This is a genomic window from Pedobacter paludis (assembly GCF_003173575.1).
In the GTDB taxonomy this organism is placed as follows: domain Bacteria; phylum Bacteroidota; class Bacteroidia; order Sphingobacteriales; family Sphingobacteriaceae; genus Pedobacter; species Pedobacter paludis.
In genome coordinates this window covers 1-50,267 of record NZ_QGNY01000013.1, presented here as the reverse complement: position 1 = coordinate 50,267, position 50,267 = coordinate 1, and the positions used below count along the sequence as shown (strand labels likewise).

Here is a 50,267-nt window from a genome sequence, read left to right as displayed (position 1 = left end):
GGAGCATTGCCGATATGATCAGTATCTTTTTCATTCTCTTATGTTCTTGATGGCCCTCCCCTGCGGGAAGGCCTGTTTCTGTTTTCTTCAATTATCTGTTGTCCCTGATGATCGAGATCGTGCCCCTCAGCAGGCCGATGCCCTTGCCCAGGTCGATCACGTAGATGTAGGCGCCCTCCGCCAGCGGCTGGCCGTTGTAGGTACCGTCCCAGTCGTTCTTATAACTGCCCGTTCCGTACACCTTCCTGCCCGCACGGTCGTAGATGCCCACCGTGTTGTTCGGGTAATAGTCCAGGTTCTTCACAACCCAGGTATCGTTCTTACCGTCCCCATTTGGGGTAATCACGTTGTTCGGCACAAGCTTGAAGTCGTCCGTTACGTTTATCGTGATCTGTGCCACGTCCGAGCATCCGCTGGCATTTGTCGCCGTTACCGTATAGGTCGCCGTCTGTCTCGGGCGGACCTTAAGCGTTCCCGTATTCTGTCCGCTCTGGATGTCCGGTCCGCTCCAGCTGTACGTGCTTCCGCCGGTCGCCGTAAGGGTTGCGATGTCGCCCCTTGAGATGTCCGTGCCAAGGTCGCTCGATACAGATACTATAGGCATTGCGTTCACCGTTACCGAGGCAACCGCAGTAGCAGTAATCGTTCCGTCCCGGTAGGTATAGGTTACCGTATAGCTTCCCGGTGTGCTTGCTCCAAGGTTTATGGTTCCCGTAGAGGCATTTACCTTAAGCCCGCTTGCGCTGGCCGTATAGGTTCCGTTGGCAGGGCCCGTGCGCACAATGTCCGCAGTTCCGCCTGCGCAGTAGGCAGGCTTCGCGTAGGCTATCGTGGCAGGCGTAGAGTTTACCCTCACCGTTGCCGTTGCGGTTCCCGTACAGCTTCCGTTGCTGAACGAGTACGTTACCGTATAGGTCTGGTTGGGCGTGCTCGCACCGAGGTCGATCGCTCCGGTAGTTCCGCTGATGCCCAGTCCCGACGGGCTGGCCGTGTACGTTCCGCCCGTCTGGCCGGTCTGGATCACGCTTGCCGTGCCCACAGCCTGGTACTGCGCCGAGCCGTAGGCAATTGTTGCCACGGGCGTTGCGGGCTGGGCGCTGATGGTTATGTTCGCTGCGTTCGAGATACACCCGTCCGCGCTCTTCGCGGTTACCGTATGGCTTCCGCTGGCCAGTCCGCTGTAGGTCAGGGCTGCCGTGTAGGCGCTTCCGTCCAGACTGTAGGTATTGCCCGTTACACCTGCTATCGAGATGCTTCCCGTAGCCAGCGCACAGGTAGGCTGGGCAGTTACCGTTACCACGGGTGCCGCTGCCACCACCTTCGCAGGGCCGATCACAACGTCCGTGCCCGTAGAGACACACCCGTCGATGCTCCTCGCCTTTACGATGTGCGTACCGGGGGTTAAACCCGCATAGGTCAGGCTCGCAGAATATGCACCGCCGTCGATGCTGTAGGTCTCGTCCGTTACACCAGTAATCGCAATGCTTCCCGTTGCCGTTCCGCACACCGGCTGGGCCGTTACCGCTACCGCAGGGGCGTTCGCCGTAACCTTTGCAGGATTTATGATAATGTTTGTTGCTGTAGAGGTACAGCCGTCAGCACTTTTGGCCGTTACCGTATGTGGTCCGGGCGCAAGACCGCTATAGGTCAATGTAGCCGAATAGGCTCCGCCGTCCACACTGTAGGTCTCGCCCGCAACCGATGTAATGCCGATGCTTCCCGTTGGTGTTCCGCACTCCGGCTGTGCAGTTACAGATACCGTTGGTGCAGTTGCTACAGTTTTCGCTGGCGCAATCGTAAACGGCACTGTTGCAGAGTTACATCCATCTGTACTCTGTGAAGTTACCGTATGTGATCCCGGAACTAAGTTTGCATAGGTTGTGGTTGCCGTAAATGGACCCCCGTCCACACTGTAGGTCTCGTCCGTTACGGCAGTGATGCTGATGCTTCCCGTAGGCGTTCCGCATACCGGCTGTACAGTTGTGAACACCGGTGCGGTTGCTGCTGCTTTCGCTGGGCTTATTGTAATGTTTGTTGCATTCGAGATACAGCCGTCAGCACTTTTGGCTGTTACCGCATGTAATCCAGGTGCAAGACCGCTATAGGTCAGGGTAGCTGAATAAGCTCCGCCGTCCAAGCTGTAGGTCTCGCCCGCAACCGCTGTAATGCTGATGCTTCCGGTCGGCGTTCCGCATACCGGCTGGGCCGTTACAGATACCGCAGGAGCGTTTGCTGTTGCCTTCGCAGGGTTTATCGCAATGTTTGTTGCCGTAGAGATACAGCCGTCACTGCTCTTGGCGGTTATTGCATGAGGTCCCGGAGCCAGGCCCGAATAAGTTAAGGCTGAAGTATACGCACTTCCGTCTACACTGTAGGTTTCGCCCGTTACACCTGTAATCGAGATGCTTCCGGTCGGCGTTCCGCAGACCGGCTGTGCAGTTACCGCTACCGCAGGTGCGTTTGCTACAGTTTTCGCAGGGTTTATTGTAATGTTCGTTGCCGTTGAGGTACAGCCGTCAGCGCTCTTGGCGGTTATTGCATGAGGTCCCGGGGCTAAGCCTGCGTAGGTTAACGTTGCCGTATAGGCGCTTCCGTCAACACTATAGGTCTCGCCCGCAACCGCTGTAATGCCGATGCTTCCGGTCGGCGTTCCGCATACCGGCTGGGCAGTAACTGCTACCGCTGGTGCGTTTGCTGTTGCCTTGGCAGGGTTTATTGTGACATTGGTTCCCGTAGAGGTACAGCCGTCAGCGCTCTTGGCCAGGATACTATGAGATCCCGGAGCCAAGCCCGAATAAGTTAAGATTGAAGTATACGCACTTCCGTCAACACTGTAGGTTTCTCCCGTTACACCTGTAATCGCAATGCTTCCCGTAGGCGTTCCGCAGATTGGCTGTGAAGTTACAGATACTGCAGGTGCAGTTGCGACAGTTTTCGCAGGGTTTATTGTGACATTGGTTCCCGTAGAGGTACAGCCGTCAGCGCTCTTGGCCAGGATACTATGAGATCCCGGAGCCAAGCCCGAATAAGTTAAGATTGAAGTATACGCACTTCCGTCAACACTGTAGGTTTCTCCCGTTACACCTGTAATCGCAATGCTTCCCGTAGGCGTTCCGCAGATTGGCTGTGCAGTTACAGATACCGTTGGCGCAGTTGCTACAGTTTTCGCTGGCGCAATCGTAAACGGCACCGCTGCCGAGCTGCATCCATCTATACTCTGTGAGGTAACCGTATGCGACCCCGGAGCTAAATTTGAATAGGTTGTGGTTGCCGTAAATGAACCGCCGTCTACACTGTATTTCTCGCCCGTTACGGCAGTTATGCTAATGCTTCCCGTCGGCGTTCCGCAGGCCGGCTGCGCTGTTGTGAACACCGGTGCGGTTGCGGTTGCTTTCGCTGGGCTTATTGTAATGTTTGTTGCATTCGAGATACAACCATCAGTACTTTTGGCCAGGATACTATGAGATCCCGGAGCCAAGCCGGAATATGTTAAGGTTGAAGTATACGCGCTTCCGTCAACACTGTAAGTTTCGCCCGTTACTCCAGTAATCGCAATGCTTCCCGTCGGCGTTCCACAGACCGGCTGTGTGGTGGCTACCGTTGGCGCATTTGCTGTTGCTTTCGCTGAATTTATCGTAATGTTTGTTGCCGTTGAGGTGCACCCTCCCGTAGCTTTTGCAAGTACAGTATGTGATCCCGGTGCAAGGCCTGAGTAGGTTAAGGTAGAAGTAAAAGCACTTCCATCTACACTGTAGGTTTCGCCGGTTACACCTGTAATTGTGATGCTTCCTGTTGGGGTTCCGCACGCTGGCTGTATGGCGGCTACTGTTGGGGCATTTGGTAATGGGTTTACCGTTACTGTTACTGGCATTACAGCCGACACACAGCCAGTTATTGTATTTGTTCCTTGAATGTAATATATGCCAGTGGTGCCTACTGCACTTGGATTACTTAACACAGTTGTTGCGCCTGGATTTGTATAATAGGCAAATGCCAGGTTGGAACTGCTTCCTGTTGTTATGCCAGAAGCTGTAAGATCAATCTTGGCTGGAGCACAAACTGAAGCTGGATTCGTAATTACCACGGTTGGCTGAGGCTGTATTGTTACCGTAACAGGTGTCGGCACAGAATAACATCCCGTTGATACTAAATATCCTTTTATGTAGTAGGTACCGCTCGTAGTTACCGCGTTGGGGTTGTTCAAAATGGTTGTTCCAGTAGACTCCGTAAAATAAGTATAGGTTAAACCAGCGGTACTTCCCGTTGTAACCGCTGCTGAGGTTAAATTAACCGTGCCTGGGGCACAAGTGGACTGATTGTGCGTAACAACCAATGGCTGGGCATTTACTGTAATGGAAGCCGTTGTTGTATTTGAACATCCAGTTCCTGAATTTGAGAATGTATAAGTTACCGTATATGTTCCAGGAGCACTTGCGGTAAGATTTACAGCTCCTGTTGTGGCATTGATATTAAGGCCAGTGGTTGAGCTAAAGGTTCCTCCCGTTGTACCCGTAATGATAGGATTGGCCGTTCCCGTTGCACAGAATGAACTATTAGAATAAGCAATTGTCGCAATCGGAAGCGGATTAACCGCAATGGTTACACTGGCGGTATTGGAACAGGAAGGAGAGGTAACCGTTACAGTATATGTACCTGCATTTATACTTTGCATATTGTTAATGATCGGGTTCTGGAGCGATGAGGTAAAGCCATTAGGCCCAGTCCAAGCATAACTTGTTGCACCGATTGCATTAACGCTCAATTGGGTTGAGCCTCCCGCACAAACAGGGTTTGTTGAGGCAGAGGCCGAAATGCCCGAAGCCTGTACAACCGAAGCGGTGTAAGTTGCTGTATTCCCGCAGATATCACGAACAACAATAGGATAATTTCCTACCGCTACCCCATTAAAAACATTTGAGCTCTGCCAAGTTGTTCCCCCATCTTTCGAATATTCAAGAGCTGATCCAGAAGCCGATGTTGCCGTAATGCTCAGACTTCCTGTGGGAAAACCTGCGCACACATAACCTCCTGTTGCCAATGCATCAATGGTTAAGCTGTTGCTGGCATTATAGGTTACTGTTCTCGTTATCAGTGGTACATTACCCGTACCGCTCGATGTGGAAGTACAAATTAGTGCTACTGTATAAGTTCCGTAAGCCAAACCATTGAAAGGTAAACTATTTAATGTTGTTGTGGTTGTAGCATTGCTGAATGATCGGGTTTGATTAACATTACTCGGTCCGCTAATAATCTTGAGCGCATATATAGAAGGATTATCCAAAGTGGCATTCATTGAAAGATTAAATCCTCCACAAACTGGTGTAGTGGTTTGCGTATTTAGCGTAGCATGCAGACCAGAAAAAGTAAAAGTGACACTACTGGTGTAACAATCGCCAACTTTTAATTGAACCGTATGGGTTCCACTTGGCCAGGAACCATCGCTATTTGGTCCAACTAGGAAAAATTGTCCTACCGATAGATTACCAAAAAAACCGGAGCCCATTGTATAGGAATTGGTGTAACCTACTGCAGGTATCCCGCCATTGAAAGATGATGACGTAGATGAAGTAACAACATAAGAGTAAACTGTTCCGCTAGTTGCTATAAAGGGTATGGTCATCCTCGGAAATCCAGCATCTAGCAAACTATAGTCAGGATAATAATCTCCCCCACCAAGGGTGGCTGGCGGTGAAGAAGGTATGGTAACTGTTACCGGTCCTGTTTTTGCCGGGTTGCCCATTGCATCAACACCAGTAACTGTATAAGAATGACCAGGCACATAACCATTAAAATAATTGTAGAGATTTGTTGTTTGAATTTGTGTAGTTAAAGCAGAGGTCCCATTATCAACGATAGTCCAGGTTACAGGTAAACAGGTTAACGACGCTGGATTTATGTAAGTCCTTATAGCTCCTCCACTTGTGCAATCATAAGTACCATTGACCGCATTTGTACTTGGGCCAAAATCACGCTTTATGATCCCACTTAATTTATATTCATTATTACAGTCATCGTAAATAATCAAATCACCATTTGCGAACGGATAAGTTGCAGTGGCCGGCAGTTTGACAGTTACAGTTGTACATGGCATTTTAGAACCATTTAATACACCGCCTGCACCATAAACATTACCACTACCCGAAGGATATTCATAACGCCAGTAAAAATGATTGGCATCAAAAGTTGATAGATTGGCAGATCCATTACCCAGGTAACCCCAATTGCCACCTATCGTTATGTAACCGCCACTGGAACAAACATTGTTTCCCCCGTTACCCCAAACTACAGGGGCAGCATTAAGGCCAAACTGATATCTTGGTGTTATTGTAGAAACTGTTGCGCTAGTACCTAAACCAATGCTTGCCCCAGCAGTTACAGTAGTTCCGCAAGCATCAGTAATGCTAATCGTATAACTTCCTATTGGCAGATTACTAAAGGTACTTGAGCTTTGAGTACCTAAACTATTTGGATCAGGGGAAATACTATATGAATATGGAGCCTTGCCTTTTGTAACCGTAGCCACAACAGATCCTTTAGCAGTTGTACAACCTACAGAACCATTTGCAACTGTTACCACCATTGCAACGTAAGTTGTTGTGAGAGTAACCGTACTGCTCTGAGCGGTAGCCGTAGTCGTGGCATCCTGTACTTTTACGATGTAGCTTCCTGCAGGTAAATTACTAAATACATTGCTTGGCTGATAATTTCGTATTACTGTAGCGCCTTGCAATAACTGATAGTTTACTAACCCGGTATTGCCAGAAGCAGTCGCGGTTATGGATGCGTCAGATGCGCACGTGCCGTTTGTACCAGTTGCCGTAACTGTTAGCGCTGCAACAGCAAGATTTCCAAAAGCCAATAAGGTTGAGAAAGTGAGCAAGAATAAAAGATAGGTAAATTTTTGTTTCATATTATTATAGGTATCAAAAGCGTAATCCTGCCCTCTTTTCATAGGAGAGGAATTAGTATCGGCTTGCTAATATGTTATTCTTTTGAAAGATATTTTGGTGCTTAAACCGTTAATAAAAGCAGCGCTATCAAACAACCAGAGTCTCACATCAACAGGCCGTCATCAAAAATCAATAGAAGAAAAGAGAAAAAAATACCCCAAAATCATGAAAACACTACCATGATTTCAGTGTATTTTTAAAACTACATGATTTTTAAAAAATGTAATTTTATGAAATTATTTAGTGCAATAGTTGGGAGGGAATTGTTTCCTTTGAATAGTCGCCAATACACTAATTGTAATACAATTGATAAAAAATAGCTGGCGAAAGAAAGGGAAGAATTTATTTAAATGTTTATTGGCTCGCTATAGAATAAACAATTATTAAGATTAAAATTTAATATTTATCCATTTATGTACATAATCAAAAAGATAGAAACATACCATGATTAAAATGTAGTTCTAATAATACATTTAAAAAATGTCATGAAAATCTTTGTCTTTCTGAAAGTTTGAATGCGTTTTTGGCCTCGGCGTAAAAAGTAGATAGCCTTAACCCTACACGTCTAGAATAAGGGAAGTAGTTTGACTTCTGAAGCTAAAACTGGCGAAATTTTGCCTTTCCCATCGAAATTTAACAAATCGATTTAATGTAGGGCATAAAATAAGAAAGGGACAATTTTTAAAAATTGTCCCTTTGAGATATATGATGGAGTTAAGAATTTTAGTGCTCTGTTGATGTAAAATCAATTGGCTTTTTTTCAAATGTCTGATTGAATGATTTATAGGTTTTAGGTTTAAAGATCATATATAAACCTACACCGATGAGAAACATGGCTGTCGTGATTTTTGATAAAGCAAAATCGAAAATGGTGATGTCTTTCAAAGTAAAGATTGCTCCAATTATTGTTAAGGCCAACCAACCGCCACCTGTAAAATTACGACGGTAACCCATCCACAACCCTGCCCCAAGCATTATAGTATGCCAGCTTAAAATCCAGTGTGGCACATCAACCCCTGTATTTCTAAGTAAGAAAACAGATCCGATACCTACAATTAAAATACCTAGTCCCAATTGTTTATCTGTGTGATTTTTTTTGATTAGAGTTTCCATGATGTTTTGTTTTTATATTCAAATGTATCATGAAAATAAACGCTGGAGAATGGGATTTCCTCCAATAAGATAATTTTATCGGTAAGTGAAATAAAAATATCGGTTAAAATATTTTGAAGAATTTTAAGGGTGTTAAATGTCGGTGAAAAATGCGGAATGGTTGTTTAATGTTCGTGTCTCCTCGAACCAAATATTTGAGTGAAAGATTTGCCACGGAAACACAGAAGACACGGAATTAGGGTAAAATTGTTAAATTACTCAAAGAGCATTACGCTGGCAATTCTTGCTATTAATGGTTCGTGGAGACACGAACCAGGGAGTGGGTGTCGGAATTAGAGTAAAATTTTATCAAATTATTCGAAAACCACAACGCCGTTATTAATTGCCATAATCACTTTGCTGGTTAAACCAATAAATAATCCGTGTGCGAGCAAACCATCTATTTGATTTAACGATCTTGCCAATTCTTCGGGATAATCAATTAAACCAAAATCAGCATCGATGATATAATTTCCATTATCGGTGATGAATGTTTCGTTATTAATTTGTCTTAAAAGACTCGATCCCCTAAGTTTTGTAATCTGATCAGTTACATATTGAAGCGCTAACGGAATAACTTCGATGGGAACTTTAAACGCACCTAATTTTTCTACCTTTTTAGATGCATCGGCAACTATAATTCTATTTTTACTTAAGGAAGCAATGATTTTTTCTCTGAATAATGCTCCGCCTCCACCCTTGATTAAGTTTAAGGATTCTGTGAATTCGTCGGCACCATCAATACTAACATCTATTGAACTAAGCGTTTGAAGATCAAGTATTTCGATCCCGTAAGATCTCGCCAGTTCATCTGTTTTTTTGGAACTTGCTGCTGCAGTAATTGTTAAACCATTCTGTACCCTTTTTCCAATCTCTTCTATTGCGTATTTGGCTGTAGAACCTGTACCTAAACCTACAACATCACCATCTTTTATAAACCTTATAGCTTCTAAAGCTGCAACTCGTTTCTCAGCATCTTGTTGCGTTTTATCTATTGTTCCCATGAAGTAAAAATAGGGAATTTTATGGAATGACCTCACCCCCCGCCCTCTCCTTGAAGAGAGGGAGCTACTCCTCGATACTTCGTTGTGTTGACTGAGCTTTTCATGCGAACATTTTTTTTCAAAGCAACACCCCCCTGAAGAGAGGGAGCTACTCCTCGAAACTTCGTTGTGTTGACTGAGTTTTTCGTGAGAACATTTTTTTTCAAAGCAACGCCCCCCTGAAGAGAGGGAGCTACTCTTCGAAACTTCGTTATGTCGATTGATTTTTTCGTGAGAGGATATTCTTCAATGAAACACCCCGCCCGTTTGGGCAACCCTCTGAAAGAGGGGAACGGAAACGCAGAAAAAAAATTAAATTCAAAAAAATTATCGCCATAGGCAATAATTTCTATTTATGGCGTTTATGTATATGAGAGCGTTAATTTAGATGATGGGGATTCTGCAATATGTGGAATCCCCATTTCTTTTTAAAATCTTCCTGTTAGGCTAATTCCGTAAGTTTTAGGATTGCCCAAATGTGCAGCTCCAAAATCGTAAGCATAATCTATATAAGTTTTATTGCCCAAATTTCTTCCCCAGAAAAACAAATCGAAATGCTTTTGTGCAAAACCAATTTTGGCATTATAAAGATTGTAGCCTTTTTGTTGGATGTTGTTACCCAAATCATAAAACTGATTTCCTGTATACGACCATTCGCCACGAGCCACGAGATTTAATTTAGAGATTTTATCAACCTCGTAACTGTACTGCAAGGCTAACATCGATGTCAAATCCGGTGTGTACAATTGTCGGTTTCCGTCTAAATTAACGGTTGTACCATTTTGTGGCAATTGAAGTGAAGTGTACTTCGCATCGGTATAACCTAAGTTATAATCTATATTAAAACCCTTAAAAAGTCTTGCCGATAATTCAGCCTCGACACCTTTACTTGTCAGCTTACCTGCATTTCTGGTAATGGTTACAGCATCTGGCAAAACCAACACAGGAACCTGGGCATCCGTTAATCGAATATAAAATGCCGAAACGTTTAGGGTTAAAAGATTATTCAAAAAGGCATTTTTAGAGCCAATTTCGAAGTTGTTGCTGTACTCTGGTTTGTAAGGAACTAATGGTAAAACCGATGGATCTGATCCTAACTGTGTAATCCCACCTGCTCTATAACCTCTGCTGTAATTTGCATATAGATTGCTATTATCGGTGATGGCGTAAGCCAAGGTAAATTTCGGAGAAAATGCCTTGAAATTTGCTGTTGATGCGGTATCGTTCTGCGTGGTAATTGGAGCCATTCCGCCGATTAAAAATTCGCCTAAGGCACTTTGTTTTTTATGTTCGTAATCGTAACGTAAACCCAATGTAGCTACCAATTTATCTGTTAAGGCATAAGAAACCTGTCCGAAAATGGCCAAGCCATAGCTTTTGCCAGTGTTTGTGTTTAAGCTGGTTACATTAGGAAACGGTGCGCCAAGCAATGGTCCGTCCTCACCAAAAAATGTGCCCTGTTTTACTGGATTATATTGATGGAAACCATATAAACCTGCTAACCATTTAACTTTTGAAGTTGTTGATGCCGGTGAACTGAATTTAATTTCCTGTGTATACACCTGAACTTTATTCCAGTCTTTACCATAATCGTTAATAATCGAAACACCATCGATTGGAGAAAAATCACCATCGATTGGTTGTTTATAATATCTATAATTTGATTGATAAGCTGTTTGTGAAGTGAAATTAAAAGAATCTCCAGCATAGTTGGCCGATAAAGAGGCATTAAACAAATTATCAACCATTTCTGTGGTGGCATTTTGATTCAACTTAAATGGATTTGTAAGTGCTTCTTCTACCGAACCCGCCAATGGAAAAGTTCCATTGTTTCTATTCTCGTTATGTTTTACGTTCAAAGTTAATGCAAACTTGGCACTCGCCTGAAGCTTTAAATAATAGTTGCCCAAATAACCATGCAGTTTGTCGAATTTAGAATTGTTAAACTCATTGGTGTAAAAACCGCTTTGCCTATTGAACAATCCGGCGGCGCCGAAAAATAATTTATCTTTAATCAAAGCGGTACGAATCCCCGCACTATAGCGTTGCTGACCGTAATTACCAATATCTACGCCTGCAAAACCACTTGTATAATTAGTTGGCTGTTTTGTAATAATGTTGATTACTCCACCCATTGCATTTCTTCCATAAAGTGTGCCCTGCGGACCGCGAAGCACTTCAATTCTTTCTACGTCAAATAGTGAAGCAATGTACGTATCTAATCCAAATTGATTTACGCCATCGATATATGTTGCGATTGCAGGATCGTAAGAAGTAGTTCCAATACCTCTAATGGAAGTTACATTTCTACCATCACCCGGATTACTGCTGTATAAATTTGGAACGATTGTAGATAAATCGCGGGTATTTTGAATTCTATAATCGTTTACTTTATTTGCTGATAAAGCCGTTATACTCAACGGAACATTTTGAACGTTTTCCTCAGTTTTCTGTGCCGAAACGGTTACTTCATCAAGCTTTAAGTTGGCATCAGCCAACACCACATCCAAATTTTGATTATTGGTAATGGTTTTAACAATTGTTGCGTAACCAATTGCAGAGAAACGAAGACTTAGCTTTCCAGCCTGAACACTTATAAATTCAAAATCGCCGTTGGCGTTTGTAACTGTATTCAGATTGGTATTTAAAATCTGAATGCTTACTGCCGGGATGGGAGCATTCTTATTGTCTTTAACGGTTCCCGATAATTTTTGCTGTGCATTCGCTGCAAAGCTGAAGATTATACTTAGACATATCAGGGATATGATTTTTCTCATTTTAATTTTTTCAAATAAAAACGGTCGGCGTTTCCACCAACCGTTTTAGACTAACAATTAACTAATATTTATTTTAAAGAATTAATCCATGCAGCAATTTTTAAAGCTTCAGCTTTAGTAACCTGTGGCATTGGAGGCATTTCTGTTGAATAACCCGGCCAGTTTTGTGGTTGCGGATTGTGAATTAATTGGAAAATTTTATCGCCAGAATATTTTCTTTTTGCAATTTCTACAAATGGTGGCCCGATTTGTCTTTTCGTGGCATTGTGGCAAGCCAGACAAGTATTTTTGGTTAACAAACCTTCTACCTCTTTAAAAGTAGGTGCTTTTGCAACTACCGGTGCGGGTTTAGCAGAAACTGATTTTGATTTTGATTCTGGAGCTGTAGCTGGAATTTTAGCGGTTGAGGCTTTTTTTGCGGCAGCTGAGGTTGTTGGAACCGTTTCAGAATTCTTTGTACTCACCTCTTTTAATGATAATTTATTACCATCGGGAATTTGGTTTAGCGTATAGAAAGCCACTGGATGAATTAACGAATAAAACCCGTCCTGAGATCTCAAGCCATCCAAGGTTAACGTATGGATGTAATATTGACGAAGATTTTGAACAATAATTCTTGCTTTTAAACCATCATCTGAAACCTTAACACCAGAGATTTTTAATTTTTCTGTATTTACGGGAGGCGAACCATAAACTGGATGGTATTTGTAAATAAAGCTTTCTGCAGAGTATGAAGCCAAATCTTCAGCCGATTTACGATCTACAGGTTTTGTAAATTCGATTTCGAAACCATCAGGCATTGCTCTTACGGCTTTCATTTCGAAAGGAACTTTATTGTTATAAACCAATCTTTCCAAACCTTCGTTAGCATCACCTGCAGACCCCCAACCTCGGTTGGTTTCGCCTACAAATAAAGAACCGTCAGTTCCCCATGCCAATCTTAATACGCCCGAACGGAAACCTTTACGGAACAAAAATGAAGCACCCTGCTCCTCTCCTTTTACGGTTTCCATAAAAATTCTAGAGATGATACTCATTCCTTGATCGCCGACTAAGATTTGTCCGGCAAATGGACCAAAACTGTTCGCCGGAATTTTTACAGGCTCTGCTGATGAGATTCCTAAAATTCCATAAGGCAACCAAACAGCTGGCAAACGTAATTCAGGGAAAGTTTTCTTCATTTCGAACAAAGTTTTGAAAGTTTCGTTAACTCTATTTTCTGGTTTAATGTATCGGCCTTGCTCGTTTTTAATCCGGCGTTCATCCATTTTAGAATAGAAGAAATCTGATTGTAATTTAACAGGAGAATCTGATCTGCTCGTCCATCTTAAACTTGCAGGATGACCCATGAAATCGCCTTTGTTTACTTTCCACAAACCGCCTGAGCCTACCCAGTCACCTTGATTTTCGGTATAATAAAATTGATCATCCAACATGCCAATTCCAGCTGGAGAGCGGAATCCTGCAGCGTACGGCGTCATTTTTCCATCTTCGGTAATGTTCATTGCCCAGCCACGCATTGGTACACGACTTTCGGCTCTCCACCATTCTTCATCGCCAAAGGCTACGTTTGCCGTTACCAAGAAAGTACCATCAGCAGCTATTTTTGGTCCGAAGCTATATTCGTGATAATGACCGCTTAAAGGCCATGCATAAATGGTTTCGTAAACATCGGCTTTGCCGTCCATATCTTTATCGATAAGTTTGGTCAATTCGCCACGTTGTGCCACGTAAAGGGCGCCATCTTTGTAGGCGATGCCTAAAATTTCATGCAATCCGTAAGCAAATCTTTTCCAATAGGGCTTAGAGCTTGTTGGATTTTGAACAATATAAACTTCGCCCCTACGGGTAGAAATTCCCAAATCGCCATTAGGCAAGGTAACCAAACCCCCAACTTCTAATATTGGTCCTTCGGGTACTTTTACTTTATTTATCCTGAAAAAATCTTCTTCTTTCGGTGTTTCCTGTGCAAAAAGTGTAGAAAAGCTTAAACTTAATGCAAGTATCGTTAGTGTTTTAAATGTATATCTCATCATTATTCAGATTAAAACAAAATGGTATAATTCAACTTACTGCCAATTGCTACAATAATTTCTTTTTTCCCATCTACATCTCTAATCATTGGCTTCGATGCGCCTTCTGGAAATTGCAGATAGTAGGATTTATCATCAATCAGATATAAACCTTTTGAAACTTCTTCGATATTTGAGGCTGTTGCCAAAAGAAAATAAAGATCTTTTGAAGGTTTATCCACAGAAATTTCTCTTGTCAAACCTTGTCCATTTTCCATTACCTTAACCGCATCGGTAACATTTGCTCCATAGATTATGTATTTAAATTCTGGTCGCTCTTGATTATCCATTACATAACCTTTTGTACGGAAACCTGTTCCTGCTGTATCAGCATTCCATTTGTCTTTATCGCTAGCTAAACGAGAAATGGCTAAAACCGGTTTTTTGGTAAAGCGGGTAATGCTCCCTAAAGGACGAGAAGTTCCATTACCGCGATCGTGCCACATTGGAGTTGCATCAATAAAACCTCCATGCCATCCTTGTAAAATCGTGCCGTTATCCAGATCGTAACTGTAAGCTGTTTTTTCTGGTCCGCCAACTGAAATTGCATGTACCGAACGTACACCCGGAACTACATCAATAAAACTGCGGATCATATTATTGCTTGATGCATCTACATAAATCGGATCATCATCATTGCCTTGATTGTTTCTTGGAAACTGAGAAAGTGGTGTAATTTCGATGTTCTTAAATGCTACAGAACCATGATCGCCCTGCAACCGAAGCGGCCCAGTTGCTTTTTCGGCACCAGCAGCGCCACGAGTTGCCCCAAATAATTCTACATTTTCGTGAATGGTGATTCCGTTTAGTTCTACACTGATGATTTTTGCATTCTGGATTTTTTCAGTTCCATTGAATTTTGGTGCCTGAAAAACAATTTTAATGTGTTGCCATAAACCAGGTGCTTTACTTGCATTTTGACGTGGGGCAATTCCACCAAATCCTTTTTCTCCATCGGGTTTAGAGTCGTTCCATCGTTCGTAAATGCCACCATTATTGGCGGATGTTGCGTTTCTTAATCCCCAGGCATCATCTATCTGGATTTCGTAATTTCCTTGAAGATAGATTCCAGAATTGGTTCCCTTAGCGGTTAAATAATCAAGTTCGATTAAGGCATCACCGAATTCGGTATTCGTATACAAATCGGATCCTGCGCTTTTTGCAGAAGATTCATTTACCAATATTCCTGTTCCCTTGGTTGTTTTTAATGTATTTTCTTTATTTAAATCGGCAAAAACATTTTCTGCTAGCGACCACGATTTTGCAGGATTTTTAAATGCAGAAAGATCTTTAAGATCTATGCGCTGGCCAAATGCCAGTAAGGTTCCGCCAAGCCAGAGAATGGTTACGCAACCCGCCTTTAAGACGTTCAATTTCATATTTGGTTTGTTAGTTATTAACCCGTTAAGGCTAATGTATAATTAATTTAAAACCTATCGGATGAAGTTTCGCTCCATCCGATAGGTAATTTTTTATTTTTCAGTTGATAACGAATACGGAAAATCAACAGGATTTGAACCTCTGGTTTTGTTTGGTGAAGCAGTCATGTTGAAGTTTAACACCGCACCATTTTGCAAACCGCTATGGCTGATCCAGTTTTTAGAATATGGTTTTCCGTTTAACTGCAACGACTGTACGTAACGGTTGCTATCGCTATTTGCGCCTGCACTAATTACGACAGTTTTACCGTTTTCTAAGGTAAGTGTTACCTTTTTAAACAATGGTGCACCTAATACATACTGATCTGTTGCTGGCGTAACTGGATAAAATCCCATTGCCGAGAACACATACCATGCAGAAGTCTGACCATTATCTTCATCACCGCAGTAACCATCTGGCGTTGCTTTGTACATTCTATTCATGGTTTCTCTAACCCAATATTGAGTTTTATAAGGTGCACCACCATAGTTGTACAAGTAAATCATATGCTGAATGGGTTGATTTCCATGAGCATACTGACCCATATTGGCGATTTGCATTTCACGGATTTCGTGAATTACACCACCGTAAGCACTTTCATCGAATACTGGAGGCATAGAGAAAACCGAATCCAATTTGGTTACAAATTTATCATGGCCACCCATTAATTTTGCTAAGCCATCAACATCCTGAAAAACCGACCAAGTGTAGTGCCAGCTGTTTCCTTCGGTAAAAGCACCACCCCATTTAAACGGGCTGAAAGGACTTTGGAATGTACCATCTTGATTTTTGCCACGCATTAAGCCTGAAGCAGGATCAAAAAGGTTTTTGTAATTCATTGCTCTTTTTTTGTAAATTTCAATCTCTGAAGCAGGTTTGCCTAAAGCTCTTCCCAATTGGTAAATTGTAAAATCATCATAAGAATATTCTAATGTTTTAGCTGCGTTTTCATTCTTTTTTACATCGAATGGAACATAACCCAGCTCATTATAATATTTAACACCGTCACGGCCTACAGCTTCCATTGGGCCTTCGTTGTTGGCGCCATGTTTCACTGCATCCCACAAGGTATTAATATCATAACCACGCATTCCTTTTATGTAGGCATCGGCAACTACCGAAGCAGAGTTGTTACCAACCATAATATTGGCGTAACCTGGACTGCTCCATTCTGGCAACCAACCACCTTCTTTGTAATCATTAATTAAGCCTTGTTGCATCTCTTTGTTAATTGATGGATAAACCAAGTTTAAGAAAGGATATAAAGCTCTAAATGTATCCCAAAAACCGGTTCCAGCGAACATATAACCAGGTTTAACTTCTCCTGTATATGGGCTCCAGTGGACAATTTGATTTTGTGCATCTACCTCATATAGTTTGTTGGGGAAGAACAATGTACGGTACATGCAAGAATAGAAAGTACGGGTTTGATCGATTGTACCACCTTCTACTGCAATTTTGCTCAAAGTTTTGTTCCAGGTGGCTCTACCTTTAGCTTTTGTTGCATCGAAACCATCATTGGCCAATTCTCTTTTTAAATTGATATCGGCTTGTTCGAAACTAATAAATGAGGAAGCAACTTTAGCAATTATCTGTTCGCCTTTGGTGGTTTGAAAACCAATAACAGCGCCAGCATGATTTACTGTTAATTCTAAATCCTTATCGTTAAGTTTTTTATCATCCCATGTTTTAGCCAATTTGAAATCTTTATTAAAATAGATTACAAAGTAGTTTTTAAAGTTTTTAGGAAGCGGTCCGCGGGCATATTTTGTGGTATAACCAATAATTTTGCGTTCTGCCGGAATAATTTTAATATACGAACCTCTGTCTTGAGCATCTACAACCACAAAAGAACTATCCGTTTTAGGGAAAGTAAATCTGAATTGTGCAGCTCTTTCTGTTGGCGTAATCTCTGTTGTTACATCGGCATCAGCTAAATAAACGCTATAATAATATGGTTTAGAAACCTCTGCTTTGTGGCTGAACCAGCTCGCACGGTCATCATCTGTAAATTTTAATTTTCCGGTTACGGGCATAATAGAGAAAGCGCCGTAATCGTTCATCCAAGGTGAAGGCTGATGGGTTTGTTTAAAACCACGGATTTTGTCTGCATTGTAAACATAAGCCCAACCATCGCCATTTCTTCCGGTTTGTGGACTCCACATGTTCATTCCCCAAGGCAAGCCTATTGCTGGGTAAGTGTTTCCATTTGATAAATCCGGTTTAGACTGTGTACCCATTAGCGGGTTAATCCAATCTACCGGGTCTGTAATTTTACCTACAGTTTGTGCAAAGCTGGTTGAAGCTGCAAAACTTAATAAGGCGATGAACAGTTTTTTCATTTTTGTATATTCAGTTTATGTGTTTCTATTTTGATTTTTCTAATGAAGGATTGCTAACGTAATCGGCCCAAAGTTCGTCTAAATTTTTCCCTGTTAATTTAGTCCATATGGCAGCTGTATAAGTATGGTCTCTTAGCGAATCATCAACGGCTTTAATGGTACCGGCTTTAACATATTTTTCTATCCAGGCAAAAAATCTTGCTGTAATTCTATAGCTATTTTTGTATGAATGTTCTGGTTTTAATTCAGGTAGAGTCCAATTTGCACCGGCATTATCAACGCCAAACTTATAACGGGCATAATCGGCAATGCCTTCGGTTAACCAGCCTGGGCCTACACTTCTGCCATAATCCTGCACAATATGCATCACCTCGTGGGTAACTACATCAATATCTTCTGGGTGCTTGATCATCCATATCGAGCTGAAGGTTACTTTACCATCGCTGGTTGCGGCTACACCTTTATAATTGGTATCTACAAAAAATTTAACCTCTTTCATTGTAGATGGATTATACTCCTTAGCCAGTTTTGGGTAAACCTCAAAAAAAGTTTTAATCAATCGCTTTTTCAGCTGGGGATCTAAACCAGCAAAATTGCTTTCGAAAGAAAGGGTATAACCATTTTTCTTTATAGTTTCCTGAGCTTTTAATTTAGTGAGGGGCAACAATGCAAACGTTGCCAAAACGCATGAGAAAATTATCTTTTTCATTTAAATCTTTGATTTTTCGACTTTGGTTAGTTTATTGTTCCGCAAAATAAATATAATATGTAAAACGTTTTACTAAACACCAAATTTTTTTTTATAACATTTTCGATTTATGCACTAATTGTTTGATAAGAATGATCCCAACAGCCTGCAGCGCCAATTAAAGCGGCATTTTCTTTAAGTTCAGAAATTTTTATCGAAGCATAGATTTCATTCCCCTTTAAGGTCGAAATCAGTTCAGGAGAAAATTCGGCAAATGCTTGAGCAATATTTCCACCAACGATTACGACATCAATTTTATGCTGATTAATTATTGGAATTAGAAATTTTGCTAGATTATTTCCAAATTCCATAAAAACTCGAATTGCATCGTGATCTGAAGATACCAATGAAACCAATTCTTTTACGCCTGCCAAAGTTTTATTGGTTAATTGCTTGTAGCGCTTTACAAACCATCGCGTGGAGAGGTAATCTTCGGCAATACCGTTTAAAAAGCTAGAATCCCAAAGCGCTGCATCCGATGCTTTATAATCAATGCAAAAGGCAGATCCTAATCCGGTACCTAAAGTTAAACCCATAACACTGGAGTTTCCTTTAGCTGCACCAGCGAAAACCTCTCCCTGTAAAAACCCAGCAGCATCGTTTATAAAACGAATGTTTTCTGGATGAATGTCTAATCGTTTTGCGAGCTCCTCTTTTATATTTACTTGATACAAAGCCTTAAATTTATCCTGATCCTTAATTAAGGAAATTCCATTTTCGTAATCAAAAGGCCCAGGCATAGCAATGCCAATATTTTTATCTGCACCATTGAAATTCTTAAATGATTCTTGGATTATCTCCGTCCAACCATTTAAAATACTTTCTGCTGATCCGTTAGAGTCGATAAAACTTCTCTTTATTGATTCAGTAATTAAACTCTTTTCATCAAGATCTACTATCCCTGTTGTAATGTGGGAGCCACCTATATCTATCCCTAAGGCAAGAGGCTTTACTTTATTTACCAAACTATCTTCTTTCATTAAAAACACCGAACTCTGCTAATTCTACTTGGTTATCAAATTTATCTATTAAAATTCTCACTTTTTTAGCCCATACCCGATCAAAGCGATGAATTTTTATTCTTGAGAGATCACTGCCTTTAAGAATAGGTTTCCATTCACCACCATCGCTATATTCCAATCTATACGAAGAAATATTTGCTGATTTCTCTGCAATAACGATCATATTTAATGCCTTATCTCTATCGAAAGTAATTTCGAACCAAGGCTCTTTAACCGTTGGATTGGAAGACCAAGTTGATCCGAAACTGTCATCGTTGGCAAAATCCATTATGTTCATATCATCACTCCAGCTTGAGTTGCTGGCCTGTTTTTTTGCAATATTTGGAGATATAATGGGCGCAACATTTGGTGGTAATGGTGGCAATGGGCCTTCGTTTTTCCACTTTGTTCCAATTTCTTTTAATGTAGCTAAAGCATTATCATCAATTAAACCATCGCGATTTGGCGCCACATTCAAAATGAAATTGCAGTACGCCTGATTTAAAGGCTTAATCATATTATTTACCAAAACATCTGCAGATTTTACAGGCGTTGTAGGGAAATCGGTTTTCCAAAACCATGCGTTATTAATTGGCAAACAAGATAAAGCCGGCAATTTGTTACTCTCCTTTTTTATATGTTGACCGGCACCCTGCTCGTAAGATTTTATATCGGTGTAATATAAGGCTTCTGGTGGATACTTAGCTGCGTTCAAATCCATAACCAAGCACTCAGGCTGTATGGATTTTATCAAGGTATAAATTTCTTCAAAAGGAACATCATCGTATGAAATTCTAGACCATGGTGCATCCCAACCATCAATAATTAAGGCATCTATTTTACCATAATTGCTGAGTAATTCTTTAAGCTGAGCTTTAATAAATTCGATTTTTTCGGGTGTAATTTGCCCCGGGCGAATTTTATGGTGCGTATCTAAAATTGAAAAGTAAAGCATTACTTTTAAACCTTCTTTTCTGAAGGATTCTGTATAGGCTTTAACAATATCTTTTTTATAAGGACTACTCATTACGCCGTAATCCGTAGTTTTTGTGTCCCAAATGGCAAAACCACTGTGGTGTTTTGTGGTTAAACAACCATAGCTCATATGGGCAGACTTAGCGGCTTTAGCCCATTGATCTGTATTAAGTTTCTTCGGATTGAAAATTGAAGGACTGGCTTCGGGATCTGCCCAATCTTGATCCATGTAGGTTGGAATATTGTAGTGAATAAACATTCCAAAGCGTAAATCAACAAAATCTTGTTGTCGCTTTAATAAACCAACTGTTTGTTGTGCAGAAACCTTAATGCCAAAAAAATTGACAAAAAAGATAATTAGAGCATATTTAAATGCCTGTTTTAATTTATTAGTAATCATTTGTGTGTGTGATTTCTAAATGCTAAAATAGTTTATTATACGCTTATTTTAAGTAACATCCTTGCTAGTCTATATCGTTATTTTGAAGATAAAGCGCCCAAAGCTCGTCAAGGCTTTTACCTGTAATTTCCTTCCACGAATCTGCAGAATATGTGTTGTATTTTAATGCTGTATTAAGCTGAAAAATGGTAGATGATTCTTGAAATTTATTAACCCAAAGCAAAAATCGAGCTGCAACCCGATACCCCATTTTGTAGCTTTGATAAGAACTAAGCGAAGGTAAACTCCAGTCAGCAGCCGCGTTGTTAAGTCCGTATTGAAATCTTCCACAATCGGCTAAGCCTTCTATTAACCACTCTGGACCAAGTGCCTTAAAATCCTGTACAATGTGCACAAGCTCATGCGTTACTAAATCCGTATCTTCAGGATGTTGTTGCATCCACAATGCGCCGAGTGTAATTTTTCCCTTTCCAGAGACTGCTACTTTTTTATAGTTCAAATCAATTAATATGGTAACTTTTTTAGTTGCCTCAGGATTATATTCTGTAACCATTTTTGGATAGACTTCAAAAAAAGTGTTGACAATATTCTGAGCCAATTCTTCGCTGATTATTTTAGAATTGTTTATAAAAACCAACGTATAATCACCACGTTTGATCATTTGATCTTGCTGTGCATTTGCCCCAAAACAGAATAACAGACAAATCATAGAGAGTGTTAATAAAGATCTTTTCATTTTTATAATTTTTATTTTGCTTTTTTATCGCTGTATTTTAGTTCTACTGAAGGGTTTTTACCGTAATCATCCCAAAGCTGATCTATCGTTTTACCCGTTAAAGATACCCAAGATTGCTCTGTATATTGATGTGCCCTCAATTGTTGATCGAGCATTGCAATTAAGCCTGGTTTTACATTTTGTTCTAACCAAGCAAAAAAGCGAGCAGTAATGCGGTAGCTATTTTTATAGCTTTGTTTATCGTTGTAAGCAGGAAGAGCCCATTTAGAGCCAACATTATCTACCCCGTATTTATAGCGCACATAGTCGGCAATGCCTTCAGTTAACCAAACCGGACCTGCAGAATAACCATAACCCTGTACAATATGCATGGTTTCATGAGTTACCACATCAATATCGGTTGGGTGCGCTTTCATATAACCTGCACTAAAAAGAATTCTATTTCCGCTGGCCTCAGCAACCGCTTTATAGGCTGTATCTACTACAAAAAGAACATCGTGGGTAGATTTATCATTGAAAGTTTTAACCAAAGTTGGATAAATTTCGAAATAGGTATCAATTAAATTCTTTCTTACCGATGGATCTAAATTTGGGTCTTTGCTGATAAAAGTAAGTTTGTAACCTTTATGCTTATCCTCACTATATGACGACCAATTTTTAGAAAGTGCTGTCCAAAGCTCTTTATTTATTTTATTTAAAGATTTCCCCTTTACCCAGTTGCTATTTACTTTTATTTCGCCCGCCTTAGCCTTAATGGTTTCGGTTTCTGTATTGGCTACTTCCAATATTACACTTCGCTTGGTTCTATAACCATCGGCATTTGCAAACACCGGATATTGCAAGTTAAATGAGGCTGTTAAATTACTTTTGGTTTCAGCATCCAATACATTTGTTGGATCGGTGATTGTAATTTGGAAATCTCTGTTTCTTTGAGCAAATCCTGTAATGGAGCATGCAAGTAAAATGAGTAATAAAAATTTCTTAATCATGGTTTAATTCAGTGTGTGTGTGTGTGTAAAAATTAAAAAAGAGATTCCGAATTATCGGAATCTCTAAAATGAGCATTAATTTTAATAAGTAATGTTTGGAAAATCTTTTTTAGCTTGAACAAGCATTGGCGCCCAATCTGCACCTTTTTCATCTTTCGGGCCAAAAGCAGCTAAAGCAAGTGGTGCTAAATCTGCTTTTGCTGAGCCACTCCAAAAGTGAACAAACTCGCCAAAGTTCATTTTTCTGGTATATTGTTGATAGCTTTTGCTCTGAACAGTAAGCTGTTGCTTTGGAAAATACTGCGAAAGCAAAGTAAAGAAACCATTTAAAACTTTCGTTTTTCCGTAGTTTTCGTAAATAGGAAGAAACCAATTTTTAAACCATTGTGTTCCTGCCTTTGGATAACTATCTGTAGTCGTCATCATTTTATTATACCAACGCTGTGCATCGGCTGTTCTACCTAAGCCTAAATAAACATCGTATTGATAAATTTCCATCCATTTACTATCGTGCCAGATATCAAAAGCCGGAGATTCTTTTACCCCTTTGGATGCACCTTCTACAATGTGGCCAATTTCATGGGTCGATAAATCGATATCGTTATCCACTCCGGTAGTCCAGGCATCTAAGCTACTGGCACCGCAATCGGTCACATTTCTGTAATCATGACCAGCATCCAGATAAGTTCCCGGATGGCCACCACTATATTTACCTGCATGATAAATTACAAACAAACGGCTATCATCGCCAAATTTGCCATAGGTTTTTTTGGTGTAATTCCATGCCTCGGCCATATAGGTTTTAGGCCAGGTAATTGTTGGTTTAACATCACCATCGTAATAAACAACTACACTTGTATCATAATAAACACGATTTAACAACTGAACGTGCTCAAACCAATGTTCTTTCCAGGTTTTTGGTGGCGCATCTGGCGGATCAATAGCCTCTACAATTGGTGGTGCCGGCTTAATTGATTCCGTTTCCTTTTTACCATTACACGCCAGCAAAGCAAAGATTACAATTACTGATAAGGGAAAAATGTTTTTCATAGTTTTAGTATATTGGTTAAAAAAAGCACCGAGTGAAACACCCGGTGCTATATATGTTTTACCAGCCAGTATTTTGTACAATTACTGGAACTTTTTGAATCTCACCGTTCGGTATTGGCCATAAATAGTGTTTCTTTTGGAAAACTCTATTTTCAGTTACCACCGGAGTATAAAATGCTGGTGCATTTTGGGTAATGTTTAAACCTCTAATCTGTGTATCAGTAGTTTCTGCAATTTTCCATTCTCTGGTATAGAAATAACGATCTAACTCAAAAGCAAGCTCAACACGTCTTTCTCTACGAATGGCATCTCTCATATCCGTTGGGATAGGAAGTCCGCCTCCTCCATAAATTGGAATACCTGCTCTTGTACGAATTCTGTTTAAATAGATTAAGATATCAGGGTCTGAAGGATTTGACTCCTGTAATGCTTCAACATAATCTAAGTAAATTTCAGCCAATCTAATTGAGGTGAAAATTGTTCTACCACTTGTCCAACCTGCTACAGTTAAGTGCTTTCTAGAAGTATAGCCTGTTTTAGTATAATCATTGTTCGCAATAGCACCTTTACCAGCATTACCACTGTTTGTAAAATCTGTAATGATGTTAGATTGCGGATTGATCCATTTACGATTGGTATAAGTAATATCGGCATAAAAACGAGGTTCGCGATTTACATACATATTGCTTATTACCCTTGGAGCATTTTGATCATTTGGATCCGGAGCTTGATAAGTTGATGTTCCATTAGCGGTATATGTAGGGTCACTTTCTATTGGTAATCCATTTGCGGTAAAAAATGCATCAACCAACTGTTGAGAAGGAGATAAGAATGAACCACCTTTATCACCACCTGAAGCTCCATTATGATTCGGCGCTAAAGAATATTGATAAAAAGTTACATCACCACCTCTACCAAAAATGATTTCAGAATTCCATCCATTTAAAAACACATCTCTAGTTGCAATAAACGCTCTGTTAAAAGCAGTATTTGGCAAACCTGATGGCGTAGCCGCAACAGTATAAAGTGCATAGCTAGAATAGTTTGGGTTATTTAAAAATGATTTCGCAGCAGTAGCCAATCTAGTCCATTTTGCAACATTATAGGTTTGACTGATTAATTGCTTGCCATCTTGATTTCTAAGACCAGCATAATCTGTATTTCCATTAAATAAAGGACGAGCAGCTGTTAACAACGTTTTAATTTTGTAGGCTTCTGCAACAGATGCAGTAACGTGACCAAAATCTTCATTTGCCTGTGGTGTAGCCGGAAGACGAGAAATTGTTGCATCTAACTCACTTACGATGTATTCTACACATTCATCCATTGAGTTACGTGGTTTACTGATGGCCTCAAGCGGTGCATCAGAAGCAATTGGATCATTACCTAATAAAATTACCGGACCATATTGTCTGATTAAATAATAGTAATAGATGGCTCTTAACGCTCTTGCTTCATTGTAATAACGGTTTACAATATCTATACCGCCAATATTACAATCTGTACATCTGGTAACGTTTGCCATAAAAGAACTAGCCGCCTGAATACCACGGTAGTAGTTTTGCCAATGATAATTTACATTTCCACTGGTTGCATCCCATGCACCTGTATTTACGTTTTCGGTAAAATTCGGCAGTGTGTAATCTGCCTCATCAGAAGCAGCTGTCCACGGACCGATATTCCCTGCTGCACTCGCCGAACGATCTTGATTTTGATCTGGTAAGGTAGAATAAACATTTGCCAAAGCCTGATCAACAGTAGACTTTCTTTGATACAATTGATCAAAAGTAAGCCTATCATCAGGTACTTGATTTAAAAATTTCTTACAGCCATAATTGCCGACTATCAACAATGCCCCAACTGTATATATTAATATTTTTTTCATTCTTTTTAAGTTTAAAAATTAGCTGTAAGACCTAAAGAATAATTAGATGTTAATGGATATCTAGTACCGTTATTGGTTAAGAGTTCTGGATCCCAAAGTTTGAATTTACTAATGGTAAATACGTTATAGCCAGTTGCATATATTCTTAGGCGTTTAACACCGATTGATTTTATGCCTTCTTTAAGTGTATAACCCAAATCGGCATTTTTCAATCTCAAGAAACTGATATCACGTTTCCACCAGGTACTGGATTGATAGTTGTTGTTGTTAGTACCACCATAAGATAAACGTGGGTAAACAGCGTCTTGACGAGGGTTTGATGGTGTCCAACGATCTGAAGCAACCGCCAACATATTACCTAAACCACCAGAGTTTGCAAATGATGGAATGTTTAAAATAATATCTGCATTATCCTGTCCTTGGAAGAATAAACCAAAATCGAAGTTTTTGAATGTTAAAGAGAAACCAAAACCATAAGTGGTACTTGGAACATCGCCTCTACCGATTGCCGTTTGATCGAATGAATCGATTTTACCATCACCATTTAAATCTTTGTACTTGATATCACCCGGCATTAAAGTTCCGAATTGAGTTGGACTGGCATTGATCTCTGCCTGACTATCAAATAATTTCTCTGCGATATAGCCGAAACGAGTAGAAGCTAAAATATTAAGACCTCTTTGCTCTAACCAAGGGTAAGCCTTTGGTGCTTGATCGTTCTCAATTACTTTGTCTTTATTAAACGTAAAGTTTGCTCTTAAGTTAAGCGACCAATCTGTACCTAATTTTGCATCATATTGTAAAGTACCATCGATACCTTTATTTTCTACAATACCTAAGTTGCCAATTGGCGTATTAGCCAAACCAATATAATTTGGTACTGTTCCTCTACTAATAAATTGGTTTTCTCTTCTTTCTTTGAAAAAATCGACAATTAAAGATAGATTATTGTTTAAGGTTTTCATTTCAAAACCTAAATCCTGCTTGCGGGTTTCTGCCCAGGTAACATCTACACCATAAGCAGTTACACCTAAACCACCTGGAGAAATGTTTCCACTTTGACCGAAGGTATAGCCACTTGCACTTCCAACTTTAGTTAAATAATAGAAACGGTCGCCTTCGCTACCTGCGTAACCAGACCCACTGCCACCACTACCAACAATACCATCAGAATAACGGAACTTAACCATTTGAATCGCATTTTTTAATGGTTCGAAGAATTTCTCGTTAGATAGTAACCATCCAACTCCAAGCGCTGGGAAAAAACCGTAACGTTTATCTGGAGCAAAGTTTTCTGAACCGTTATAGCCCACATTAAATTCGAAGAAGTATTTATTATCGTAAGCGTATGTTGCACGACTGGCAACACCTTGCAACCTGTAAGGAAGTGAAAGTGTTAAGTTACCTGCAAATGGTGTAGTATTATCATTTTGGTTATACAATAATAAACCACTTACAGCATGCTTACCAAATGTGCGGTTATAGTTAATAGCAGCTTCAAAATAAATTTTCTTATCACCGCCATTAGCGATACCGTAGTTTAAGAAATCCTGTCCTTGAAGAACCAATCCATATTTATAACCTGAGCTTGCATTACCCGGAACGATGTATGGATCATTAGGGTTAATTCTATATAATGTTTCTCTTTTCGTTCTAGCTATCGTGTTACTGTTGTTAATATCGAAAGAGAACATTGTTGTAGCCGATAAGCCTGGTGTTATTTCTTTCAAATCTTGAGTTAAACGAAGATTTGAATACAATTGGTTGGTGTAACCTGCACTGTATCCATTTCTGGTAACGTCACCATAAGGGTTACGTTGATCAGCTTGTGGACTAATACCCGGCAAACTTCCGTTTGGATAAAGCACAGGAAAAGATGTAGGGTTAATTAAGAATGCTTGGCTAAAAATATCCTGCGCACCCAAATTACTTGGAAAATTGCTTTGTCCTAAAATCCCTTTGATACCCAAATCCATTTTTGTGGTACCCGTTATATCCCAATTTAAGTTTGCACTTACATTATAGCGGCTATAACTTTGTTTAGTAGATGAGTTTACAGCTTCATCAGTTTTAAACAAACCGTCTTCACCATAATAGCCCAAGGAAACATAATACTTTGCATTACTTACACCACCTGAAAGGTTAGCAGTTGCTGATCTATTTCTACCAAAATCGTTGTAAATAGCATCGAACCAGTTTACATTTGGATAAAGAATTGGATCTACACCAGAAGCTGTTTTTTGAACAGCATCTATTGAATATGCCGGTGTAAATGCACCTGCTGCACCACCTCTCAAATAATCTGAATATTTAGCCTCATTAGCTAAATTCATATAATCTACACCATCAATTAATTGTGGTTTTTTAGTGAAACGGCTAATTCCTTCATAATATTCTACATTAATTTTTGGAGAACCTGTTTTTCCTTGTTTTGTATTAATTAAGATTACTCCATTTGCACCACGGATACCATACACCGCCGTTGCTGCAGCATCCTTTAATACAGTAAAGTTTTCTACATCATACACACTAATATCATTCAAGTTACGATTAGGAACTCCATCAATAATTACCAATGGCCCTCTATCTCCTGATGTAAGTGATGAGATACCACGAATAAAAATGTCTGATCCCGTTGCACCTGGTTCACCATTTCTGCTTACGTTTACAACACCCGGAATACGACCAGCCAATAATTGACTCATACTTGAAACGGGCTGTTTTAATTCATCAGCTTTTACGGATGACTGTGCACCAACCAAACTCTCTTTTTTCTGCGTACCAAAACCAACGATAGCAACCTCTTGTAGGTTTGCTCCTGCTGTTTCTTTTAAAACAATATCTATAGTTGTTTGCGTACCAACAGTTATTTCTTTAGTATCGTAACCAACATAGGTTACAATTAGCACTGTATTTTGATCTGGGACGGTAATGGTAAATGCACCATTTACATCTGCAGCGGCACTAGTGGAACTACCTTTTACCTTAACACCGGCTCCAGGTAATGGCAATCCTTTTTCATCTTTAATTATACCGCGTACAACAATATCAGCCTTGGCTTTTGTAACCGCAACCGAACTGCTTATATTAACGGCAGAAGCATTGGCTGTTGGATAAAAACTGCTTAATGCTAAAGTTAAAGCGATAGCCTTAAAAGCGCAATTTTTAAACCTGAGCCTGCCCTCAGTTAAATTTGTAATTCTTTTCATCATAATTATTTTGTTAGTAACAGATTACTCTATTAGGTCTATTGATCAGTTGAAATAAATTTTATTACCCACAGTTTAAACTCGTGGTGCAAATTTTAATGTGTTTTATTTACAGAAGAATCTTGTTTAGCGTAGACTATTGTTGCTCTTCTGGAACCTCAATTAAACGCCATTCTGACAACTGGAATAAAGAACCACTACCAACTGCAGAAATGCTAATTCTATAAAATTTGTATAAAACCTTATTTTTGAAGCTGTAGGTTTTGGTTAAATTACGGCCAGAAAATGTCTCGCCAGTTCTTGTATCCAAGTCTACCCAAGTGGTACCATCCAAAGAACCACTAAATTTCCAGTCTTTCGGATCTCTACCAGCAGCATCATTTCCAGATGTTAAAGTATAAGAAGCAACTTGTTGTGGTGAGGCAAAAGCCAATTGCATGTAAAAGTTTGATGCAAAGGGATTGATCAGAAATTTTGTGTTGAAATCATTATCAACCACCTTGGCAGATCCTTCCGCACCTGATGCGCCACCGGAACTTTCGATATTAACAGAAAGTGCTGCTTTCGCAGTAACATCTACTTTGGCTTTCCAGGTAAAAAGATCTACTGAAGGATATTCTTCTTTACCACATCCAAGAAGTAAAACCAGAACTGCACAAAGTCCGATCGCACTCCTGGTAATTTTTAAAAGAGTCATAATTAGTTAGGTTAAAGTTTGTTAGTTATTAAATGTGTCTTAGTTGATCGCAGACCAATGTTTGAGGATGTTTTTAACGGTTTACCAGACTTGAATTAGCAGAATAGAACTGTATTTGTTCTATTTAAAGCATTATTGCAAGGCATTCAATAATAAAATCTTTTGTTGTATTTGTACCATACCTTGTATAGTAGGTATCAATTACATCGAAATAAAAACATTGTATCAATTTGGTCTAAAGGTGTTAAGTCATTCACCTTTGCTTCTCTTTAGGAGGCTTAGAGTAGTTTTTTAGTTGAGTTCATTCATAAAGTTTGGTTTAGGGTTTGATTTATTGTTTTGGTTTTATCTTAGTCTCTATAAGAGATTGAGTGCTAATTATTTAAGTTAAGTTTGTTTAAAGCAAAGCTAAAACGTTTTAGTATAAAGTCTTAAAAAAAACTGCTAAGTTAGAGCAGGTTTATTTTTTAGAAGTATCTGGTTGGACTAAAACGTTTTAGTCTTCAATAATAGAGAATTTACTTGAAAATACAGCGCAACATATTTGTTACAATAAGAAAAATAGGATGTTTTGCTAGAAGAAAGAGACAAATTACTATGCTTTATTTGATAAAAGCATAATAATTGAATAGAAGACTTATATTTTATTACAAAAAATAGATTTTAGCTGGTTAACTATTTAAATTGCGCTAATAATTTACCAACCAAAAACAAATATTCGATTTTTTAAGAGGCTATAGACTTAAAACTAACATCACTGCAGCTTGCAGCGCCAATTAAAGCTGCATGTTCTTTTAATTCTGATATTTTAATTGGGGTATTTATTCCATTACCCTTTAATGTTGCAATTAATTCTGGCGCAAAGGCATCAAATGCTTGAGCAATGTTGCCCCCAATAATAACGATATCAATTTTTGACTTTTTGATAATCGGAATTAAAAACTGAGCTAGGTTATAACCAAACTCCATGAAAACCCTTGTAGATAAATGATCAACATTTACAATGCTTACCAATTCTTTAACACCATCCAATGTTTTACCGCTTAATTGCTGGTATCTTTTTACAAACCATCGTGTAGATAAATAATCTTCAGCAATACCCTCAATAAATGGAGAATTCCATAAATCCGCATCAATTGCTTTATCATCAATGCAGAGTGATGAGCCCAAACCTGTTCCAAGTGTTAAACCCAATACATGTGCATTTCCTTTTGCCGCACCCGCAAAAACCTCTCCCTGTAAAAAGCCTGCAGCATCATTAATAAAATGAATATTTTCGGCGGGCATTTTTAACCTGCTGGCAAGTTCTTCTTTCACATTTACCTTATATAACGATTTGAATTTATCTTGATCTTTGATCAGTGAAATTCCCTTTTCGTAGTCGAATGGACCAGGCATTGCAATACCTAAATGTCTTACGTTATTTGGAATTCCATCAAATGCATCATCAATAATTTTGCACCAGGCTGCGAAAATTACTTCCTTACTTTCTTGAGCATTAATCGCACTGCGCCTTATCGAATTCTTTATTAATGTTCTTGTTTCTAAATCTACCAATGCAGCAGTAATATGCGAACCGCCTATATCTACACCTAATGCAACGGACTTTTCCATTCTATATCTATCTTGTATTAACTAATTCTATTTCTATTGGCAATTTAATTACGGCCTTAAGCTTACTTACTTAACGAAAAAGGTTTATCATTTTCATTTAAACCTCTATTTAAAGCTGGTTTGCTATCCATTTCTAGTTTTAAAACCCCACCCTTCATGATATCGCTGTGCGTAATAAAGTTTTTGGTATATTCTTTCCCATTTAGCTTCGCCGATTTTATATAAACGTTGGTTGCACTATTTGCCTCAGCATCTATAACAAACTTTTTTCCATTTTCTAAATTGATTGTCGTTTTCCTAAATGCAGGACTTCCCAACACATATTCTCCGGTGCCGGGCGTTACACTGTAAAAACCCAAAGCGCTTAATACATACCACGATGATGTTTGACCTTGGTCTTCATCTCCAGGATAACCGTTTTCTGTTGCATCGTATAACTTATGCATAACCTCACGTGCATGGAATTGAGCCTTCCAAGGTTGATTTGCATAATTATATAAATAAACCATATGCTGAATTGGCTGATTTCCATGTGCATACTGCCCCATATTAGCCATAACCATTTCTGTCATTTCATGGATCATGCCGCCATAAGTGCCTACATTAACTTTGTTGGGTTCGCTAAAAACTGAATCTAGCTTTGCTGTAAAGTTTTGATTGCCTCCCATTAAATTGATCAATCCTCTGGTATCTTGAAAAACAGACCATTGCCAGTGCCATGCATTGCCTTCGGTAAAAGGTCCACCCCACTCTGTTGGATCAAAATTTGGCGACCATTGACCATTTTCATTTTTACCACGCATAAAGCGGGTCGATGGATCGTAAACATTTTTGTAATTGTACATTGGCTTTTCAAAAACTTCCATATAATGTTTGTCGCCAATCATTTTTGCCAGTTCGTAAGCGCAATAATCATCATAAGCGTACTCTAGCGTTTTGGCTGTAGCTTCTCTATATTTAGGAAAAGGCACATAACCAATTCTGTTATATTCCGTAACACCATCTCGCCCATTTGCCGGCCCCCACGGGCCTTTATTCATGGCTTCATGATAATAAGCATCAAGCGCTTTTTTAGGATCGAAAGTTCTGATGCCCTTTGCCCATGCATCAGCCAGCAAGGAAATGGCGTGGTTTCCGATCATACTTCCGGCTTCGCTCGGAAATGACCAAGAAGGCAACCATCCACATTGATCGTAAGCATCAATCATGGCTTGCATATATCTTCCATGCATTTCTGGCTGTACCAAAGAGTTTAAAGGAAACTGAGCTCGGAAGGTATCCCAAAAGCCGGTATCTGTAAACATATAACCTTCGTGCACTTTACCATCGTATGGACTGAAATAATATGGCTTTCCATTTTTATCTAACTCATAAAACTTACGCGAAAACAAACTTGCTCTAAAAAAACACGAATAGAAAGTTTCCATATCCGCTTTAGATCCACCCTCTACTTCAACTTTTCCTAAAGATTTATTCCAAACGGCTGCCGCATTATCTTTGGTGTTTTCCAAAGTTTTATCAGCGCCAAGTTCTCTTTTTAAATTCAGTTCAGCCTGTTCTAAACTGATGTACGAAGAAGCCGTTTTTACCTGAACCTTTGCTCCAGCTTCAAATTCGATATAAGCGCCTTTGCCCAAACCTTCGGCCGAAGTAGAATCTGCAGAGATGGTATTCCCTTTATTTTCCCAAGTTCCATAAGCTTTAATCGGTTGATCAAATTCTACAACAAAGTAACTTTTCCAGCCACGTTTAAAACCTTCGCCATTATTTACGAAACCGGTTATTTTATTCTCCTTTGGATAAATTTTTATGCCACTTAATCTGGTGTATCCATCTAAGATTAAAAAGCTCTTTTTCCCTTTTGGATAAGTAAACCGAATATGCGCACCCCTTTCTGAAGGTGAGATTTCCGTCGTAATCTGATTGGCAAATTTTACCTTATAATAGTTGGGTTTTGCAATTTCATCTGCATGGCTAAACTTGGCTTCCCGTTTATTTTCATCAACCACCAAATTATCAACCATAGGCATAAAAGAGAATACGGCATAATCCCTTGTCCATGAGCTGCATTGATGTGCTTGTTGAAATCCTCTAATTTTATCTTTAAAATACTGATACTTCCATCCATCGCCATTTCTTCCGGTTTGAGGGGTCCATGTATGCATTCCGAAAGGCAATGCCGTGGTTGGATAAGTGTTTCCTCTGGTAAGCTCGTGTTTGGAGTTGGTTCCCTGTAAGGTGTTTACATAGTGAACCCAATCTTTCTGCTGTGCCAATAACCCTTTGACGGAGAGGCAGAATAAAATGGATGCAATTAATTTTAGTTTCATTTGTGTATTTGTGTGTTTATTTTTACCAGCTGATGTTAACCTCTACACCTTCGCTGAAATTTTCAAAGCCTAATAAAAGCGTTTTCGATTGCTCGTCCCATTCATTTTTTGTAAGGGATAAATTTGTTCCACCTTTTACTGCTGTACTATTTTTTGGTTTTGCGGGCAATAATATCCGCATGATGTTGTTTGTGTTTGAAGGACTTTTTGCAATAAATGTGAAACTGTTTTTGGTTACAACTTCGTTTGTTGCTCTTGACGCAGCAGCTAAAATTTGTGGCTTATTTTTATTCTCTACTTCAAAAATGTTAAACAAATAAGCTTGCGTACCCGGTTGAATGATTTTTTCATGAATAACTGGCAGTTCGGGATTGAACAGATCGATTAAAGTTCCTTCTAGCTTTAAGGGTTCCTTACTTTCACTTTCGTCTAAAACCGCCGCGATTGTAAATGGACCGCGTTCTAAAACAAAGTTATTTTTAGTGATAAATGATCCCGCTTTGGCCTCTGTTTCGTAAGCTTGTTTAATTGTGGCTATAAATTCAGTATCGCCATTGGCATTCATAATAAGTTCTTTTGGATCTTTTCTAATGATGAACACTTTTCCGCTTCCAACCTGATAACTGGATTTACCTGCACTTTCACTAATCCCCATCAAACCAAATAAATGCTCGGATGGTGCCTTGAATGTATTACCTCCTGTATTCCACCATTCCTTTACATTTTGAAATGGATCATTATCTCTACCATAATAAACTAAAACGCCTCCATTTTTTACCCATTTAACCAATTCAACATGGTTTTCTGCTGCTGATGGTTTCATGTTCGAATAGGTCATGATAAGCACCTTCAGATCCTTCAGGGTATTTTTATTGGCCAAATTTTCCATGTGCACCGTTTCTACAGGAACCCCATGCTTTAACAAAGGAATCGCCATTCCGTAAAAATTAGAAAGGTATGGATCGTTATAACCCTGATGCGTTGGATAATTTTGAAACATTAAGGAATTGGATAGCAAAACACCGATGCCCTGACTGCCATTTAATTTATTTTTTGATAAGGGCATTTGGTTTAGGGAATTAACCATTACCTGCATTTGCGTTGCATACGCAGGTGCAATTGGCTGTTTCTCCTGCATACCTTCAACACTAAACTTGCCTTTATAAATTCGATTAGGCCATGGCATTACTTCATAATTATCAACCATTGGGTACAATAACTCTGCAGTAAATGTTGCCTGATAATTAATTTTGTAATCATCCCAGGATCTTGCCCTATCTTCTATTGGATCCGTTAAAAAGAAAATTTTTCTTCCTGTTGGAGCGGTCATAGAAACCATAGAACCATACTCTAAAAATGCATTTTCAAATACCCGTTCCTTACTTTTTCCATTGTAAAAAACCGGTTCTCGAGAAGTACCTGTCCACACTTGTGCAATGTAGCCGTCCATACCATCTAAGTTTGCCAAACTCGCCTCCGGACTAACAATATGCCATGAAGAATAGTTTAACAATGAGTGTGTAGGCACAAAACATTTAACTCTTTTGCCTACGCTTTGGCTATAACTTTTTACATAGCTAAAAACCTCTTTTAAGGCATTGAAGTATAATTGATATTTGAGTTTTGAGGATAGATAAGTTGCCTCAGGCGATTCGTGCTGAGCCATCCAAGGGAAACCGTAATAATTTTGCCATTCTTTTTTAAAGGCATCGCCATAACCGGCTCTTGCCCAAAATTCTGGTTCTTCCAAATAAATTGCGGTAACGCCTGCATCAATTGCCCGCTTAACATGTGTTTTCATGTAAGCGATGTAGCTTGGGGTTGGCAATGTGTAAGGAACATTTTTACCATGCCAAATGGTTTCTCCATTCTGCATCATCTGGCCTTCATCCAAATGATTTTTACCATCCCATTCGCCTAGAAAATAATCTTTGTATTGGCCCCACGCAATTCCGGTCATAAACTGAACTTCGTAACCTTTATCCCGATATCCTTTTACACGTTCTTCGAAATTGCCATTGTTATCGTTTATGCCATAAACCATGGCGATATCCGATCTTACATCATAATCTGCACTCCATGGTGCCGATATTTGAAAAGATGTTTTTTCTTTAGATTTTACCTGCGCCAAAACATTATTTTGCACAAAACAAACCACCATTGCGGTTAATATTGTGTAGTAAAATGTTCGGTTTCTCATGCTTTAATAATTAGGAGATAAAATTGGCTAGCGAGAAAAGAGAAAAATAATTCTGTTTTTCATAGTGATGATTTAATTTTCAGGGCGATGCTTGCATAAGTAGATCGTGCAAGCATCGCCTGAAAGGGTATTATCTTTATTTAATATTCCATTTATCGGCTAAAAGCTTAATAAAATAACCGCCCACTACGCTTCTGGCTTGAAAGCCAGTCATTTTTCCGTTTATGGTTTCATGCCAATCGCTCAATGGAACGCGACTAACTGTTTCGGTTGCGTATTTGTAAATTGGGCGAATAAATTTTTGAAAATCTGCTTCGTTATCAGCTAAAGTTGCTGTCCACATAATCCAATCCGATTTGGTGTAGGTTCTGCGGCTGTCTAATGGTAAGCCAAAATCCTTTTGTTTCGTTAAGTAAAAATTAATTTCCTTTTTATAAACCTCTGAAGGGAAAAGATCAAGTTTTAAAAGCTTATCCCACACCAAATTGTATTTCTGGCTCCAAGTATTTTTATCGTTAAATGTTAATGCATAATGGTCGCCATCATCGGCAAGTTTCATCCAGTTTTTGGCCATTTCCAAAGCCGCTGTCCTGTATTTGGCTGCTATTTCCGTTTTACCAAGTTTTTCGGCCATTTGCGCATAACCGCCTAAGGCCACAATTGCCTTTACCGATAAATTTGAGTTGCGGGCCAAGTGACCTGCAAAATCGTCGGTACACAATTGATTTGCAGGGTCGAAACCTTCTCTTAATAAATAATCTGCCCAAACCGACATTACTTCCCAATGCTTCTCTGCATATTTTGCATTGCCTTCTGCCTTGGTAATTGCCGCAGTTAAAATAATCATATTCCCTGCTTCTTCTACAGGCATATCTTCGCCATAGGTTTGGCCATTTGCTAAAGGATATGTTCCCAAATCATGCGCAGCGAAAGGTTTTTTCCATTTTCCACTTTCCGAATAGTAAAAAATACCGTTTAGCATTCCCTTTAATAATTCAGGATTATAAACTAAATACTGTGGCGCCGAAGGATAAGTAACATCTACCGTATTTATAGATCCATTACTGAAATTTTCTTTAGACAAGAATAAAATATCGCCATTTGGAGCATAGACAATTTTGTGTGCGGCAACACTCTGTCTGTAAGCCAACTTGCATAGATCAGCATATTCTACACCACCAGCCTTTTTGGCATCTGCATAAAGCTTGGCATCAAATGCACTTGTTTTGGCCTTTAGTTCTTCATATTCACCGTTTGCCTTAGCCAGTAAACCTTCGAAATTTTCCTTACCTGATTGATTCCAAACCGGAGATAATTTTTCACCAAAATATTCAACAGGTTTGAGATCATCATAACCCAATAGGATATACTTTTCTACAGGTGTAGAAGTAACTGAACCAAATGGAATAACACTGCTTAAATCTAACGTTCTACTTTTTAAAACTTCAGATTTCATAGGATATTGAGCACCAACAAAACTTTTTAGGTTTGCACTTTGCTGACCAATAAATTGTTTTGCATTAAATTTGGAAGGTACGGCAACATACATGTAGCCCCAGTCAATTCTCACATCATCGCCACGTTTTTTCAAAATAGGCTGTTCCACCGTTCCGGCTTTTAAAATGGAAAGATTATTTTTTATGTTTTTCCAGGCAGAAACTTCTTGCCCAGGTGTGTTAACAGCCAAGTTTGAAGATGCACTGAAGTAAACATCAACCTTATGCGCTTTTGAATCTGTAGATTTTACGGTGTAACCGATGTAACTGATTGGTCTAGCACTTAACTTAATATCATTAAGCAAAAGTGGCGAAGTAAAAGTCACCTTCAAATTCACCTTACCGCAAGTAAAAGTATAATTGGTTTTGGTTGCCTCTACAGTAACATTTGTTTGTGTTGCCGGGGCAATATTTGTTCCGCTCGGCAATTCTTCAACAATACCAGCATCCAAATGTCTTCCGCCTGCAGTGTTCTTACAGTTTATAGCCAAAATATTTTCACCGGTTTTTAAAACACCATCTGGAATTGGTAGATAAATATAGTCTGACACATATCCTCTTTTCTGATAAATTATTTTACTATTTAAGAATACAATAACATTATCATCGTGATTTAGCTTTAAGTATTTTTTGGCTGGTGATACATCTGATACAGAAAATTTTCTGCGGAAATAAAGATCATCCGTATTCCATTTTGTTTTTGCCGAATTGTCATCGCCGAAAGGTGCATTATCTTTTTTCCAATCGCTATCATTAAATGCCAGTGTATTCCAAGATTCTTCAGGTTTAGAAAATGTATAGCTGGCTTGATAATTTTGTTCATCTGCAACGGGAAGAATCGCCTTGTAAGCTTTTGTTTCTGCACCAAGAAAGCGGTAGAATTTATCATCCACCTTGATTACACCTAATAAAGATTGCTCTTTTCCTGTCCAATGTTTCGTTGCCGATTGATTAAGCTGATCACTGAAAGACCAAATACTGAAATAGGCATCGTGTGTAATAAGTGGATAAGCTGGAGCTTTGTCTTGTCCGTTTGAATTTAAACCGAACAATAGGCATATCGCTAGCAGGCAAAGATTTCTCATAATTATTTATTTGGTTGCATTATATTCATAAAAGGTTTTACTAAATCGATAACACTTTACTGTTCAAACTTTTAACGGAAAAATCCGTCTTGAAATTTTGTTTGGAGAAAGGACTTTTAACGAGATAACGTAAAACGTTTTACTAAATTCAATATTAGAGAATTTTACGCCATATAGAAACAGGCTTTAGTAATATTAATGTTACAATAAAATATTAATCTCTAATGATCAGCTTGGCCGGAATGATAACCTGTTGGTTTTCTAACTTTGTTTTTGAGGATAACTGGCTTAGAATCAATTTTATAACCGTTTCAGCAATTTCTTCTAAGGGTTGCTGAACCGTTGAAATGCTTGGTGTGTGGAGTTCAAATGCTTCATGATCATCGTAGGCAATAACAGCAAATTCATCTCCTATTTTTTTATTGATCTGCTTCAGAACCTTTAACCCACTAATGGCTAAATAGTTGGTTGCGAATAATACGGCATCAATCTTTTTAGATTCGAGTAAAGTTTTTATTTGGCTTATGGTTTCTGCTTCTTCCTGATTGAAATGAATTTTTACAACCAAATCATCACTGTAAGTAATGCCGTTATCTTCTAAAGCTTTTTTATAACCATCATAACGCTCGGTAATTTGCTGTACATCAATATCTGTTGTTACAAGTGCAATGTTCTTTTTACCCTGTTTTATAAAGCTTTCGATGGATTGATAAGAAGCATTAAAATGATCGGCACCTACATAATTGGTATCTACATTGGGCAGATTTCTATCAAATAAAATAACGGGCTTGTTATCCGTTAAAAGCATATTAATATCTTCTTCAATGCCTTTAATTGGCGAAATAATGTAGGCATCTACTTTTCTGGATTTGAACATATTGATCAGTTCTTTTGCCTTATCTACACTATTTTCTGTACTTGAATAAATAATTTTATAACCTCTTTTATAAGCTTTGTCTTCAATTAAACGTGCTATTCTAGAGAAAAAAGAGTTTGAAATGTCTTCGATAATTAAACCGATAATATTAGAATTACCTGTTCTTAAACTCCTTGCAATTTGATTTGGCTTATAACCACTTTCTTCGATAATTTTCTCAACTTTTTCAATTACGGCCTCGCTAATTGATTTTTCCTTGGCTTTACCGTTAATAATAAACGAAACTGTTGTGATGGATACGTTTGCCTGTACCGCTATATCTTTAATCGAAAGCGTTTTCATTTGTGAGGGTGTTCTTTATTTGGTTAGGTACTTAAACCAAAAATACGTAAAAATACTGATTATAATTTCGGATAAATATAAAGGTTAATATTTAATTTTCCTTTAATGTTAATCGATTTAGATAATCTAATATTATCTTTTTGTATTGAGTTTCTCCTTATGAAAACCTAAAATATTTTATAACAATAAAGGCGCTGTTAAGCGCCTTTATTTATTTAATTAGTATCCTGGGTTTTGTGTTAACTTCGGATTAAGGTCTCTTTGCCTTTGTGGAATTGGATACAGATTTCTAATGGCAGAAGATGCGGTATGATCCCACCAGGTACCAGTTGTAAACTTACCAAAACGGATTAAATCATCTCTTCTAAATCCTTCAAAAATAAATTCTCTTCCTCGTTCTGCAAGCAATTCATCTAATGTTAAAGTTGCTGGAGTATAAGCATTTGCAGGCCAGGTTGCCGCCGTGTAAGCCCGTTGTTTACAGGTATTAATCAAGGTTACGGCATCGGCTGTTGCAACACCGCCGTTTTTGCGCATTAAAGCTTCAGCCTTTGCAAAGTAAATCCAGGTTAAACGGTAAACATTCCAATCGGTATTGTTATAATTTGGATCTACCTCTACTTTAACGCCATTAACAACACCTGCAATCGAGTTACCAAGCTTGTACTTATTAAAGCGAACACCACTGTTCTCTTCACCTTCGCTCATTGTAGAAACGGTAGAACCTTTACTGTTTTTCTGAATATTATCTACAAAAGATAAAGGTTTATCTGCATACTCTACCGTACCCAAAACTGGAGAAACACCATCTGAAAACTTAATCTGTGGACCAAACAATAACCAATTGGTTTTGCGCAAATCATCGGCTTTATAGGTTGTATAAACGCCCGGAACTAATACAATACCATCGTTACCATTTCTACCGCCACCATATATATCTTTCTGAGCAAAATGGTAAAATTCACCTGTCCAAGAGGGTTCAAATTTCGCTCTGGTATAATCGTAAGCAATAGAGAATATTACCTCTTTTGATAAATCGTTGGTGTTTTTAAATTGATCAGAAATGTTTGGATCTAGCGCCATAGCACCATTTTGACCTCCGCCCTCGTTATTAATTAACTTATCCGCAGCGGCAATACAATCATCCCAACGTGGTGTACCCGTCCAAACTTCTGCATTTAAATAAAGCTCTACCAGCATGGCGTAACCGCTTGCCTGAGACATACGCCCAAGCATTGCCCTAGAAAGTTTTGGTACGTTGTTAATGTTATCCTTTATTTCTTTCTCAATAAAATTGAAGACATCTTTTCTACTTGTAGTTGTTGGATAAATTGGATTTGCAGGATCAGCCGGTTCTGTTGCAAGAGGGATGCCTCCAAAAAGATCCATTAATTTTAGGAAGTGAAATGCACGCAAAAGTTTTAACTCCGATACATAAGCATTTTTTTCTTCCTGAGTAATTCCCATAGCCGAGATATCTCGGGTGCTGATGTTTGCAATTGGGTCATTACAATATCCAACGCCACCATACATTAACGACCAGGCATTGTTTATTCCGCCTTCATCAACCGTCCAGCTGTGATAGTGAAGTCTTTTCCATTTTCCACCATCTTCACCATGCGGGCCTTTGGTTGGCCATGCCAATTGATCGCCAGAAAGTTCTGCCAGGCGCCACCAACCATCTTGTTGCGAAGGCGTTACCCAAGCATTGGCGTGTGTGTATGGTCTTAAAACAGCAGATAAAACTTCATTTTTATTGGTATAAAATTTATCTGCCGGAATTACATCGTATGCATTCTCATCAAGCTTGGTACAAGCACTGCTCATGCCTATAATTGCTATTAATGCTGTATATATTATTGATTTGTTTTTCATTATCGTATAAATTAAAAGCCAACGTTAACACCAAAAAGGAAAGAACGCGTACTTGGATAAGCACCACGATTATCAACCCCAGGGCCTAAACCAGTATCTTGAATGAAATCAGGATCGTTACCAGAATAACCGGTAATGGTTGCTAAGTTTTGGCCAGTTGCATAAACGCGAAGGTTACGGATTAATTTGGTTTTCAGTTTAAAATTATAACCTAAAGTAACCTCATCAATTTTAACGTTTGTTCCATTTTCTAAATAATAGTCAGAATACATAAACGTATCGTTGATCTGGCTGTATTTTGTAAATGCCTCACTTAGGTAGTTCGATCCTTTGATAGAAGGGTTACCATAAGTTAAAGCCGTGGTATTTAAAATCTGGTAGTCGAATTTACCTCTTAAAAACACTCTTAAATCCCAGTTTTTATAAGCAAAATTTGCGGTGTAGGATGCATAATACTTTGGAATCGCATTGCCGATTGGTTGCAAATCTGTTAAGTTTTTATCTTTAGAATAGTTGATCTGATCGTTATGAACAGCCTGACCATTTCTATTAAAGAATAACCATTTTCCCTGTGCATCAAAACCTGCAAACTTTTTGCCCCAAAATACGCCTAAATCCTCGCCTTCGTAAGTTGTAATGGCATCACCTAAATCTCCAGCTCCACCAATACCACCAAAGGTTTTGTATTTAACGGTATAGATATCGTTTGAATAAGAATCTAACTTATTCTTAATTGTACTTCCAGTAAAGTCCATACTGAAAGTAAAATCTTTGTTTTTCACCGCAGTATAACTCAATGCCAGCTCGATACCTTTTGAGGAAATGGTACCTACGTTTGCAAAAATTGAAGATTGAACGTAAGGCGGTTGAGGTGTGGTGTAAGTATCCAATAAATCTTTTGTTGTTCTATCAAATAAATCTAATGAACCGGTTAACTTACTGCCAAACAAAGTGAAATCGGCACCGATATTGGTTTCGCGTTTACTTTCCCATTTCAGGAATGGATTGGCATTTCTGGTTGGCCCATAAGTTTCTCGATATGAACCATCTGGATATAGATACTTTCCACCAGTTCCTAGTACAACTCTTGAAGCATTGTTTTCAAAACCAGAATTACCTGTTACGCCATAACCCACTCTTAATTTTAAATAGTTAACCCATTTAATATTCTTCATGAAGTTTTCTTCGGTAACATTCCAACCTAAAGATACCGCTGGGAAACTGCCCCATTTATTATTATCTCCAAATCTTGATGATCCTTCTCGTCTTAAAATAAATTGAGCCAAATATTTACCATCAAATGCATAATTAATACGACCGAAGAATGCAATTAACGTATTATCATTTTTAAAACTTCCCAATGATGCTTTACCATCAGCTAAAGCCTGACCTTGGTTTAAGTTATCTTCATTAAATTGATCGTTTAAGAAACCACGATTGTTTGCATCCTGACCTTCTTCTATATAGTAACGGTAGCTATAACCTGCAACTGCAGAAATTGAATGTCTTTTTGCAATAACCGTATTGTAAGATAAGGTTGGCTCTAAAGCAAAAGCCTGAGATAAGAAATTACTTTTGAAAGCGTATCCACCATTTGGATAATCGCTATTCTCGACAGAGTTTTCACTTCCTAAAAGTGCATATCCGCCATCTATATAGCTATTTCTTTGCACCGATCCAAAAACCGAAGCTTTTAACCCTTTTATGATGTCCAAGTCTGCTTTAACATCTGCACTTGAGGTTTGTTGCTTACGATAATTTGTTTCCTGAAATAAACGTGCGTATTGATTGGTACTTTGATTATCGAAATAATAACTACCATCTGGCTTGAAGATTAACGTTGTAGGATTTTTAGCCTGCTCCTCTTCCCAGCCACCGCCACCTAACAAGTTAGCGTTGTTAAAGTTGGTGGCTAAATTCATCTGGATATTCAGTTTATCATCTAATCCTTTTTGATTTACATTTAACCTAAGGGTGTATTCCTTACGATCATTTTCTTTTGCAATACCTTCTAAATCGCGGTAGTTTATACTTGCTCTGTAGCTCGTCTTATCTGTTCCGCCAGAAAGTGAAAGGTTATGATTTTGAGAAAAGTTTCCATGATTAACCAAAAGATTGTATAAATCGTTATCTCCACCACGATCTATTGCATCAATCTGCTTTGAAGCAATTTTAGCTCTAAATTCATCGGCAGTTAAAAAATCCAATCTGTTTTGAATAAATTCTTTACGGATGTACGCAGAATAATTAAAGGTTGGTGCACCTGGTTTTCCTTTTTTAGTTGTAATTAAAATTACACCGGCATTTGCACTTGTACCGTAAATGGCTGCGCCAGATCCATCTTTTAAAACATCTACGGATAGGATATCATCCTGTTGAAGCAGATCTGGATTACCGCCCGGAATCCCATCGATTACAAAAAGTGGGCTGGCGCTTCCTGTTACGGAAACCACACCACGCAATTGTACGCTTGGACTAGAATTTGGGTTTGAACCACTCCCTCTGGTAATGTTTAAGCCGGCTACCTTTCCTTGAATTAAATCCAAGGCATTTCTCGAACCGCCCTGCCTAAACTGTGCGGTATCAATGTGGGCAACAGATGAGGTAACTTCTTTGGTTTTTAAGGTACCATAACCAACCACCACAACTTCATCCAGTTTCTGGGAATCGGAAGGAACGAGTTTTACCGATAATGGCGTACTGCCATTGCCTGCTGGCAAGGATCGGGTAGCGTAGCCAATGTAGCTAAATTCCAAAACATCCGTCGGAGATGAAACCTTTATCGAAAACTTTCCATTTTCTTGAGTAACTGTTCCACCGGTTTTACCGCGGACTTTAATTCCAACTCCGGGAAGACCAATGTTTTTTTCATCTAACACGGTTCCGGTAATGGTGTTTTGTCCCGCTTGTCCGGCCGGCGCTGCCGCGGCAGTAGGTACAGCTGGTTCTGTTGGTGGCGGTGTTGCGATAACAGGACTTGCACCACCTAAAGGATTAACGGGTGCTTTTACCGAATCTGCAGGTTTTGCGACAGGTACTTTTTTGCTCGTGTCTTTTTTGGAGGTGTCTTTTTTAGTTGTGTCTTGCTGAAAATAATAGAGGCTGTAGTTTTTGTTTTCGCTCTTTAAATTCGCAAACAACTGGGGGCTTGAAAGTAGGATCAGGCATAGGAATCCTGATAGCCTAAGTAAAATGTTTTTCATTGGCACTCACTAGTTTAGTTTATAATTGATTACGCAATGCGGCCAATTAATCACGTAATTAATGAGAGCGATAGAATTAATTAGGGATGATTAGGATTTCCGCAAAACGATTTAGTAACGACTTAAACCGTGTTTTGTTTTAAAAAAAATGAAAAACCCGCTAAAAAGTTACAATTGCGAAATTAGCTTTGTTGAAGATTGGTGTAAATTAATTTAGCCGTTTTTTCTGAGGCGCCAGGAGTACCCATTAAATTTAATAAGCCATTATAGTCACTCAGCATTTGTGATCTACCCGCTCCTTCAAGAACAATCTGAAGCTCTTCATTTATCATCTTGGTATTGCAATCTTCTTGAATAAGCTCGGTTACAATCTTTTTATTTACAATTAGATTAACCAAAGAAATAAATTTAATTTTTACCAGCATTCTTGCGATAGCGATAGAAATTTTACCGCCTTTATACACCACAACCTGAGGAACTTTGAACAGTGCCGTTTCTAAGGTAGCGGTACCAGAAGCCACAATTGCAGCATGTGCATTATGCAATAAATTGTAGGTATTGTTAAATAATAGATGTACTTCTTTATCTCCAATAAACTGCTGATAATAACTTTCGTTAAAGGTTGGTGCGGCTGCTATGGCAAATGCATAATTAGGATATTGATCGGTAATGCTCAACATATCGGGCAAAAGCCTTTCTATTTCCTGTTTTCTGCTTCCCGGTAAAAATGCAATAATTTTTTTATCACCCAGATTATTGTTCTGCCTGAAATTTACGTCGGGCGTGAATTGTGCAATTTCATCTAACAGTGGATTACCAACATAATTTACATCCATGCCCCACTCTTTATAAAAATCGACTTCGAAAGGCAAAATACAGAACATCTGATCTACATCTCTCTTAATTTTTAAAACCCTTTTTTGGTTCCAGGCCCATATTTTTGGAGAAATATAATAGCAAACCTTAATGCCGCTCTTTTTGGCAAACTCAGCTATTTTCAAATTGAAACCAGGAAAATCGATTAAGATTAAAACATCGGGTTTCCAGGCCAAAATATCGTTTTTACAAGTTTTTAGGTTTTTGAAAATTGTGCTCAAATTCATCAAAACTTCCGTAAAACCCATAAAGGCCATGTCGGCATAATGTTTTACCAATTCGCCACCTTCAGCCTGCATTTTATCGCCACCAAAATATCTAAACACAGCATCTTCATCTTCAGCCTTTAAAGCTTTCATTAAATTTGCACCGTGTAAATCGCCTGATGCTTCTCCGGCTACGAGATAGTATTTCATTTTTTATCATTTATCGTCACTCCTTTGGAGCTTCGTGCCTCGCAATGACGGAATCAATTTTAAAATACCTTATAAAAGAAAAAAGCAAAAGCGCATAAAAAAGTGGCAGCTAAAATTCCTCTTCCAATATTTTCTTTGTTGTATTTAAAAAAGTATTGCATGGTGTAAGCGTTTATCGCAATTCCACCAATGTACAATAAATCTGCTTTTGCCAAATAGGTTACATGCGTAATTATATAGTAAGCGATAGAACAAAGTATGGCAGGCGTTAAAAGGCCAATTGCCAACCCCACCCAAACCGAATTATTTAAATTTTTAAGTTTTTGATTCATTACCCGAAAAGATTTAGCCTAAGTTTAAACCATCGGGTGCAGAAATTTTCTGCTTTGGCTGTTCTCCCTTAGCATTACCCTTTTCTACAAAATCCCAGCTGTTTAGCATTTGAATGGCGTGATGTGCAGTTAAATCGAACTGAACCGGGACGATAGAAACATAATTATTTTCCAAGGCCCATACATCTGTATCTTCTCCCTTATCAAAATTTTGAAATACACCTGTTAGCCAATAATAAGGTCTTTTGTATGGATCAATCCTTTCTTCAAAATCTTCAGCCCATTTGGCGTTGGCTTGGCGACAGATTTTAATCCCTTTTAATTGATCACCTTTCGGGAAGTTTACATTTAACAGTGTACCCTCGGGCAAACCATGTTCTAAAACTTGCTCGCAAATGGTTTTTATGTATTTTTTGGTAAAACTGAAATCAGCATCTGCTGCAAAATCATCCAAAGAAAAACCGATTGAAGGAATTTTTTCTATCGCCCCTTCAACTGCGGCCGACATGGTTCCGGAATAAATTACATTGATGGAATTGTTCAATCCGTGATTAATTCCAGAAACGCATAAATCTGGTTTTTTGCCCTTGAAAATTTTATTCACCGCAATTTTTACACAATCAACAGGTGTACCGCTGCATTTGTACATTTCTACACCCGGGTAAAGCTCTACTTTATCGAAGCGAATTGGCTTGCCTATTGTTATGGCATGCCCCATACCGCTTTGTGGACTATCGGGCGCAACCACAACAACATTTCCAATCTCTTGCATAACTTCCATTAGGTTTTTTATTCCCGTAGCCGTTATTCCGTCATCGTTCACAACTAAAATATTGGGTTTTGTGCTTTGCTTTGTCATGCTGGTAAAAATACAGATTATAAAATTTAAGGCACAATAAACCTCAATTTTATATGTAAAAACAAATAACCACTAATCTTTTAGTTAATAATTGCAAAAACCATTTCGTTCAATACACAAAAGCATTTATCTTTGGATAAATAACTTATTATAAATGAAGCTTCTAATTTGGATAAATTAACCACCAAATAGAGTTCATGTTCATAAAAAACCAATTCAAACAAATGAAGTTCAAACTATTTACTTTAGCTTGTTTTCTAATTACTGGCACATTTGCAAAAGCGCAAACCAGTTATCAGTGGAAAACAGGAACATCTGGTGGTTACACTTATAAGTATGTAACCAACGATCCAACCAAAACACGTTTTTATACCTTAAAAAATGGATTAACTGTAATTTTATCGCAAAACAACAAAGAACCAAATATTGTGTATAAAATGGCGGTTAGAGCAGGTAGCAATACCGATCCTAGAACCAATACAGGTTTAGCACATTATTTAGAACACCTTTTGTTTAAAGGTACAGATAAGTTTGGAACGTTAAATTATGCCAAAGAAAAGCCTTATCTGGATAAAATCGAGGCCCTTTACGAAACTTATAACAAAACTACTGATCCAGTTAAACGCAAAGAAATTTATAAGGAAATTGATAAAACTTCTGGCGAGGCTTCTAATTATTCTATCGCGAATGAGTACGATAAAATGATGAAATCAATTGGCAGCGAGCAAACCAATGCACATACATCAGTTGAAGAAACCGTTTACGAAGAAAATTTACCATCAAATGCAATTGATAAGTTTTTAGCCGTACAGGCTGAGCGTTTCCGTGCACCGGTTTTCCGTATTTTCCATACAGAGCTTGAGGCTGTTTATGAAGAGAAAAACATCGGTATGGATAACGATCAACGTAAAATGTACGAGAAAATGCTTTATGCTTTGTTTCCTACACATAATTATGGCCAACAAACTACTATTGGTACCATTGAACATTTGAAAAATCCATCGTTAGTAGAAATTAGAAAATATTACAACAAGTATTATGTGCCAAACAACATGGCTTTAATCATGTCTGGAGATATTAACTACGATGATTTGATCAAAAAAATTGATAAAGATTTCGCTTACATGGTTCCAAAGCCATTTGCACTTTACAATCCTGCACCAGAAAAACCTTTAACAACCATTCAAAAAATTGATATTAATGGTCCGAGTGCAGAAAGTTTATATGTTGCTTACCGTGGTTTTGCTCAAAACACACACCAAAGCTTGTTGCTGGATTTAATCGGAAGCATTTTATCAAACGGTAAAGCAGGTTTGCTAGATATTAACCTAAACAAACAACAAAAAGTTTTAAGAGCTGGTGCGGGTTACAACCAAATGAAAGATTATGGAGTCTTCATATTATCTGCTTCGCCAAAAGCTGGTCAAAGTTTGGAAGATGCCCAAAAATTATTATTGGAGCAAGTTGATTTATTAAAGAAAGGCGAATTTGATGAAAGCTTAATTAAAGCTACCGTTGCAAACACAAAATTGGGCGAACTTCAGGCTTACGATAATAATGATGCTCGTGCTGATGCAACCATGACTGCCTTTATCGAAAATAGAGGAACAGAATGGGATAAAACCCTTGCATCGACTGATGCAATGGGCAAAGTAACAAAAAAAGAAATTGTAGATTTTGCCAATAAATTTTTCATCAACAACTACGTTTCGGTACTTAAACACAAGGGCGAAGACAAGAGCATTATTAAAGTTGAAAAACCTACCATAACTGCTGTTAAAACCAATGTAAACGAAGTATCTCCATTTACAAAAGGCGTAATTGAGTCGCCAGTTAAACCAATTGCACCTAAGTTTTTAGATTATACAAAAGATTTAAGCTTTGGTAAAGCAGGAATTGCCGATGTGATTTATGTTCAGAACGTAGAAAACAGCATTTTTAGAATGAGTTACCGTTTCGATATGGGCTCTTACAATTCAAAACTTTTACCTTATGCAGCGCAATACCTGGCATTTTTAAGTACAGACAAATATTCTGCAGAAGACATTAGCAAAGCATTTTACAATATTGCCTGTAGCTACAATGTTAATGTAGGCACTGATGTGACCACGGTTTCAATTAGCGGTTTACAAGAAAATTTCGACAAAGCTGTAGCGCTAGTAGAAGATGTATTGGCAAACTGTAAACCAAATGAAAAAGCGTTGGAAGACTTAAAAGGTCGCTTGTTAAAAGCTAGAGATAATGCAAAATTGAATAAAGCATCCATTCTTGGCGGTTTAATGAGCTACGCTCAATATGGTGCTGATAATCCATTTAATTATGGCCTAACAAATGATGAGATAAAAAATATGAAATCGGCAGATTTGATTAACATCTTACATACGTTAACCGGCTTTAAACATACAATTACCTATTTCGGACCTAAAGCATTGCCTGCTTTCACTACTGATATAACTAAGGTTCATACCTTGCCAGCTTCATTTACACCAGCAACTCCGATGAAGAAATTTACTTACACTGTTACAGATGCCAGCAAGGTGTACTTTGCTGATTACGATATGGTGCAGGCTGAAATTCGTTGGGTGCGTAACGGTGGATTGTACGATCCAGCAAATGCCGCTAAAATTGGTCTATTTAACAACTACTTCGGTGGAGGAATGGGCTCTGTCGTGTTCCAAACCATTCGCGAATCGAAAGCATTGGCATATTCGACTTTTGCCGTTTATTCTTCACCAAACAGCAAAGAAAAGGAGAATACAGTTGTGGCTTACGTAGGTACACAGGCTGATAAAATGAATGACGCAGTTGCCGGAATGAATGAGCTTTTAACCACTTTGCCTGAATCGGATAAATCTTATGACTTATCAAAAAACAATGCATTGAATGGTTTAGAAACTGCTCGCATCACAAAAGACGGAATCATTTATAGTTATCTTGCCGATAAAAAATTAGGCTTTGATCACGATTCAAGAATTGATGAATATGCTAATTTGAAACCTTTAACTTTTGCAGATATTAAGGCCTTCCACAGAAGTAATTTATCTGGTAAGCCATACGATTATTGTATTGTAGCTTCAGAAAAGAAAATCAATATGGCAGATTTAGAAAAATTTGGACCTGTTACTAAACTAAGTTTAGAGCAGATTTTCGGATACTAAAAAGTTGAAGGTTTAAAGTAGAAAAGTTTAAACTGACTAGTCCTGAAATAGCGATACAGGATTAATAAAAATTACAATTTAAATAGCAGTTAGTTCATTCTGGCTGCTATTTTTTCGTTTATAGGTCCTGATTTTAATTTTACTCTGCCTGTGCATATA

Annotated in this window: 27 protein-coding genes; 1 reads left to right on the top strand and 26 read right to left on the bottom strand. The window is 38.7% G+C overall.

What is annotated here, in order from left to right; translation table 11 throughout:
• Nucleotides 1-91: 91 nt before the first annotated feature.
• The 26 genes from DF947_RS22010 to surE form a co-directional block, all read right to left on the bottom strand.
• Nucleotides 92-6,910 (bottom strand): T9SS type B sorting domain-containing protein, encoded by a 6,819-nt coding sequence (locus tag DF947_RS22010; protein WP_158526316.1) that lies wholly within the window; start codon nt 6,908-6,910, stop codon nt 92-94.
• A gap of 763 nt (nt 6,911-7,673) precedes the next feature.
• Nucleotides 7,674-8,063 (bottom strand): LiaF transmembrane domain-containing protein, encoded by a 390-nt coding sequence (locus tag DF947_RS22005; RefSeq protein ID WP_109932982.1) that lies wholly within the window; start codon nt 8,061-8,063, stop codon nt 7,674-7,676.
• A 353-nt stretch (nt 8,064-8,416) separates the two neighbouring features.
• Complete coding sequence (rpiA, locus tag DF947_RS22000; RefSeq protein ID WP_109932980.1) at nt 8,417-9,106, bottom strand: ribose-5-phosphate isomerase RpiA; 690 nt, start codon at nt 9,104-9,106, stop codon at nt 8,417-8,419.
• A gap of 467 nt (nt 9,107-9,573) precedes the next feature.
• On the bottom strand, nt 9,574-11,922 hold the full coding sequence (locus DF947_RS22625) for a TonB-dependent receptor (protein WP_109932976.1): 2,349 nt from the start codon (nt 11,920-11,922) through the stop codon (nt 9,574-9,576).
• 68 nt (nt 11,923-11,990) lie between these two features.
• Nucleotides 11,991-13,958, bottom strand: a complete 1,968-nt coding sequence (locus DF947_RS21985; protein ID WP_240615440.1) for a c-type cytochrome — start codon at nt 13,956-13,958, stop codon at nt 11,991-11,993.
• Between the two features lie 8 nt (nt 13,959-13,966).
• Nucleotides 13,967-15,373 (bottom strand): 3-keto-disaccharide hydrolase, encoded by a 1,407-nt coding sequence (locus DF947_RS21980; RefSeq protein WP_109932972.1) that lies wholly within the window; start codon nt 15,371-15,373, stop codon nt 13,967-13,969.
• 93 nt (nt 15,374-15,466) lie between these two features.
• On the bottom strand, nt 15,467-17,755 hold the full coding sequence (locus DF947_RS21975) for a GH92 family glycosyl hydrolase (protein WP_109932970.1): 2,289 nt from the start codon (nt 17,753-17,755) through the stop codon (nt 15,467-15,469).
• A gap of 25 nt (nt 17,756-17,780) precedes the next feature.
• On the bottom strand, nt 17,781-18,464 hold the full coding sequence (locus tag DF947_RS21970) for a basic secretory protein-like protein (protein WP_109932968.1): 684 nt from the start codon (nt 18,462-18,464) through the stop codon (nt 17,781-17,783).
• A gap of 107 nt (nt 18,465-18,571) precedes the next feature.
• On the bottom strand, nt 18,572-19,483 hold the full coding sequence (locus tag DF947_RS21965) for an ROK family protein (protein WP_109932966.1): 912 nt from the start codon (nt 19,481-19,483) through the stop codon (nt 18,572-18,574).
• Nucleotides 19,470-20,879 carry an alpha-L-fucosidase gene (locus DF947_RS21960; protein WP_109932964.1) on the bottom strand — a complete coding sequence of 470 codons (1,410 nt, stop codon included), beginning with the start codon at nt 20,877-20,879 and terminating at the stop codon, nt 19,470-19,472. Before DF947_RS21960 ends, DF947_RS21965 begins: the two co-directional genes overlap by 14 nt.
• 64 nt (nt 20,880-20,943) lie before the next feature.
• Nucleotides 20,944-21,615 carry a basic secretory protein-like protein gene (locus tag DF947_RS21955; protein WP_109932961.1) on the bottom strand — a complete coding sequence of 224 codons (672 nt, stop codon included), beginning with the start codon at nt 21,613-21,615 and terminating at the stop codon, nt 20,944-20,946.
• An 11-nt stretch (nt 21,616-21,626) separates the two neighbouring features.
• Complete coding sequence (locus DF947_RS21950) at nt 21,627-22,604, bottom strand: basic secretory protein-like protein (protein ID WP_109932959.1); 978 nt, start codon at nt 22,602-22,604, stop codon at nt 21,627-21,629.
• An 81-nt stretch (nt 22,605-22,685) separates the two neighbouring features.
• Nucleotides 22,686-23,654, bottom strand: coding sequence for a hypothetical protein (locus tag DF947_RS21945; protein WP_109932957.1), 969 nt, complete (start codon nt 23,652-23,654; stop codon nt 22,686-22,688).
• Between the two features lie 58 nt (nt 23,655-23,712).
• A complete protein-coding gene (locus DF947_RS21940) occupies nt 23,713-25,539 on the bottom strand; it encodes a RagB/SusD family nutrient uptake outer membrane protein (protein ID WP_109932955.1) in 1,827 nt (608 codons plus the stop codon).
• An 11-nt stretch (nt 25,540-25,550) separates the two neighbouring features.
• The gene (locus DF947_RS21935; protein WP_240615439.1) at nt 25,551-28,751 is read right to left on the bottom strand and encodes a SusC/RagA family TonB-linked outer membrane protein; all 3,201 of its coding nucleotides are present in this window, start codon (nt 28,749-28,751) and stop codon (nt 25,551-25,553) included.
• A gap of 133 nt (nt 28,752-28,884) precedes the next feature.
• Nucleotides 28,885-29,445 (bottom strand): discoidin domain-containing protein, encoded by a 561-nt coding sequence (locus DF947_RS21930; protein WP_109932951.1) that lies wholly within the window; start codon nt 29,443-29,445, stop codon nt 28,885-28,887.
• Nucleotides 29,446-30,171: 726 nt separating this feature from the next.
• Entirely contained in the window at nt 30,172-31,059 is an 888-nt protein-coding gene (locus tag DF947_RS21925; RefSeq protein WP_109932949.1) for an ROK family protein, read from the bottom strand.
• A gap of 62 nt (nt 31,060-31,121) precedes the next feature.
• A complete protein-coding gene (locus DF947_RS21920; protein WP_109932947.1) occupies nt 31,122-33,389 on the bottom strand; it encodes a GH92 family glycosyl hydrolase in 2,268 nt (755 codons plus the stop codon).
• Nucleotides 33,390-33,411: 22 nt separating this feature from the next.
• Nucleotides 33,412-35,589: a hypothetical protein gene (locus DF947_RS21915; protein ID WP_205940837.1), complete on the bottom strand. Its 2,178-nt coding sequence runs from the start codon at nt 35,587-35,589 to the stop codon at nt 33,412-33,414.
• A gap of 136 nt (nt 35,590-35,725) precedes the next feature.
• Nucleotides 35,726-38,170, bottom strand: a complete 2,445-nt coding sequence (locus tag DF947_RS21910) for a glutaminase family protein (protein ID WP_109932945.1) — start codon at nt 38,168-38,170, stop codon at nt 35,726-35,728.
• Between the two features lie 214 nt (nt 38,171-38,384).
• Entirely contained in the window at nt 38,385-39,389 is a 1,005-nt protein-coding gene (locus DF947_RS21905) for a LacI family DNA-binding transcriptional regulator (RefSeq protein WP_109932942.1), read from the bottom strand.
• Between the two features lie 219 nt (nt 39,390-39,608).
• Nucleotides 39,609-41,264, bottom strand: coding sequence for a RagB/SusD family nutrient uptake outer membrane protein (locus tag DF947_RS21900; RefSeq protein ID WP_109932940.1), 1,656 nt, complete (start codon nt 41,262-41,264; stop codon nt 39,609-39,611).
• 11 nt (nt 41,265-41,275) lie between these two features.
• On the bottom strand, nt 41,276-44,467 hold the full coding sequence (locus DF947_RS21895) for a SusC/RagA family TonB-linked outer membrane protein (protein WP_109932938.1): 3,192 nt from the start codon (nt 44,465-44,467) through the stop codon (nt 41,276-41,278).
• Nucleotides 44,468-44,649: 182 nt separating this feature from the next.
• Nucleotides 44,650-45,759: a lipid-A-disaccharide synthase gene (gene lpxB, locus DF947_RS21890; protein WP_109932935.1), complete on the bottom strand. Its 1,110-nt coding sequence runs from the start codon at nt 45,757-45,759 to the stop codon at nt 44,650-44,652.
• A 59-nt stretch (nt 45,760-45,818) separates the two neighbouring features.
• Nucleotides 45,819-46,091 carry a stationary phase survival protein SurE gene (locus DF947_RS21885; protein ID WP_109932933.1) on the bottom strand — a complete coding sequence of 91 codons (273 nt, stop codon included), beginning with the start codon at nt 46,089-46,091 and terminating at the stop codon, nt 45,819-45,821.
• A gap of 13 nt (nt 46,092-46,104) precedes the next feature.
• Nucleotides 46,105-46,950 carry a 5'/3'-nucleotidase SurE gene (gene surE, locus DF947_RS21880; protein WP_109932931.1) on the bottom strand — a complete coding sequence of 282 codons (846 nt, stop codon included), beginning with the start codon at nt 46,948-46,950 and terminating at the stop codon, nt 46,105-46,107.
• Nucleotides 46,951-47,174: 224 nt separating this feature from the next.
• On the opposite strand from surE, the gene DF947_RS21875 reads away from it, so the two are divergent.
• Nucleotides 47,175-50,108: a M16 family metallopeptidase gene (locus DF947_RS21875; RefSeq protein WP_109932986.1), complete on the top strand. Its 2,934-nt coding sequence runs from the start codon at nt 47,175-47,177 to the stop codon at nt 50,106-50,108.
• Nucleotides 50,109-50,267: the final 159 nt, after the last annotated feature.

What these genes read in the sequence shown, in the direction of transcription:
- DF947_RS22010 (WP_158526316.1), bottom strand. Translation starts at nt 6,910, where the DNA reads ATGAAACAAAAATTTACCTATCTTTTATTCTTGCTCACTTTCTCAACC.
- DF947_RS22005 (WP_109932982.1), bottom strand. Translation starts at nt 8,063, where the DNA reads ATGGAAACTCTAATCAAAAAAAATCACACAGATAAACAATTGGGACTA.
- rpiA (WP_109932980.1), bottom strand. Translation starts at nt 9,106, where the DNA reads ATGGGAACAATAGATAAAACGCAACAAGATGCTGAGAAACGAGTTGCA.
- DF947_RS22625 (WP_109932976.1), bottom strand. Translation starts at nt 11,922, where the DNA reads ATGAGAAAAATCATATCCCTGATATGTCTAAGTATAATCTTCAGCTTT.
- DF947_RS21985 (WP_240615440.1), bottom strand. Translation starts at nt 13,958, where the DNA reads ATGATGAGATATACATTTAAAACACTAACGATACTTGCATTAAGTTTA.
- DF947_RS21980 (WP_109932972.1), bottom strand. Translation starts at nt 15,373, where the DNA reads ATGAAATTGAACGTCTTAAAGGCGGGTTGCGTAACCATTCTCTGGCTT.
- DF947_RS21975 (WP_109932970.1), bottom strand. Translation starts at nt 17,755, where the DNA reads ATGAAAAAACTGTTCATCGCCTTATTAAGTTTTGCAGCTTCAACCAGC.
- DF947_RS21970 (WP_109932968.1), bottom strand. Translation starts at nt 18,464, where the DNA reads ATGAAAAAGATAATTTTCTCATGCGTTTTGGCAACGTTTGCATTGTTG.
- DF947_RS21965 (WP_109932966.1), bottom strand. Translation starts at nt 19,483, where the DNA reads ATGAAAGAAGATAGTTTGGTAAATAAAGTAAAGCCTCTTGCCTTAGGG.
- DF947_RS21960 (WP_109932964.1), bottom strand. Translation starts at nt 20,879, where the DNA reads ATGATTACTAATAAATTAAAACAGGCATTTAAATATGCTCTAATTATC.
- DF947_RS21955 (WP_109932961.1), bottom strand. Translation starts at nt 21,615, where the DNA reads ATGAAAAGATCTTTATTAACACTCTCTATGATTTGTCTGTTATTCTGT.
- DF947_RS21950 (WP_109932959.1), bottom strand. Translation starts at nt 22,604, where the DNA reads ATGATTAAGAAATTTTTATTACTCATTTTACTTGCATGCTCCATTACA.
- DF947_RS21945 (WP_109932957.1), bottom strand. Translation starts at nt 23,654, where the DNA reads ATGAAAAACATTTTTCCCTTATCAGTAATTGTAATCTTTGCTTTGCTG.
- DF947_RS21940 (WP_109932955.1), bottom strand. Translation starts at nt 25,539, where the DNA reads ATGAAAAAAATATTAATATATACAGTTGGGGCATTGTTGATAGTCGGC.
- DF947_RS21935 (WP_240615439.1), bottom strand. Translation starts at nt 28,751, where the DNA reads ATGATGAAAAGAATTACAAATTTAACTGAGGGCAGGCTCAGGTTTAAA.
- DF947_RS21930 (WP_109932951.1), bottom strand. Translation starts at nt 29,445, where the DNA reads ATGACTCTTTTAAAAATTACCAGGAGTGCGATCGGACTTTGTGCAGTT.
- DF947_RS21925 (WP_109932949.1), bottom strand. Translation starts at nt 31,059, where the DNA reads ATGGAAAAGTCCGTTGCATTAGGTGTAGATATAGGCGGTTCGCATATT.
- DF947_RS21920 (WP_109932947.1), bottom strand. Translation starts at nt 33,389, where the DNA reads ATGAAACTAAAATTAATTGCATCCATTTTATTCTGCCTCTCCGTCAAA.
- DF947_RS21915 (WP_205940837.1), bottom strand. Translation starts at nt 35,589, where the DNA reads ATGAGAAACCGAACATTTTACTACACAATATTAACCGCAATGGTGGTT.
- DF947_RS21910 (WP_109932945.1), bottom strand. Translation starts at nt 38,170, where the DNA reads ATGAGAAATCTTTGCCTGCTAGCGATATGCCTATTGTTCGGTTTAAAT.
- DF947_RS21905 (WP_109932942.1), bottom strand. Translation starts at nt 39,389, where the DNA reads ATGAAAACGCTTTCGATTAAAGATATAGCGGTACAGGCAAACGTATCC.
- DF947_RS21900 (WP_109932940.1), bottom strand. Translation starts at nt 41,264, where the DNA reads ATGAAAAACAAATCAATAATATATACAGCATTAATAGCAATTATAGGC.
- DF947_RS21895 (WP_109932938.1), bottom strand. Translation starts at nt 44,467, where the DNA reads ATGAAAAACATTTTACTTAGGCTATCAGGATTCCTATGCCTGATCCTA.
- lpxB (WP_109932935.1), bottom strand. Translation starts at nt 45,759, where the DNA reads ATGAAATACTATCTCGTAGCCGGAGAAGCATCAGGCGATTTACACGGT.
- DF947_RS21885 (WP_109932933.1), bottom strand. Translation starts at nt 46,091, where the DNA reads ATGAATCAAAAACTTAAAAATTTAAATAATTCGGTTTGGGTGGGGTTG.
- surE (WP_109932931.1), bottom strand. Translation starts at nt 46,950, where the DNA reads ATGACAAAGCAAAGCACAAAACCCAATATTTTAGTTGTGAACGATGAC.
- DF947_RS21875 (WP_109932986.1), top strand. Translation starts at nt 47,175, where the DNA reads ATGAAGTTCAAACTATTTACTTTAGCTTGTTTTCTAATTACTGGCACA.